Genomic DNA, 56743 nt, shown 5'->3' on the forward strand with positions numbered 1-56743 from the left:
CGCAAGGGCTGCGACCTGCTGGTGCTCAATCAGGTGGGGGAGGCGCTGGTCTTCGGCCGCGACGAGACCGAGATCCACATCCTCACCTCGCCCACGCTCACCGCACCGACTCGAAGCGCACCGGATGGCAGCGCACCCACTCTCAGCGCCGCCGACTCAGCCGTGACGACCCGGCGCGGTACCAAGCACGAAGCCGCCCAGGCGATCATCGCCGCGGCCGCCGCTTACGTCGTGTGAAGCTAGCTCCTCAGGTCGGGATCGGCCTGCCGTAGGATGACCCAGTGACGAATTCCAACACCTCCGCGGCTGGGTCCTCGCTGCGCCTCTTCAGCTCAGAATCCGTGACCATCGGCCACCCGGACAAGATCTGTGACCAGATCTCCGACGCCATCCTCGACGCGCTGCTCGCCGAGGACAAGAACTCGCGAGTGGCCGTGGAGACGCTGACCACCACCGGGCTGGTGCACGTGGCCGGTGAGGTGACCACCTCGGGCTACGTCGAGATCCCGCAGATCGTGCGCAACACGCTGCTGGACATCGGCTATGACTCCTCGGCCAACGGATTCGACGGCGCCCGCTGCGGCGTCTCGATCTCCATCGGTCAGCAGTCCCCAGAGATATTCGCCGGAGTCTTCAACTCCATGGAGGCCCGCGGGGGAGCAGAGGACCGCCGGGACGCCCAGGGCGCGGGTGACCAGGGCATCATGTTCGGCTACGCCACCAATGAGACCCCGTCCTATATGCCCAGCGCCATCTCGCTGGCCCACCAGCTCTCTGCGCAGCTGACCAAGGTCCGCCAGGACGGTCAGCTGGCCTATCTGCGCCCCGACGGCAAGACCCAGGTCACCATCGGCTACGACGGCGACCGTCCGGTCAGCCTCGACACCGTGGTGGTCTCCACCCAGCACACGGCCGAGATCTCCCAGGAGCAGCTCCAGAGCGAGATCAGCGCCCAGGTGATCGCACCGGTGCTGGAACACACCTCTCTGGACCTGGCCACGCTCTCCGAGATCATCAACCCCTCGGGCCCGTTCGTGGTCGGCGGACCCGTGGGCGACGCCGGGCTGACCGGACGCAAGATCATCGTCGACACCTACGGCGGCTTCTCCCGGCACGGCGGCGGCGCCTTCTCCGGCAAGGACCCCTCGAAGGTCGACCGCTCAGCGGCCTACGCGATGCGCTGGGTGGCCAAGAACGTCGTCGCCGCCGGACTCGCCGACCGCGCCGAGATCCAGATCGCCTACGCGATCGGTCGTGCGCACCCGGTGGGCATCTACGTGGAGACCTTCGGCACCGAGAAGGTCGATCCGGCACGGATCTCGGCCGCCATCGACGCGATCTTCGACCTGCGCCCACTGGGCATCATCGAGGACCTGGACCTGCTGCGCCCGATCTACCGCGAGACCTCCAAGAACGGGCACTTCGGCCGCGACGGAGAGAACTTCCCCTGGGAGCGGCTGGACCGGGTGGATGCACTGAAGTCCTTCTTCAACGCCTGAACCGGCTGAGTCGGGGCAGCGTTCGGTCAGCAGGCGCTGCAGGGCTGCTGTGCGGACCTGCGCCTGGCGCGGCGCCGGTGGCCACTGCGGGCGGGCGTCGGATGCCCGGCGGACGGCGTGCCTGCGCTCAGGCGGAGGCCCCGGGGAGGCGGTGACTCGAGGTGCCGCGCCAGCTCCGGTAGGCCCAGATGGTCATGGCCACCACCACCGACCAGGCCACACCGATGACCACGCCGTTGACGATGGTCTGATCCGCGATGAAGGCCCCCAGCGCCACCAGCGCGACCTGTCCGGGCACGGTGGCGACCGCACTCGCCACGACGAAGTCACGCTGGGTCACTCCGAAGGCGCCGCTGCCGTAGTTCACCGGCCAATAGGGGACCCCCGGGGTCAGGCGCAGGGCGCAGACCGCCTCGAAGCCGGCCCCCTCCAGATGCGCCTCGACCTTCTCCGCATGGGACCCCAGCAGCTTCCGCACCGCCTGGGTGCCCAGGAAGCGTGCCAGGTGGTACGCCGCGAAACAGCCGATGAGCACCCCGACCACCGAGAGCAGACTGCCCAGCAGGGTGCCGAAGACCAGCCCGCCGCTGACCGCCATGATGGTGACCGGGATCGGGGTCATGGCCACCGCCGCGTAGACGGCGATGAACACGATCCACGCGGCCCAGCCGAAGTCCTCGATGCGCTGCTGCAGCTCGTCCAGAGGCGGCAGCCGCAGATTGAAGGCCGCATAGATCATGCCGGCGAGCACTGCCACGAGCAGCGCATTGCGGATGAAGGAGCCCCAGGCGGGACCGAGGGCTTTTTCGCTCATTGGCTCAACTCTACGCATCTGCCCGTGTCCCTGGTGGGAGATACGATCGCAGGGCAGCGGAAATCACGGCGAGGGGGTGGATCAGCGTGGCGCAGGAGCCGACATTACAGGCGGGGCAGCAGTCGAACCAGCCAGCCCTGCTGGACTCGCTCGCGCCTGCGCCTGCCGCGCAGCTGCCCGCCGGGGCCACCGAAGAGCTCCCCGTGGCGGAGGTGCTGCTGGAGTCTGCAGTGCCCCACCTGGATCGCCCGTTCGACTACGTGGTGCCCATCGACCTCGCCGAGAAGATCGTTCCCGGCTGCCGGGTGAAGCTGCGGTTCTCCGGTCGGGAGATGACTGGATATGTGCTGCGCCGCAAGCAGGAGCCCTCCACCGCCTCACGGCTCTCCCTGATCACCAAGCTCGTCACCGCCCTGCCGGTGCTCTCCCAGGACATCCTGGAGCTCGCCCAGCAGGTCGCCGAACGCGGCGCCGGGGTCACCGCAGATGTGCTGCGCGCCGCCATCCCACCTCGGGCGGCCCGGGTGGAGAAGGACTACGCCGGCCTGCGCGCCCCCGCTGCCGATCTCGACCCCGAGAACCCCCGTCCACGCAGCGCCGCGCTGGCGCTGAAGTCCTATGGGGAGCAGTCGTGGACGACCCAGGTGCTGGATCGGGTGCACGAGTGTCTGGCGGGGGAGGGTGACGCCGTGGTGGTGGTGCCGGACCAGCGCGACGTCGAAGCCCTGATGGAGGTGCTCACCGGGACGCTGGGCAGCGGGGTCGCGGTGCAGCTGACCGCCGAGATGGGTTCCTCCGCGCGGTACCGTTCGTTCCTGGATCTGCGCTACGGACAGGCCCGAGTCGCTGTGGGCACCCGTTCGGCGGTGTTCGCCCCGGTGGCCCGGCTGCGGCTGCTCATGGTCTTTGAGGACGGCGAGCAGACCCACGCTGCGCCACGCGCGCCGTATCACCATGTGCGTGAGGTGGCGCTGCTGCGAACGGTGCAGACCGGCGCTGAGCTGGTGATGCTCTCCACCTCGCGCAGCCTGGAGGTGCAGCGGCTGGTCGAGCGCGGCTGGCTCGCCGAGGCGGCGCCCGAGCGGGAGGACCGCCGGACCGCGGCGCCGCGGATGATCGCCACCGCCGACTCCTATGAACAGGAGCGCGAACCGGCCTTCCGAGCGGCCAGGCTCCCCGCGGCCGCGTATAAGGCGGCCCGGGACGGGCTGACGCAGGGACCGGTGCTGATCCAGGTCGCACGCAGCGGGTTCATCCCGGCGGTGCTCTGTGAACGCTGCCGCAGCCGCCAGCAGTGCCCGCAGTGCCACGGACCCCTGAGCCTGCCAGCTCATCACGGGCAGTCCCGGACGCTGAAGTGCCGCTGGTGCGGGCTGCACCACCGCAACCACCGCTGTACCGAGTGCGGCTCCACCACCTTCCGGGCTGGCACTCGTGGGGCTGATCGCACCGCCCAGGAGCTCGGCCGCGCCTTCCCGAACACCCCGGTGATCTCCTCGACCTCGGATCATCCGATCGCCGAGGTCGGACAGGAGCCAGCCCTGGTGGTCAGCACGCCCGGAGTGGAGCCCGTGGCGCAGACCGGCTACGCCGCCGCGCTGCTGCTCGACGGGGACACCCAGCTCAGCCGTGAGGGCCTGGACGTGCCCCGCCAGGTGCTCTCCCGCTGGTTCCGCGCGGCCTCGCTGGTGCGCCCGCACAAGACTCACGGCGGCACCGTGGTGATCACCGCCGACGCCGAGGAGCTCACCGCCGCTCTGGTGCGCTGGGATCCGGTGGCCTATGCCCGCAGGGAGCTGTACAGCCGATTGGAGCTGGGACTGCCGCCGGCACAGCGGATGCTTAGCCTCACCGGAGACCCGGCCGAGGCTGAGGCCTTCCTCGCCCAGGTGCAGCTGCCCGAGGGCAGGGCGTGGATCGGGCCTGCGGCGCTGGATGATGGGCGGCACCGCTACCTGCTGTTCTTCGGGTACGCCGAGGCCGCCGCAGTGGTCACCGAGATCCGTCGGATCCGACGCACCCACAGCGCGGCGCCCCCGGGAGCCGCACGCGGCAGCCGCGGTCTGCGGATCGCCATGGACGACATCGCAAGCCTGCAGTTCTGATGACGCAGTTCTGATCCTGCAGTTCTGATCCTGCGGATCAGGGGCGGCGCGAGGGTGCTCAGTCCAAGGTGGAGATGAAGCGGCGCAGCGCCCGGGCCGCCTGCGCCGGCTTCTCGTAGTGCAGCAGATGACCGGTCTCACACAGCACCTCGGTGTGCGCCCGTGGGATCATTGCGCGCAGACGCCGCTGCCCGGCCGGGGTGCTCAACTGATCTTTCGCCCCCGGCGCCAGCAGCACCGGCAGCTCCAGCCGGTCGGCGAACTCGGTCACGGTGTGCCGGCTGGAGGCCCAATAGGCCTGCAGCAGCGTGTGCGGGTCCGCGTAGCCGCTGAAATGCTGCCGGTGCTGATCCCGGATATACGCGACCTGATCCGGCTCGCGGGTGACGATCATGGAGGCGTTGGTGACCGCCTGCGCCAGCGGAGACCGCAGCAGCGCCAGCGCCAACCGCTCGGGCAGCCACTGGCTTGCTCGGTAGTACAGATCCACGGCGGCCGCGCCGGGGAGCAGTCTGCCGGTGAAGATGTCATTGCTGATCGGGGCCAACAGCCCCAGCCCCGCCCAGCGCCGAGGTTCCTGCGGCGGCGCCGCGGGGTTGGTCTGCGCGGCGTGGGCCGCTGGGTTGGTCTGCGCGGCGTGGGCCGCGACGATGATCGAACCGAAGGAGTGACCCACCAGGACATCCCCAGCCCCCAGCTCCAGGGCCTCCGCCAGTGCCTCCACGAAGCCCGCATAGGCGTCCAGGGTGTGCTTAGCGGGGCCCTGCTTGCCTGGACCCTGCTTGCTTGGACCCTGCTCCGCGGGACCGTGCTTTCCGGGGAGAGAGTCGGCTGCGTCGCTGGTGGCGCGCTGCAGCGGCGGGGTCGCCCCGAAGCCGGGAAGGTCCGGGACGAAGACCTCGAACTCCGGCAGCGCGTCCACGATCAGCGCCATCCCGTGATGGTCCCCGCGGAAGCCGTGGATCAGCAGCAGCCGGCGCGCCGGAGCCTGCGACGCGGCAGAGGGACCGGGCTCCGACGCCTCGGCGGGGTAGTGCCAGACCGCAGCCGTCGTGCCCAGCCATGCGCCGCCGTCGTCGACGGTCTCCCGTCCGGGACTGCTCACGACCCTTCGAGCGGTGAAGTCCACCGGGACGTCTCGTCTGATTCCTGCCCGAACTGGGTGCTCGGTCCACGTCTGGCTCACTGGCCCAGCCTACCGGGGAACTCAATTAGACTGGCGGGGTCCAAGATACGACCCGACGACGACGAGGTGCCCCCCAGGTGAGCCACGCGAGCGAAACCGCTGCAGCCGATACCACTGCGACGCAGCCCAGCAGCCCTTCGGCTGACGCCCAGGGTGGCGAGAAGAAGCAGTACTCCTTCCAGGAGATGGAGGCCCGCTGGCTGCCCCTCTGGGAGGAACAGGGCACCTTCGTGGTGGACCCGGCGGACACCCGGGAGAAGAAGTACGTGCTGGACATGTTCCCGTACCCCTCCGGCGATCTGCACATGGGTCACGCCGAGGCCTTCGCCATCGGGGACATCCCCGCCCGGTACGCCCGGCTGCGCGGCTACAACGTGCTGCACCCGATCGGCTGGGACTCCTTCGGGCTGCCGGCCGAGAACGCGGCGATCAAGAACGACGCCCACCCTGCGGACTGGACCTACGCCAACATCGAGACCCAGGCGGCGTCCTTCAAGCGTTACGGGATCAGCACCGACTGGACCCGCCGGCTGCACACCTCCGACGAGTCCTACTACCGGTGGACCCAGTGGCTGTTCCTGCAGTTCTACAACAAGGGCCTGGCGTATAAGAAGGATTCCCCGGTCAACTGGTGCCCGAAGGACCAGACCGTGCTGGCCAATGAGCAGGTCGTCGAGGGTGCCTGTGAACGCTGCGGGACTGCGGTGATCAAGAAGTCGCTGAACCAGTGGTACTTCAAGATCACCGATTACGCCGACCGGCTCCTGGAGGACATGGACGAGCTCAAGGGCCACTGGCCCGACCGGGTGCTCTCGATGCAGCGCAACTGGATCGGCCGCTCCACCGGCGCCTCCGTGCGCTATCAGATCCCCGCCGCGCAGGGCGCGCCCGAGCACCCCCCGGTGGAGGTCTTCACCACCCGCCCCGACACCCTCTACGGGGTCACCTTCATGGTGGTCGCCGCCGACGCCGACCTGGCGATGGAACTGGTCACCGACGGTCAGCGCGACGAGCTTGAGGCCTACCGGGCCGCGCTGGGCAGCGTCTCCGACATCGAGCGCCAGTCCGCCGAGCGGGAACGCACCGGGGTCTTCCTGGGCCGCCATGCGATCCACCCGGTCACCGGTGAAGAGCTGCCCCTGTGGGCCTCGGACTATGTGCTCGCCGACTACGGCACCGGCGCCGTGATGGGCGTGCCCGCCCATGACCAGCGCGATCTGGAGTTCGCCCGCACCATGGGGCTGAAGGTCCGCGTGGTGGTCGACACCGGCGAAGAGGACCCGGCCGAGACCGGCATCGCCACCGCCGGTGAGGGCACCGCGATCAACTCCCCGGCCTGGGACGGGCTGAACAAGGACGCCGCGATCGCGCGCGCCATCGAGGTGCTCGCGGAGAATACGGTGGGCGAAGCAAGGTCAACTACCGACTGCGCGACTGGCTGCTCTCCCGGCAGCGCTTCTGGGGCGCGCCGATCCCGATCATCCACTGTGCCGACTGCGGCGAGGTCCCGGTGCCCGAGGACCAGCTGCCGGTGAAGCTGCCCACCGGCATGCGCGGCGAGCAGCTGGCGCCGAAGGGAAAGTCCCCGCTGGCCGGTGCCACCGACTGGGTCAACGTGGAGTGTCCCTCCTGCAGCGGCGCCGCCACCCGGGACACCGACACCATGGACACCTTCGTGGACTCCTCCTGGTACTACCTGCGCTATATCGACCCGAACAACGACGCCGAGATCTTCCCCAGCGAGGAGATCAACAAGTGGCTGCCGGTGGATCAGTACGTGGGCGGCGTCGAGCACGCCATCCTGCACCTGCTCTACTCCCGGTTCTTCACCAAGGTGCTCTTCGACCTGGGCCTGGTGAACTTCACCGAGCCGTTCAAGGCGCTGCTGAACCAGGGTCAGGTGCTCAACGGGGGCAAGGCCATGTCCAAGTCTCTGGGCAACGGGGTGAACCTCGGCGAGCAGCTCGACATCTACGGCGTCGACGCGATCCGGCTGACCATGGTCTTCGCCTCCCCGCCGGAGGACGACGTGGACTGGGCCGACGTCTCGCCCTCGGGCTCCGCGAAGTTCCTGGCCCGTGCCTGGCGCTTCGCCCAGGATGTCAGCTCCGAGGCCGGCGTCGACCCAGCCCATGGCGCCAAGGCGCTGCGCGTGGTCACCCACCGGACCATCCAGGACGCCGCGCAGCTGGTGGAGGACAAGAAGTTCAACGTGGTGATCGCTCGCACCATGGAGCTGGTCAACGCGGCCCGCAAGGAGATCGACTCCGGCGCCGGCGCGGCCGATCCTGCCGTGCGCGAGGCCGCCGAGGTCACCGCGCAGATCCTCTCCCTGGTCGCGCCCTACACCGCCGAGGACATGTGGGCCCTGCTCGGCCACCAGCCCTCGGTGGCGAACTCCGCCTGGCCCGCAGTGGATGAATCGCTGCTGGTCCAGGACACCGTCACCGCGGTGGTCCAGGTCAAGGGGAAGCTGCGAGACAAGCTGGAGGTCGCCGCAGACATCACCGAAGCCGAACTCGAGGCCCAGGCGTTGGCGCTGCCACGGATCCAGAAGTACATCGCCGAGGGTGGCGGAGTGCGCAAGGTGATCGTGCGTGCACCCAAGCTGGTCAACGTCGTGACGGGCTGATGAGCCCCCGGCCAGCAGAACGCTGCCAGCAGAGCCTGGCCCGATGGCGCAGCGCCCTCGAGGCCGACCTGTTGGCGCGGCGGGCTGCGGTGCCGGGGCGCAAACCCAATCTGCGCCGCAAGAAGGGGCGCATCGCGGTAGTGACCGACTCCTCCTGCTCGCTTCCGGTGGATCGTGGAACCCAGGAGGTGCTGCTGGGCCCGGTCGGGGTCAACGTCATCTCGGTGCCGATCCCGGTGATGATCGGGGATCAGATCTACCCGGAGACCAGTCACGAGCTGGACCGAGATCTGCCCCTGGCGCTGGCCCAGGGGAGCCCGGTGCGCACGTCTCGGCCGTCTCCGGGACGGTTGCTGGAGTCCTACGAGTCGCTGCGGGCCCAGGGCTACGCCGGGGTGGTGTCCATCCACCTCTCGGCGAAGCTCTCCGGCACCGTGGAGGCCGCCCGGCTGGCCGCGGGAGAGCTGGACTTTCCGGTCATCGTGGTCGATTCCCGCCAGGCCGGCCTGGGTCTGGGGCACAGCGTGATCGACGCGGCGATCACCGCGCAGCTCGGCGGATCCCTGGCGGCGGTCGCGGAGGCCGCGACACGCAGCGCCCACGCCGCAGAGACGATGTTCGTGCTGCCCAACCTGGACCAGCTGCGCCGCGGGGGACGGATCAACGCGATGTCCACACTGATCGGGGGACTGCTCTGGGTCAAGCCGCTGTTGCAGCTTACCGAGGGCGAGATCCAGCCCATGGAGCGTCCGCGCACCATGCCGCGCGCCCTGGAACGACTTCAGGCCCGGGTGGCGCAGCACGCCCACGGCATGGACGCGCCGCGCTTGGGAGTGCATGGATTCGGCAACCCGGCCCAGGCGCTGGAGCTGGCAGAGACGCTGGCCCCGCTCTCCGCGGCCCCGGTGCCGGTGGTGGACCTTCCCCCCGCCCTGGGCGCTCACCTCGGCCTGGGAGCGCTGGCCGTGTCGTTGAACCCGGCCCTGCCCACCACCTCCTGAGGCTGCGCACCAGGTTCTCCGGCTCGGACCGGTCTTCCCCAACCCTGGACTGAGGACGACGCCGCGGCCCGCTGCGCACAGCGGATGCTGAACCGCGCATCCGAGTCGATCACGGTCCTAGCGTGATCCCATGGAGGACCGAGCTGAGGAGCAGCTGACACGTCGGGAGCGGCTGCGCGCGGAGCGCGAAATCGAACACGCCGCCCCGGCCAGGATCCGGTTGAAGCTGGCCGGCGTGATCGTGATCGTCATCGCCCTGCTGAGCTGGCTCGCCGTGTCCTGGTTCAGCAGCACCGCTCCGTCGGGAGCGCCCACCCTGCCGGAACCCCCGCAGCTGCAGGGCGCGGAACATTCCGGAGCGGGCCCTGGTGGCGGCCCTGGAGACGGCCCCGGTGGCGCATCGGGTCAGGCCGATGCTTCTTCGATGCCGAACAGCCCCGGCGCCTCCGCCGTGACCGACACCGGGCCCGGCACCGGACCCGAGGGTGCCTCGGATGGGATGCAGAGCGCTGAGCCGGGTGCGCAGGAGACGAGCCTTGTGGTGGTCCACGTGGGCGGTGCGGTGGTGGACCCGGGCGTGGTGGAGCTCGCCGCCGGGGCACGTGTGCATGAGGCGATCGAGGCCGCAGGCGGAATCACCTCGAAGGCAGATCCAGGTGGGCTGAATCTCGCCGCGCCGGTTCAGGACGGCACTCAGATCTGGGTGCCCACACCGGAGGAGCTTGAGACCGGGACCGGACCCCCGGATACCGGGCAGGACTCACCCGGGCCGCCGGGGACGTTGCCCGGCTCTGGTCCGGGGACAGCGCCCGGCTCTGGTCCGGGGACAGCGCCCGGAACAGCACCCGCCCCGGGGGCAGGAGCAGCACCCGGGGCCGGTGCCGGTGACCTGATCAACCTCAACACCGCCGATGCCACAACACTTCAGGAGCTCCCCGGGATCGGACCGGCGCTCTCGGAGCGGATCATCAGTTACCGCGAGGCCAATGGCCCCTTCGGCTCGCTGGAAGAGCTTGCCGGGGTCAGCGGCATCGGGCCTGTGATCCTGGCGGATGCGGAGGGTCTGGTGACCTGGTGACGCCTGGGAAGCCGCTGGACCTGCGGCTGCTGCCCGCCGCGCTGGCCGCCTGGGCGGCGGCGCTCATGGCGGTGCATCTGCCGTGGGAGTCGGCGCTGCGGCTGGGCTGGAGCTTCCTGGGTGGTGCCGCGCTGCTGGGCCTCAGTGCCGGTCTGTTCACGCGGCTCGTTGCCCATCCGGTGACGCTGCATGCGCTGCTGTGCTGCGTCTTGGTAGGAGTCGTCGCGCTCCAGGCGGGGACAGACGCTCGGGCGCATGCGATGAGCGGATGGGTGCAGGCGGTGCAGGGCGACGCCCCGGTCATGGTGACGCTGCGGATCTCTGGCCAACCGCAGCTGCTGGCCACCCCGGGGTTCGGCGGTGAGGCACGGGTCATGGCCCACGGGGTCGTGGAGACGGCGACCATGATGGGGGAGCCGCTTCCCGTCCTTGTAGATGCTCCGGTGGTGATGATTCAAGCTGTCTCAGCGGACTTCGACCCTGAGAACCCAGGAGAACCTGAACCCGCGCCCGGTGAGACACCCGTCGAGGACTCTGTCGAGGACCTCGTCGATGTGTCCGGCGGTAAGACTGCCGCACGGGGCCTGCCGCTCATCACGGGTCAGCGCTATCAGGGGCTGGTGAAGCTCAGCCCCACTGACCCGGGCCAGCGGGAGACCGCTGTGCTCTTTCCGTTCGGGGAGGAGCTGGAACGGCTCCCCGCAGATCCTCGCGCCGAGTTCACCGAGATCTTCAACGAACTGCGCTCTGCCACCGTGGCCGCGTCCTCCCACGCGGTGGGCGACGCTCCGGGACTGCTGCCGGGGCTGATCCTGGGAGACCGGACACACCAGGATCAGGAGGTCCGCGAGGCGATGCGCGCGGCGGGCCTGAGCCACCTGACCGCGGTGAGCGGAGCAAACTGCGCGCTGGTCATGGGCGCTCTGATGGGAATCGTGCGCCTGATGCGGGCACCGCGCTGGATGACTGTCCCGGTGGCGCTGATCGGGCTGGTGCTGTTCGTGCTGCTGGTACACCCTGAGCCCAGCGTGATCCGAGCCGGAGTGATGGGCAGCATCGCCGCGTTCTCGCTCTTCGCCGGGCGCGGTCGCTCCGCGTTCTCGCTGCTCTGCCTCTGCGTGCTGGGCCTGCTGGTGTTTGACCCGTTCTACGCCACCGAACCGGCGTTCCAGCTCAGCGCGGCGGCCACGGCCGGGATCGTAGTGATCGGAACGCGGATCCGGGAGCGCCTGGAGAGGTTTCTGCCAGCGGTGCTGGCGGCGCCGCTGGCACTGGCGTTCTCTGCGCAGCTCTTCGTCACCCCGGTGCTGCTGCCGCTCTCGGCGGCGATGAACACCTACGCGGTGCCTGCCAATGTGCTGGCCGCACCCTTCGTGCCCTTCATCACCGTTCCGGGGACCTTCGCGGCGGTGACCTCCACGACCCTGCCCTGGCTGGCGGTCCCGATCCTGTGGTGCTGCGGGTTGGCGGCGGCCTGTCTCGGAGTGATCGGCAGGTTCGCGGCCGGGCTCCCACAGGCCACTGCCCCATGGCCCGAAGGTCCGGTGGGCTGGGGACTGGTGACGCTCTACATCTGCGCAGTCCTGGTGCTGGCCTGGGCCTTGGTGGATCGGTTCCGCCGCTGGCATGTGGTGCTCCTGGCGGCGGCCGCGGGGGCGATGCTGGCACTGGTGCTGCCGGTGACGGCCCTGGCGCCCACGCGCAGTCCCGATCAGTGGCGGGTGGCGCTGTGCGATGTGGGGCAGGGCGACATGTTGGTGGTGCGCACTCGCGAGTCCGCCGGCGTCGTGGTGGACACGGGGGAGGACCCGGTGCTGGCAGATCAGTGCCTTCAGAAGCTGGGGTTGGACACCGTCGAGGCGCTGCTGCTGACCCATGAACATCGCGACCATTATGGCGGGACCCCCGGGGTGATCCAGGACCGCGCCTCGGGATTTGTTCTGCATGCTGGGAGTGCCGAGTGGGACGTGGCGCAGGAGGTCGAGTCCGTGGGGGAGCTGCGCGTCCCGGTGCGCCGTCCCGAGGTCGGCGAGACCTTCGACTTCACCCAGGGGCTCAACGTGCGGCTGACCGTGTGGGCTGCTGAGGCGCACCATGCGGAGGCCAATGACAACTCTCTGGTGGCACTCTTCGAAATCGCGGACCCCGATCTTCCGGAAGGATCGGTGGGCTCACGAGGTCAGCCGCTGCGGTTGCTGACTCTTGGGGACATGGAGGAGGAGGTGGCCGCGTCGTTGCTGCGTCGGGTGGGCACGCCGCAGGACATCCACGTTCTGAAGGTGTCTCATCACGGGGCCTCGAACGGAGGCACCGAGGTCTTGGAGGCGACCCGGCCTGCGGTGGCGCTCATCGGGGTAGGGGAGGAGAACAGCTATGGGCACCCGTCTGCGGAGATCCTGAGCGCATTGGAGGAGCTCGGGACCGCGGTCTATCGCACCGATCAGCACGGCACCGTGGTGTTCACCTTAGGAGCTGACGGGGTTTCGGCGGCTGTGGTGCACTGACGGCCCCGTTGGTGCAGGGCTCTGGACGAGGCCGAGCGAGCAGCGCTGAGGGGCTATGCCGACAGGTGATTGAGACGACAGACGCCGGCGACGAGTCCGGTGCTGCCGAAACCTCAGAGTGCCGCGGTGTGCAGAGCAGATGGTGCAAACGGGTGCAGCTCGATCTCACCTCCGTGGACGATGACGCACGTGGATTCGGGTACTTCCTGCCAGGCGCCGCGGAGATCACCCAGCGGTTCCGAGACGACGAGCCGGGTGCCTTGGAGAGTCCACGGAGCGGCAGGTGGTCCGAGTGCTGAGCTTGCAGGGTCGCGATGTCGTTGCTGTGGAAGAGCGACCGAGAGTTGCCCTCGCTGGAGTAGCGGAAGGCCCAGGTCGTGTCGCCGTTGGTGGCGGCGACCGTCATCTGGACGGGGTGTTCGACGCCGTGGCGCCGTCCGGCGTCCTCAATGAATTCCACTGCCTCGGCGACTGCGGTGCGCGGGTTTCGTTCCAGCCCGAATGTCAGTGCGAGGTAGAAGAACAGTTCAGAGTCCGTGGATCCTTCGATCTCGGGATAGAGGTCGGGCTCGACCGCCATGGCCATATCTCGCTTCAGCTTCGGGAAGTCCGCGAGCACTCCGTTGTGCATCCAGAGCCACTGGTTGTGCCGGAACGGGTGGCAGTTCGTCTGTTGGACAGCCGTGCCCGTCGTGGCGCGGATGTGCGCGAAGACGCGGCCTGCGGAGGCCTGCCCAGCGAGCTCACGGAGGTTGCGGTCGTGCCAGGCAGGTTCTGTGCTGCGGAATACCCCGGGAATAGGTTCGGTGCCGTACCAGCCGACGCCGAACCCGTCCCCATTGGTGGTCTCGACACCCATGCGCGAGTGTTTGCTCTGCATCACAAGGGAGTTTGCGGGTTTGTAGAGCAGGTCATCGAGCCGGACGGGGGAACCTGAATACGCTAGCCAGCGACACATGTCGTCTCCTTAGGGTCGGGCAGGATGTCCTTGCCGTGACGGAGCCCGTCCATCGGCCCTCGTCCACCCGGTCCAAGCTACGCTGGAGACGTCCACATCCCACTGTCACCGGCGCTTCGACGCCCCGTCAGCCCGTCACATCCTCATCCTACGCGCGAGTGAGATGAGACACATCCCCTGCGAAGCGTGCCCTCGAGTCAGGGGGACTAGATGCGTGAGGACCCGCCGTTGGTCCCGCCACTGAAACCGGGACAGACCAGAGTCTCCATCAAAACCAGGGCGGTTCACAGAGACGTGCACTAAAAGTGAGTGGAGTCTGCAGGCGCAGGTTCCAGACTCCACTCACCGACGCGCTTGTCGCTGGCTAGCGCTTCTTGGCGTTGCGATAGGCCTCCACGACTTCCCGATGCAGCCGGCCTCTCGAAGAGACCTTGAAACCGTTGTTCACCGCCCACTCACGAATCTGACGAGCCTCGTTCTGCGGTGACGGAGGGGCAATGACCCGACTCTTGCTGATGTACTGCTTCAACGACTCACGCAGCTCCTTAGCGTGCTGATCGCTGAGATCAATTTCGTAATACCGAGCATCCAGACCAAAAGTCACCGTCTCCTTTGCTTCACTGCCGTCAAGATCATCGACAAGCACCACTTCGATTCTCTGAGCCATATCCAAACACCTCATTGCCTCACCGACGATGAGGAAGCAACTGCCTCACCTGTCGTACCGACTTCTGCAAGTGAAAGTCATGCAGAAGGTATAGCTGATAGTGATTACGCCGGGGATGCGTCCAGCGTTCAATCGTGTTGCGAATAAAAATACGTTTCTGAAAAACAAGGGGATGGCCGGCCCTGCGTAACCCGGTGCGAGCTGTGGTTCCGTGGGAGCCGAACAAGGACGCTGACGAACCTGTGGAATCAGCTATACGCCCGTTGTATCGGCGAGGCGGACTGCCCGACCTGTGGCTGTAAGGAACTGGTCAGCGACCCGCTGACGGAGCTTCACCCTAGGCAGCGCTGGAGACAGCCCAGCGATTCGGACAGGTCTTATGCATTCCCGCAGGATTGTTATCGCCTTTCTGGAGTGGGTATTCGCTCCCTCCGCGGCGCCTGGGGGCGCGGGCTCAGGGCCAACCCTGGCGGGGCCCTTCACAGGCTCAGATGCGGCCGGTCTCGTGGGCCCACATGGCGACCTCGACACGATTGCGGGCGCCGAGCTTGCGCATCAGGCTGGCGAGGTGGGCTTTGACGGTGCTCGGGGTGATGTAGAGCTCGCGGGCGATCTCATTATTGGTCCGGCCTTGGGCTACCGGCAGCAGGACCTCCTCCTCGCGGGCGGTGAGCGGTTCTATCGGCTGCCTCGGTGGCGTGGTCTGTGCATCGGCGAAAGCTGCGAGCAGTCGGACCGTCACGCTGGGTGCGATCAGCGCGTCTCCATCGGCGGCGGCATGGATGGCCTGGGTCAACAGGGCGGGTCCGGCATCCTTGAGCAGGAACCCGCGGGCGCCGGCCTTGAGAGCCCCGTGCACGTACTCGTCGAGGTCGAAGGTGGTGATGACGACGATCGGCAGGGGGTCCGTGACGTCGGGGCCAGCGAGGCGCCGGGTGGCTTCGATGCCGTCCATCAGCGGCATGCGGATGTCGAACAGGCCGACGTCGGGGCGCAGCTGGCGCGCCAGGCGGACTGCCTCGCGCCCGTCTGCGGCCGCGCCGACCACTTCGATCCCGGGTTGCGCCTCGAGCAGCATGCTCAGCCCGGTGCGCACGATGGGCTGGTCGTCGGCGATCAGGACCCTGATGCTCATCCGGGAGCCCCGTTTCGGGGCAGAACCGCCTCGACCCGCCAGCCCCTCGCCGCGGGGCCTGCCTGGAAGCTGCCGCCGAGCAGTGAGGCGCGTTCCCGCATGCCGATCAGCCCGTAGCCCACCAGACCGTAGCCTGCTGGGGCGCGGCCGCTGACGGGGGCGCCGTCGTCGTCGATGGTCAGCCGCACCTGGTCGGCCTCGCCCGTGACGGCGACGATGACCCGGGTCGCGTGGCGGGCATGCCGTCGGGCGTTGGTGACGGACTCCTGGGCCAGGCGGTAGATCGCGGCCCTGACCGCTGGGCTGAGGTCGTCGAACTCTCCGGAGAGGGTCACCGTGACACTGGGCCGTGTCTGCGCGTCGGTGGCCAGCTGCTGGATCTCAGCCATGCCGGGCTGCGGCGCGAACTCGGTGTCCTGCGAGGCGCGAAGCACGCCGACGATGTCGCGCAGCTCGGTGAGCGTCCGGGTCGCTGCGTCCTCGATGGTGACCAGGGCCTCGATGGCACGTTCGGGGTGGGAGGCTGCGATGGCGCGTCCTGCTTGGGCCTGGATGGCGATGCCCGAGACGTGGTGGGCCACGGTGTCGTGGAGTTCACGAGCGAGCTGTTCGCGTTCCCGGGCCTTGGCCTGGTCGACGTCGCGGATGTGAATCTTCGTGCGATACCGGATCGCGGCGCCCAGCGCGGCGGCGAACAGGAAGAACCCATATCCGGCGACTGCTCCCCAGAGGCTGACGGGGTCGGCGACGTTGGTGATGGGCAGCCAGAGCAGGATGATGCCGAGGCCGCTTGCGGCCTCTCGACCGGAGCCCCACCGGAACAGCGCATATGCCAGGATCAGCGCCGCCGACATGCTGTTCAGCATGCCGCCTTCGGATCCGGTGAGAATTCTGACGGAGTCGACCACGGTCCACGTGCCGAAGCAGGCGGCGACTGCGAGGAGCGGGTGCGCGCGTCTCCACAGCAGCGGGCCGAGGACTGCGAGCACCGCGAGCAGCAGCAGCGCCAGTGGCGCCAGGTCCTCGCGAAGCGCGACTTCCACCACGGACCAGCAGAACAGCGCGGCGACCAAGGCCCAGTCCCGCGACCCCCGGGCCGGGGCGTTCGTGGGTCGAGGTTCGGCCCACAGCGAGCGGAGCGCGTTGGTCGCCATCTGATCAGCCTAGACAGCCCGTGGGCTCGGTGCATCCGCCGAAAGTACCAGAGCCCGACTGTGCCAACGGCCAGGTCGATTCAGGCTCCACGGCTGATGTGCCCGACGCAGGTATCCGAGACGCTGGAAGCCCCCACCCGATCCAGCCAAGGAGCATGGTGATGAGAACACCTCAATCCCCCGCCACGATGAAGAATCCGTCGTCCGAGAGCCCGCTGGAACATCTGCGCATGCCGGTGCAGGCCACACTCGCAGCGGCATGGACCAGCGTCATGTTCCTCTACATCTACGTCGACTACCTCGCCCTGTACAAGCCGGGCGTCGTCGACGACATCCTGGCCGGCGTCGTCCACGAGTTCGACACCGGCCCCGCCTTTCTCGCCCTTGGGCTTACGCTCATGGCCATCCCGAGCCTCATGATCCTGCTCTCCATGACACTGCCCGCGCGGACCAACCGCACCCTGAACCTGGTCGTCGCAACGCTCTTCATCCCCGTCTCGATCTATAACGCGGATGGGGAGTCCTGGGCCTACTCCTACTTCTACGGCCTCTCGATCGGCCTCGAGGTCTTGATCCTGGCCTTCATCCTGCGCATCGCCTGGACCTGGCCCCGCCGCACCGCCTCACCGGCGCCCCTGGCGGTCAGCGTCGAGGGCGAGCCGGTCCGCACGCCCCGGCAGGCATGACGGTGCGCACTGCGCAGCAGCCTTCGCCCACACCGCCTCCAGGCACGGTCAAGGGTTGTCCGGTCCGCGGTCCTAGCGGTCCCGCACCGGAGACAAGTACGTTTGCAGGAGTCCCCTCGGGCAGCGCATCCACTCACGAAGAAGAGCCGGACTGTTGCGCCGATCAGGAATGTTGGCGGTTATCGGGACCCACGGCATGTAAGCGGGCTCGAGCACACCTGCACGCTCAACCAACCCATCCAACGCGCACACCGCGGGGCACATCCGAAGCCGCAGGGCATCGTGGTCACCGCCCATGCACTGCACGCCGGCGCGGCGAGCCCGTCGCTGGAGACCGCGCCCCGAGGTCATCCAGCACCCAGCATTCAGCAACCCCGCCACCCGGCTCTGGCGGGTCAGGGCCAAGTCGGTCAGACCACCCCAGCGATCGTCCCACTACCAGTGATGGGAGAACGGCATGACATCGCAGAGGCACCACGCCACCACGAGCGGCGAGCCGCACGCTTCGCACCGGGAAGGCGTCTTGATGCAAGCCATGGTGCAGAAGGGGTACGGCTCCACGGAAGTCTTCGACCTCGCAGAGATCGAGCGCCCCAGGATCGCCGAGGACGAAGTACTGGTGCGCGTTCGCGCAGCGGGCCTCGACCGCGGAACCTGGCACATGATGGCTGGCCGACCATACTTGCTCCGGGTGATCGGTTTCGGCTTTCGCAGACCAAAGAACCCCGTGCCGGGAATCGACGTCGCCGGAACAGTGGCTGAGGTGGGTTCCGCGGTGACCAGGTTCGCTGTCGGTCAACCGGTCTACGGGATGTCCCGAGGCTCCTTCGCCGAATATGCTGCCGTTCTGGAGACCAAGCTGGCCGAAAAGCCGGCGAACCTGACTTTCGAACAGGCCGCCGTCGTTCCCATCTCCGCCGGCACAGCCCTCCAGGCGCTGAGCGACTCTGGCCGGGTGGAGCAGGGCGAGAGGGTGCTGGTACTGGGTGCCTCCGGCGGTGTCGGCAGTTTCGCCGTGCAACTGGCCAAGGCATTCGGCGCGGAGGTGACGGGCGTCTGCAGCCCCGGCAAGCAGGACTTCGTGCGATCCCTCGGCGCTGATCATGTCATCGACTACACCCGGGAGGACTTCGCGGACGGTTCGAACCACTACGACCTGATCCTCGACATCGCCGGCAATCCCCCTCTCGCTCGGCTGCGGCGCGCCCTGGCGCCCAACGGGACCGCCGTCGTCGTCGGCGGTGAGGAAGGCGGTGACTGGACCGGTGGGTTCGGGAGAAGCCTGCGGGCGCCGCTGCTCGCGCGATTCGTGAGGCAGCGGCTCACAATGCTTGCGTCCAAGGAACGCGGAAGTGACCTGGAACGGCTCGCGGAGCACTTCAAGAACGGCACGGTCACGCCGCGTGTGGACCGTACCTTTCCCCTGGCGCAGGTTCCAGAGGCGATGCGGCATCTCGAAGCCGGAGACGTGCGCGGCAAGATCGTGATCACCGTGGTCACCGACGAAGCACGCTCATAGCCGCTTCTGGCCCAGGACAGGAACGAGCGATATCGCCATCGAGAAGCTTCAGGATTGCTGCCATCGCACGGCTGGGGCAAGTGTCGTGACGCCGCGAGAGCGCCGTCGCGCTCTGGTCTCGAGGGCAGATCTGCGGTTCTTGCGTGATGAATCTGGTGCCAGTGGACACACTACTAGGGGGCGTCAGCTATGCGCTGACGCCCCCTAATGGTGTGCCTGCTGGCACAAAGTTGAATCAGCCTGCTGCGGGCAGCTTCAGCTGATCGCCGACGAAGATCAGGTTGGGATCCTGGACGGTGTCGGTGTTGGCGTTCCAGATGTCTTTCCAGTCCAGGCCGAGAGCGTTGGCGATGCTGGAGAGCGAGTCGCCTGCCTGCACGGAGTAGGTCTCGCCGGAGGTCTGAACCTCAACCTGCTGCGGTGCCTGCTCGACCGGAGCCTGCTCCACGGGTGCTGGCTCAGGGGCGGGTGCCGGTGCTGGCTCAGGGGCCGGTGCAGGCTCGGGTGCCGGTGCGGGCTCAGGAGCGGGTGCTGGCTCGGGGGCCGGTGCCTGCTCCTGGGGAGCGGACTGCGCGGGAGTGGTGGAGCCGCCGCCGCCCGGGTTGCCGGAGAGGCCAAGCTGCGAGGTGCAGGAAGGCCATGCGCCCCAGCCCTGGATCTCCCAGAGCTGGTGTGCGCGGCTGATCTGCTCGGACTTGCTGGCGTCGCTGGGGAGACCGGAGCCGCCCACTGCCTGCCAGGACTGCTGGGAGAACTGCAGGCCGCCGTAGTAGCCGTTTCCGGTGTTGATCGACCAGTTGCCGTTGGACTCGCACTCGGCGAGCTGGTCCCACTGGCCGGAGGCGCTTGCGGCAGGAGCCTGTGCGACGACGGCTGCGCCGGCGAGCGTGGCAGCTGCGAGGCTTCCGCCGAGAACCTTTTTGAAAGTCTGCTTGGTCTGCATGAGAGTTGAGTCCCGAAGTCCCTGCACTCGTGACCCTCCCGGGCCGTCCTCGTGTCACCGTCCGCCTTCATGTATGTGTAGCGGTCAAGTTTCACCTGGGTCAGCGTGGACGGTGGTGGGTGGCTGACTCGGGTGCTTCCTGAATGCCGTGTGTGGGTCTGGGAACGGAGACCCAGTCGTCACAGCGGAATCACGGAAGATGTCCGTTAACCAGTAAAAGGTCTCGATTTGATTGCGTCAACCGGGGTTCGGGTGACTTCGAACACCCAAAAACCCCGGAATCGCGCGGAAATTGCTTCGTTACCTGGCCGTTATCAACGTTCCTGTGAATAACATGTGAGTGATGTAACCGTGATGCGCCAAGGGTGTGGAATTGCGACTGAGCCCTGGCTCGGCCCAGAGGAGCGGCTTCCACCATGTGGGAATTTTGGTGCGCGAACCGCCAAAGTATCGAATCCGGTGCAAGAATCAGATGATGGACGGTGTGGATCGCGCAATCATTTCTGCGCTGCGAGAAGACGGACGGATTCCCAACGCGGCGTTGGCCCAGAAGGTCGGACTCACCGCCGGGCCCTGCCTGCGCCGAGTCCAGCGGCTCGAGGCTGAGGGTGTCATCTTGGGTTATACCGCTGACATCAACCCCGAAGCCCTGGGACAGTCCTTCGAGGTCGGTCTGGACATCGAGCTCAAATGGGGCGACCGGGAGACCGTGGAGCGGTTTGAGGACACCATGGCGAGCTACGAGGAGGTCCTCGAGCTGCTCCGGCTCTTCGGCTCGCCGGACTATTTCGCTCGCGTCGCGGTGGCGGATCTGCATGCCTACGAGCGGTTCCTCACCAAGAAGGTGCTGACCATTCCCGGGGTTCAGGGCACAGACTCCGCCTTCCCGATGAAGATCATCAAGAGCCAGCGCCCGCATCTGAACACCGGGAAGTCCTTCGACGAGTGAGTCGCGCATGAGCGCGGCCGAGGAGTCCTCGCCTCGGGGTCTGCCGCAGCTGCTGATGATCGTCACGGTCCTGATCGTGGCGGCGAATCTGCGTCCGGCGATCACCGCCGTAGGTCCGCTCATCGAACGGATCGGTGAGGACACCGGTCTCGGTCCGGCAGCCCTTGGACTCCTCGGCGCCATCCCGGCCCTGGGATTCGGCGTTGTCGCGCTCTTCATCGCGGCGCTTGGGCGTCGCTGGGGGCTCGAGCGGACCATCTTCATCTCGCTGCTGCTGCTGGGACTCGGCACGCTGCTGCGGTCCATGCCCTTGGGGGCCTTCTCGCTCTTCGCCGGCACGATCATCCTCAGCGCCGCCATCGGGGTGGGCAATGTGCTGGTCCCTGCGGTGGTCAAACGTGACTTTCCCGCCCGGGTCCCGGTCATGACCGGGCTCTACACAGCGGTGCTCGTCGGCTGCGCCGCGGTGGCCTCCGGCACAGCGGTGCCGGTGGCCGCGGCCAAGGGCTGGGAGTTCACACTCGGGGTCTCGGCGATCTTCGCGCTGCTCTCCGCCGCCCTCTGGGGAGTCCGGCTCAAGGGGAGCCGGCGGACCGGCTCCGCCACGGCCTCCCGCGGGCTCGGCACGATGGTCCCCGACCCAGCGCCGCCCGCTTCGGGCTCCCACGGTGGCACGATGTGGCGCTCCGCGGTCGCCTGGCAGGTCACCGCCTACTTCGCACTGCAATCGGGCATCTTCTACCTGATGCTCACCTGGTTCCCCGCCATCCAGACCTCCCATGGCGTGACCGAGGCCGCCGCCGGCTTCTGGCTCGGCGCCTATCAGGCCATCGGGATCCTCGCGAGCCTGGTGGTGGGACCGATCATGCAGCGTGCCCAGGACCAGCGCGCGGTCATCGTCGTGCTGGCGGGCATCATGTTCCTCGGGGTGCTCGGGATCCTGTTCTTCCCCGTCGCCATGCCCGCCTGGGCGCTGATCGTGGGCTTCGCCTCCGGCGGCAACCTCCTGGCCGGACTGACCCTGATCAGCATGCGCGCCAGGACCTCCGGGGAAGCAAGTCGTCTCTCCGGAATGGCCCAGGGCGTGGGGTACCTGCTGGCCGCCGTGGGTCCGCTGCTGGCCGGCACGCTGTTCGAGTTCACCGGCTCCTGGTCCCCGGTGCTGTGCATCATCGCGGTCGCCGTCGTCGTGATGGCGGTGGTGGGACTCTTTGCCGGACGCAGGGTCGACGTGCTCTGATCAATCACGCCTGCGCGTGGACCTCCTGTGAGATCAGGCGCTCCAGATCGGTGAACTCGACGCTGGTCGGGTCGCGATCTGTTCCGAGGGTGACATCGAAGATGCGTCGGATGTGACCAGGAATCCCATGGGACAAGCCGCCGGTCATGATGACCACGCGATCAGCGAGTCGCACCGCCTCTTCGATGCTGTGCGTCACGAACAGGACGGTGGTCCCCACGGAGCGTCTGATCCGGGACAGGTCCGACTGCATCTGTTCCCGAGTGAGCGCGTCCAAGGCCCCGAAAGGCTCGTCCATGAGCATCACCGTGGGCCTGTTCGCCAGGACTCGAGCGATCGCCACCCGCTGCTGCATGCCGCCGGAGAGCTGATGCGGGTACTTGTCCCTGACTCGGCCCAGCCCCACCAGATCCAGGTACTGCTCGACCAGACCGCGCCTCTCGACACGGGGAAGTCCCTTCTCCTTCGGTCCCAGCTCGACGTTCTCCGCGACCGTGAGCCACGGAAACAGGCCATAGTCCTGGAAGACGAATCCACGGTCAGGGCCGGGGGAGGAGACGTGCTTGCCGTCGAGCGTGATCTCGCCCTCAGAATGCGACTCGAACCCGGCGATCATCCGGAGCACGGTGCTCTTTCCACAGCCGCTCGCACCCACGATGGCGACCAGCTCACCGGGACTGACCTCCAGGTCGAATCCCTGCATGGCGAAGGGTCCTTCGCCGTATCTCTTGCCGACATTGGCGAATGACAGTGCGCCGGTGGTGGTCTGGTTCGCGCTCGATGTCGATTCAGCTGTCGTGCTCATGAGATCTCCTGGAGGACGGGGCGGTTGCGGGAGATGACCTTCAGTGCAAGGACCAGGAACCGGTCGGAGAGGAACCCGAGAATTCCGATGATGATCATTCCGGACATGATCAGGTCGATCTGTGACACGACTCGGCCTTCCATGATCATCGCGCCCAGTCCGATGTTGACGCCGGTCATCTCACCGACCACCAGCAGTGCCCACGCCAGACCGAGGCCCACCCTGAGTCCACTGAAGATGCCCGGAACCGAGGCGGGCGCGACGACGTAGATGAGCCGCTTCCAGGGCTTCATGCCCAACATGGCGGCGGCCTCCAGAAGCCGCGGGGGCACCTGGGCAGCGGCGGCCGATGTGCTGATCAGCATGGGGAAGAAGGCCGCGAGGAAGACCAGGAAGATCGCCGAGCGGTCGCCGATCCCGATGACGATCAGCGCCAGCGGCGCCCAGGCGGTCACGGGTATGGGGCGCACGATGTTGATCAACGGTTCAAAGAGCTGAGTGACGGTCCTGGATCGTCCCAGCAGGATCCCAAAGGGCACGGCGAACGCGGCCGCGAGGGCGAATCCGCTCCCTGCACGAACAAGTGAGGCCCAGATGTGTCTCCAGATGTCCCCGCTGTAGGGTCCGGGGACCAGACCGCCGAAGAAGAGGTCCGCGAGTCGAATACCCACCTGAGACGGAGTGGGCAGCTGTGCCATGCGAATGCCGAAGGGCAGATTCCAACCGAACTGGACTCCCAGGCTCCAGAACACGAGCACTGCGAGCGGCACCGGGAGAGCCAGCAGAAGCGCCCTCGGTGACCACCGCCGACGTCTGGGAGTCGCCGGCTCGTGTCTCGGCGGAGCTTCTCGTACATCTGGGGAGGTCGTGGGTGCGATGGCTGTCATGACGGCCTCACTCCATCTCGGTGACGACGTCATCGGCCACGGGTGCCTCAGAGATGATCTCGAGCTCTTGCATCTGCAGAGCCAGCTCGTCGATGTTGCCGCGATACTCCTCGTCGATGTCTGAACGCAGCCAGATGTTCTCCACCGCCTGCTCCAGCACCTCGTTCTCGAAGGAGAACTGCCCCTGGACGGCTTCTATCCACTCGCTGGGGTTGGCCTCGAGGTGAGCCGTCGCCTCCTCATGGATGCCGAGCAGCTCATTGACGAGCTCGGGATTCTCTTCGGCAAGCGTTCCGGTGGTCGCCAGGCCGATGTTCACCGGACCAAGGGGCGTGGTGTAGATGTCCTCGACCGGTTCGGCTCCATCCAGGAGCGAGAGCGAGACGCCGACCTCGGCTCCCGCGAAGGCGTCGATGTCGCCGCTGCTCAGGGCTTCGTGCATATCGGCGTACCCCAGGTTGACCATGTTGATGTCGGTGTCAGGGTCCAGTCCGGCTTCTTCTGCGAGGAGCCGGAACGCCATCTCCTGTGAGGAACCGGGGACATACCCCACAGTTCTGCCTTCGAGGTCGGGGACCCCCTCGATCTCGGCATCACCGATCAGACCGCTGCCGCCGTCGGCGCCGGAGGCGATCAATGTGATGTCGGACCCCTCCGAGACCCCCGTGATCACCGTCGGGACACCCATGAGGGCGAAGTCCACGTCACCGGAGAGCAAAGCGGTCATCTGGTCGGTGGAGGTGTCCATCGGCACTACTTCGATGGTCGTGCCTTCGGGTGCGAAGTCTTCGTAGGCGTAGGGGGCATACAGGTGTGGCTGACGCTGGGTGGCGATGCTGATGACGTCGTCATCTTCTCGGTCGGGTTCGCCGGTGCATCCGGTCAGGGCCAGAGCGGAGGTCATGACGACGGCGGTGAACGTAGTCGTCCGCAGAGCAGTGATGTTCATGGTCCCATTTCCTGAGGCTGAATCTTCTGAACGTGAATGGAGTGGTCTGCGCAGGACGGAGAGCACCCGGAGACGTGTGTATCCGCAGTTGTGGACGCGGTCGTATACACGTTTTGAAGCCTAGGGAGCCGGTGTTTCAGCGGCATTACTCAGCGGTGAAGGGGTCGTGTCCGCGAGCTCACCACGCCGCGTGTGGGCCAGGCGAGGCTTACTCGGGAGTCGGTTCGTGGTCACGCCGCACGTGACTGCGGGCATGCTCCACCGCAGGTGCCAGCTCGGCGAAGAGGTGCTTGTGGTGTCGCAGGGACTCGAGCACTCCGACCCGTGTGACCAGCGCGAGGTGCCGGTCCTGGATGCCTTTGATCAGCACCGTGATGCCACGCCGTTCCAGCGCGGTGACCATCTCAGACACCACGCGGGCACCGGTGGCGTCGAGAACCTGCAGCTGAGACATCCGGATGATCACCACATCGACGTTCTGGATCTCGGTGACCTTCTCCAGAACCCGCTCGGCGGCGCCGAAGAAGAGCGCCCCGTCCAGACGAAACACCGCGATATGGCCATCCCCGGAGTGCGCCGGTCCGGGAATCACCTCCCGGTGCACCCCACTGGTGGCGACCATCGAGCGCAGCGCGAAGAACGCAGCGACGAGGACGCCGATCTGCACCGCCTCGATCAGATCCAGCGATACTGTGATCACGGCGGTGACCAGGAAGACCAGGGCGTCTGCCCGGGTGGAGCCCACGATCGCGCGGACAGTGGCCCGCGAGACCATGCGCACCGCGGTGACCATCAGCACCCCGGCAAGGGCTGCCAGCGGGATCTGGGACACCGGGCCGGTGGCCAGGTAGACGACGCCGAGCAGCACCGCTGCGTGGACGATGGCGGCCAGCCGGGTGCGCGCGCCGGAACGGATGTTCACCGCCGTGCGGGCGATCGCTCCGGTGGCCGGCATGCCGCCGAAGAAGCCCGAGGCCACTGATGCCAGGCCTTGCCCGACGAGCTCGCGGTCCGCGTCATAAGGGCCGGTGTCGGAGATCGAGGTCGCCACTCGCGCCGAGAGCAGCGACTCGATCGCTGCCAATGCGGCGATGGTGGCCGCCGGAGCGGCCAGCGCCAGGAGGGTGGCGCTGTCGAACTCGGGCAGCATCGGGGCCGGAAGCGAGTCCGGCAGTGCGCCGATCCGGGCAGTGGGCAGGTCCAGCAGCGCCGCCAGTACGGTGGCGGCGATGATCGCCAGGATCGAACCGGGCATCTGCGGGTGGATTCGAGGCGCCCCGATCATGATCACCGCGACCAGCACGACCAGTCCCACGGGTGCGGCGATCTCCGGCCACGGGACCGTGGCAAGACTCTGGGCGGCGGATACCGCGGCGTTCGCGCTGGGGCCCGCGAGCACTCCGAAGGCGGCGGGCACCTGTTGCAGGAAGATGATGACCGCGATGCCGAGGGTGAAGCCCTCGATCACCGGCCAGGGCAGGAAGGTCACCACCCGGCCCAGCTTCAGCGCCCCCGCGGTGATCACCAGGAGCCCGGCCAGCACGGTCACCACGGCCAGGGCGGCGATGCCGTGGGCGGCGATCACCGGGCCCAGGACGACCACCATGGCGCCGGTGGGGCCCGAGACCTGCACGTTGGACCCGCCGAACACCGCGGCGATGAACCCGGCCACCACGGCAGTGATCAGACCGCTCGCCGCCCCGGCCCCTGAGCTGACCCCGAAGGCCAGCGCCAGCGGAAGCGCCACGATGCCTACGGTGACCCCGGCGACCAGGTCGCCTTTCCAGGTGCGCGGGATCGCGGCGTAGTCAGACCGCCTGGGCAGCAGCGCCCGGATGGACGCCACGGCCTTCATCGGTTGCCAGTGACAGTGGCGGAATCCGCCGGTGACTCTGCGGCCAGCGCGTTGGCGAGATTCCGCTCGGTGCTGCGCAGGATCTCCTGGAGCAGCGCCTTGGCCACCGCCAGCAGCTCGGCCACCTGAGGGTGGGCCAGTGAGTAGAACATCTGCAGTCCGCGTCGATGGGACACGACCAGATCGTAGCGTCGCAGCACTGCCAGATGCTGGGAGAGATGTGAGGCCTCCAGCGAGGTCTCGGCGAGCAGATCGGTCACCGAGACCTCCGGCTGCTCGGCGAGCAGCTCCAGCACCCGGATCCTCACCGGGTGGGAGAGGCCCTTGAAGAGGTTCGCTTTGACCTGGTTCAGGGGGCCTCGTCCATCGACATGATCGTCCACGATCGTCTCCTCAGAGCTGCCAGATAGTTTATTGATTTATAAACTCATCATATAGCGCTGGGGGAGGAGGGTCCACGGCCGCTCTCCTTCCACCTGTACGGCCGGGTCGATGGATGGGTTCGTCACCGCTGCCTGGCCAGGTCAGCTCCAGGGGATCAGCCCCAGCACCAGAGCCAGCACCAGGGCGACCACGGAGAAGATCCACATCGGCACGAAGGAGTAACGGATGTGTTTGCCGATGTCACAGCCGGCCAGTCCGAGTGCCAGCCACAGGGCCGCGGAGAAGGGGCTGATGAAGGTGCCGATGATGTTGCCCACCAGCACCGCGTAGACCACCGCGAGGGTGCTCACTCCGGCCTGGGTGGAGACGCCCTCCACCACGGGCAGCAGCGCGAAGTAGTGGGCGTCGGTGCTCAGCAGCAGCTCCAGCGGAAGTCCGAAGACCCCGACGATCAGGTGCAGGTAGGGGATCAGTGCGGCAGGCAGGATCGATACGGCGTCGGTGGCGAGGGATTCCAGCATGCCGGATTCCTCCAGAATGCCCAGGAAGCAACCGGCGGCGAGCACGATCGCGCCGGTGGTGACGGCGGCGCCCCCGTTGATCTTCAGCGCCTCCATCTGGTCGCTGACCTTGGGATAGTTGATCACCAGGGCGCCGCTGAGGCCGAGCATGAAGGCCAGTGGGGAAGGCAGGATGTCCGAGATCAGCAGGGCAAGCATGCCGAGGACCAGGATGGTGTTCACGATCATCTTCCACCGCGGGGTTGCCACGGCGTTCTCCGTCCCGCCCCAGAGATCATCGGCCTCGCCGCTGTAGGCGTCCGTCTTGGCCGCGCTCTGGCCGTCCCGGTCAGAGCCGGTGGAGGTGGTGGAGCTTCCGCCGGTGCCGGTGCCGGTGGCGTTGGCGGTGGCGGTGCTGCCCGTGGTGGCGCCTGCGGTGGTGCGGCTGGTGACGCCGCGGTTCGCAGAGGTGGCGGAGACGAGCTCGCGCTCCTGGACCCGATCCCCTGCGGGGCCCTCGACCTGCGCGTCGACCTGTTCGTCGAGCTGCTCACCGGACTGCGCCTCAAGCTCGGCAGCTGCCCTGGTGCGGGCAGCGATCCGGCGCTGCTCGCGCAGACCCAGCAGGACCGCGGTGATCACGAGCATCGCCAGGCACAGGATCTGCACCGGGATCAGGCCGCGCCAGAGGTCGATCGGATCCATTCCGACGACGGCGGCCGAGCGGGCCACGGGTCCGCCCCATGGCAGCATGTTCAACACGCCCATGCTCATGCCTGCCAGCAGCAGCAGCAGGTACGGGCTCATGCCCAGGTGCCGGTACAGCGGGAGCAGGGCTGGAATCACGATCAGGAATGTGGAGGCGCCGGCGCCGTCGAGGTGGCAGACCGCCGCCAGCAGCACCGTTCCCACGCAGATCGCGATCACGTTGCCGCGGGTCAGCCGCACGGTGAGTCTCACCAGCGGGTCGAAGAGTCCTGCGTGGTTCATGATCCCGAAGAACAGGATGGCGAAGATCAGCATCACCGCGACGTCGAGCACCGAGCCGATGCCCTCGCCGAAGAAGTCGCCGATCTCGGTGAAGGTGAAGCCGGCCAGCAGTGCTCCCGCAAAGGGAATCACGGTCAGTCCGACGATGGGGGCGATGCGCCCCATGATCAGCAGCGTCGTCATGGTGACGATCACTGCCAGGCCGATTAGGCTGAGCATGATTTTTCTCCTCGATGCGGGTGTGGGGATCGATCAGCGGCAAAAATGTGAGCCACGTGACAGCATGGAACGCATGTGACCGGGCCCACAGTTTTGTGCATCTGCGCGCAATATTGGTCATATTGGTCTCGATCACGGCATTGCGCGGCGAATGATCCGTGAACCATCAGCCCAGACCCGCAGCATCAGGAGGCAGCAGTGTCCGTGCGGTCATCACAGGCGCCCACCACTGGTGAGGTCTCCCTGGTCCGTCGGCTCTTCCGCTGGAACATCATGCTGCTCATCGGCGCGGTGACCCTGGTCAGCCTGCTCTGGGGGGTGCACCAGTATCTGGAGGTCCGCGCACAGTACGCGGAGCGGGTGCTGACCATGGCGGAATCGGTCTCCGTGATGGACACGGTCCAGGACGCGCTGCGCACCGAGAACCCCGCCGAGATCCTGGCCCCCTGGGCCGAGACGCTGCGGGCCGCCAGCGGGTATGAATACATCATGATCGCCGATGCCGATGGCATCCGGCAGTCCCACCCCGACCCGGCGGCCATCGGCGGGCGCCCCGAGCTGGATCCGGCACCGGTGCTGGCCGGAGAGACCTGGACCGGGGTGGAGCACGGCCACGCCGGGCTCACCATGCGCGCCCGAGTGCCGATCACCGAGGACGGGGGTGAGGTCATCGGCTTCGTCTCAGTGGGTATCCTCGCCTCCGAGGTCCGCCTCGCCTCCTTCCAGGAGCTCCCGCTGATCCTGGGGGCCGCGGCGCTCGCCGTAGGCATCGGCGCGATCGGCGCCCGGATGCTGGCCCGAAGGCTGCGCGCGGACACCCACGGCCTGGAGCCGCGGGAGATCACCGCGCTGCTCGATGGTCGAGAGGCGCTGCTGCACGCCATCGGTGAGGGCGTGATCGGCCTGGACCGGGAGGGCCGCGTGGTGCTGGCCAACACCCCGGCCCGGCACCTGCTGCGCCTGCCGGTGGATCATCTCGGGCGCACGCCCGCACAGCTGGGACTCAGCGCCGAGGCGCAGACGGTGCTGACCGGGCCCGAGCCGGGGGAGGATCTGCTGCTGAGCGTGGACGGGCTGATCCTGGTCTGCAACCGCAGGCCGGTGCGCCTGCGCGAGGACGACGGCGGCGTCGTCGTCACCCTGCGTGATCGCACCGAGCTCACCCGGCTCAGCGACCAGCTCGACGGCGCCCGCACCGTCACCGACGGGCTGCGGGCCCAGCGGCACGAGTTCGCCAATCGGCTGCACACCGTCGCGGGGATGCTGGAGCTCGGCGGCGTGGATCAGGCCCAGGACTACCTCTCCGAGCTCTCCCTGGCCACCTCGGGTGCCGATGCCCAGATCGCCGCCCGGATCCAGGACATGACCGTGGCGGCATTGGTGCTCGCCAAGTCCGTCCAGGCCGCCGAACGTGGGGTGCAGTTCAGCCTCTCCGAACTTTCTCAGCTGCCCGCAGACCAGCCCCACGACCTGCGCGATGACCTGCTGCTGGTGATCGGAAACCTGATCGACAACGCCATGGACGCCGCGATCTCGGGCCCGCTCGCGGAGGCACGGGTGGAGCTGATGGTCCGGCACCACGGTGGGATCACCGACGGGCTGGTCGAGGTGCGGGTGATCGACTCGGGCCCCGGCCTGGACCCTGAGATCGCCGCAGAGATCTTCAGCGTCGGACGCTCCACCAAGGACCAGGAAGGTCGCCGCGGCCTGGGCCTGGCGCTGGTGCACCAGGCCTGCATGCGACGCGGCGGCTCGGTGAGCGTGGAGCATGAGGACGAGACCACCTTCTGCGCCTATCTGCCGGTGCGAGCCGAGGTGATCAGCGCATGAACGCCCCTGCTGGGACGACCTCCGGCGGGCCCGGAACCCCCGCCCCGATTCCGGTGCTGATCGTCGACGACGACGTGCGTGTGGCCCGGAACCATCGTGAGCTCGTCGACTCGATGCCCGGCTTCACCGTGGTGGCCAGCGCGCACACCGCCGCCGAGGCACTGGAGGCGGTGCGCCGACACCGTCCCGGTCTGGTGCTGCTGGACCTCTTCCTGCCCGACCGCACCGGCCTGGCGGTGCTCGAGGAGCTCCGGAGTGCGACCTGGCTGCGGGATGTCGGCGTCATCGACGTCGTGATGATCACCGCGCTGCGCGACGTCGAACATGTGCGCACGGCCATGGCGATGGGTGCGCTGCACTACCTGATCAAACCCTTCCCGCTGCGCCAGCTGCGCGACCAGCTCGAACGCTACGCCGCGGCGCGCAAGCGGATGGCCGCGATGTCCACCGTGACCCAGAACGACGTCGACGCGCTCTTCGGCATGATGCGCCCGATGGCGTCACGGTCCATGGCCAAGGGGCTGACCCCGGCCACGGCTGAACGGGTGGCGGAGGCGCTGCGCTCGAGAGAGGGCGACGTCTCCGCCGTCGAGGTCTCCGAGGCCACCGGGATCGCCCGGGTCACCGCCCGGCGCTACCTGGAGCACCTGTGCGCAGAAGGCCGGGCGGAGCTGACCCTGCGCTACGGACAGGCCGGGCGGCCGGAGCACCGCTATACCTGGGTGCCCTGAGCGCGTCGCCGGGGTTGATCTCGCGGCACAAGTGACGGAGCTGAGACCGGACTGACTAGGCTCGGGCCATGAACAAGCAGAGCTGGACCGCGGCAGATCTCCCGGTGCTTCACGGTCGCACCGCGCTGGTCACCGGAGCCAACAGCGGCGTCGGGCTGGCGACGGCGACCGCACTGGCCCACGCTGGAGCTCATGTGGTGCTTGGTGTGCGGGACACCGCTCGCGGCCGCGTGGCTGCGGCGACCATGTCCGGCAGCACCGAGGTTCGTCGACTGGACCTGGCGGACCTGGCCTCGGTGAGAGCCTTCGCCCAGTCCTGGACCGGCCGGCTCGATCTGTTGATCAACAATGCGGGGGTCGCCGGTGGGCGGGGCGCGGTGACCGAGGACGGATTCGACCTGCAGTTCGGCACCAACCACCTGGGGCACTTCACGTTGACGAACCTGCTGCTTCCGCATCTGAGCGACAGGGTGGTCACGCTGGCCTCCGGAGCGCACCGGGCCGGTGACATCTTCTTCGAGGACCTCGCGCTGCGCACCCGCCGGTACTCGCTCGCCGAGGCCTATGGGCAGTCCAAGCTCGCGAATCTGCTGTTCACCCTGGAACTGGAACGTCGACTGCGGCAGTCCGGCTCTGCGGTGCGCTCGCTGGCCTCGCATCCCGGGTACTCCGCCACCAATCTAGGAATCCGTGGGCGCAGCAGACCGCTGGTCGCCACCGTGAACCTCGCAGGACGGCTTCTGGCGCAGACCAGCCAAGAAGGTGCTGTGCCCACGCTCTTCGCCGCCACCCAGGACCTCCCAGGGGCCAGCTACGTCGGCCCCGACGGCCGGTGGGAGCTGCACGGCAGCCCCAGCCTGGTCGGACGCTCCGCCAGGGCCAGTGACCCTGTGCTGGCGCAGCGGCTCTGGGAGGCCTCCGAGGAGCTCACCGGGGTCCGCTTCGGGCTTGACCTGGGGAGGTCTGCCGCAGACCGCTGATCTCAGTCAGCTGGGCCTTGTGGGTCCTGCGATCTCCTGCAGCGCCTGCACATGCGCGTTGAAGGCCGAACGCCCGGCATTGGTGAGCGAGAGCCAGGTGATCTGCCGGGAGTCTCCACGTCCCGCTGAGGAGGCCTTCCTGGAAGAGACGTAACCCGCGGAGGCGAGCGTCTTCAGGTGTTTGGAGAGTGTGGCGTCGGAGACCTCCAAGCTGTCGCGCAGCACCGCGAAGTCGAGCTCCTCGACCGGGCGCAACAGTCCGCAGATCCGCAGTCGGACCGGGGCGTGGATGGTCTCGTCGAATCTGGCCTCAGCCATGCCGCAGCTGGTCCACGGCCGAGCGGTAGGCGATACCGGCGAGCCACGCGGTCGTCGCGAAGGCGATCAGACTGGTCAGGGCCACCGCCCAGATCATGCCGGAGGCCACGAGGCCGAGAGAGACGCTGAAGAGCACGAGACACGCCGTGATGATCCTGGCGACCGCGAAGCCTGCGCGTGAGCCCACGGTGCGCAGCCGCAGCCCGGTCTCGCGCTGGATCAGGTGGAGGATCACCAGGATCCCGACCAGGGCCAGCCAGCCAGAGGCGGGAGGTTCGTAGTTCTCGCCGGGGGTGGTGCCGGCCGCAGTGGAGACCCACCAGGCGGCGAGGCAGCCGAAGGCCGCCAACAGTGCTCGAGGAACCTGGATGGCTGACGCCAGGCGCTCGCGGTCATCGGTCAAGGTCTCCAAGGTCTGGGCGGCGTCCTGGGGGGAGGTGTCGGCAGAGTGTCTTTCCATAACGGAAAGTCTATGTGTTGATTTCCGCAACGGCAAGTAACCTCAGCTCGTTGAGGTGCTGGCCGGTCTTTCCGCGATGATCGAGACGTGGGCTCGACGCCCAGGGTCCTCTCGGTCCTCGGCATCGAGAACCGTGAATCCAACCCCCTCCAGCCGCTGACGCATCGCCGCGGTCGACCAGGAGTGCGCTGCGCTGACCTCATGGGCGAACACCGCTGCGTCGGGCCCGCCGAAGAAGCCGATCAGCAGCCTCCCACCCGGCCTCAGGGCTCGGTGGAGTTCCTGAAGAAGCACGGGCAGGACCGGGAGGGGAGTATGGATCAGGGAGTACCAGGCCAGGATCCCGGCCAGCGAGCCATCGGGAACCTCAAGCGCAGTCATCGACCCCACTCGGAACGGCACGCCGGGGAACCGGGCCCGCGCATGGCCGATGAACTCTGGCACCAGATCCAGGCCAGAGATGTCGGCGCCGAGCGAGTGCAGGTGGGCGGTCCAATGGCCCGGACCGCATCCCGCGTCGAGGACCGGACCGGTGGGAAGCTCACCGGCCCACGCTGTGATCCTCTCGCGATCACGGGGATCCATCTGTGTGACGGTGCCCAGCAGGGAAGAGTACTCGGCGGCCCGCCGGCCATAGGCGACGCGCAGGTCCTCTTCACCGGTCATCACGAGCGATCCTGAGCGTGACGAATCAGGGCTGCGCGATCTCAGGTGCGTCCCACTCCGGGCGACGCTTCTCCGGCTTGGATCCGCGAGCCATCAGGATCAGGAAGATGATTCCGCCGAGGACTGGCATGAACGAGATGAAGAACATCGGGCCGGGCAGTCCGGTGTCGTGGAAGCGACGCCAGGTCACGGCCAGCAGCGGGGAGATGGTCGCGGCCCAGATCAGCAGCATCAGGAATCCTGCGATGGCGACGATCGCGCCGGCGGTGCCTTCGAACCAGATCTGGTAGGAGAACTCCGGCTGGCCTGCTGGGTTGTAGGCCTCGGTGACGATGTCGTCCGAGAAGGACGTGGAGACGAGGATCGCGGTGGCGATGATGATCACCCACTGGATGAGGAAGAGCATCAGCCAGGGCCACCAGAACTCTCCGCGAGTGGAGTAGCCCTTGAACTGCGTGTAGTTCTTGAAGAACGCCGCGATGCAGGCCTTGGGACCACCAGGAGACGGCGCCCGGTGACAGGTGCATTCGGTGGAGTGTCATACGCGTAGTCAGTCATGGGGTCTCCTGAGCGGCCGGTCGGCGGGGACGGGGAGTGGCGGCGTCGAACAATTCTTCACACGCCTGCAGGAGAAATCCCTGACCGCGCATCAGCGTCGATGCGATTCAATGCCATCGAGGCTGGTCTGACCTGCAGGTATGGGGGATTTTCAAGCTCCACGATTACCGAAACTAGCCTGAACAAAAGGTGCGCGTCAACAGGATCCGTGCGCCACGCCTGGGTCTCGGCGATGGTGGAACGGCCGCGGTGGGCCTGCATCCCTGCCATGACGCGGATTGAGGCAGTTGCCCTGCGCAATTAAAATTTCTTGCGCGAAACGGGGTGTGAACTCTCCGAAGCTCAGAGCACCGGGCGCAGCGGGATCAGCGCCCACTCCGTGGCGCGCGCCATCGGGTGGCGTTCACGCCAGGTATCGGCACTCACGACCTCACAGTGCTCACGGTCGCTCTTGAAGACCTTCTCCATCTCGGAGGCGAACCCTGGATCGATGACCTCGACATTGGACTCGTAGTTGAACGACAGGGACAGTCTGTCGATGTTGGCGGTGCCGATCGTCGACCACTCGCCGTCGATCGTCGCGGTCTTGGAGTGCATCATGCTGCTCGCGTAGAGCAGGATGGAGATGCCCGAGTCGAGCATCTCCCTGAAGAAGCCGCGGGACACCCAGTCGGCGAGGACGTGGTTGGAATCCTTGGGCACCATGACCTGGACATCCACGCCGCGCTCCGCGGCCAGCTTCAAGGCCCGCAGGATCTGTTGGTCCGGGATGAAGTAGGGGGTCGAGATCCAGATCCGCTCGTTGGCCCGTTCGATGGCCTTCAGATACATGTTCCGGATCGGGTAGACCAGGTCCACCGGGAGGTTGGCGACCACGCGGACCGAGGGATCCCAGCTGTCCGGGGCGATCCATCGGATCTGATCCTCTACGGCGCGATCCTCGTTCCACAGCCGAGCGATCGTCTGGCGGAGCCCCCAGACGGCGGGGCCCACCTCGCGCAGGTGGGTGTCGCGCCACTTCTTCGCGTAGAGCGAGCCGATGTTGTACCCACCGACGAAACCGACCTCGTCGTCGACGACCAGGATCTTGGAGTGGTTGAAGCCGGTGGACCGGATGGGCGCCTTCCAGAAGCTTCTTCCTGCCGCTGGCATGCGGAAGACCTGGATGTCAGCATCGAGCTGCGCGTAGAAGGAGTGTGACACCACCAGATTGGCGAATCCGTCATAGATGATGAAGACCTTCACCCCGCGACGAGCCGCCGCGTTGAAGGCATCGATGAACTGCTGACCGACCTCATCGTTCTTCCAGATGTAGGTCTTCATCAGAATCACGTCTTCGGCCGATTCGATGGCTTCGAGCATGTCCCCATAGAGCGATTCACCGTCGGTGTAGATGCGCATCGGGGACTCTTCGACCTCGGTGTCGAACGTTCCTGGGCGCGGCGCGTTCCGCTCCTTGCGCTGGCCATGCTTGAACAGGTCCAGTGCCACCACCGAGAGGGCTGCCAGCGTCGGAACTGCCAAGGCGGAGGCCGCGACCGCAAGTGGCAGGGTCTTGCGCGGAGATCGGGGGCCGCCCAGGTGGCGCTCGTGCATCAGGAAGCTCATGGGACCACTCTAATTGGCCGCAGGCTCTCCAGGCGTGGTGCCCGCGCCACGCCTGGTGACCCATCAGCCGACATCTCTTGACCTGGTGCCCGCCAGGGTCTCTGATGGAGTCATCGACTGGGTCCGTGTCACCTTCTCCACAGCAGGGTTCCGGCCAGTGGGATCCAGACGGCCGCACCCGAAAGAGAGCCTGTCATGGTGCGCATGTTGCTTCAGGCCGCGATCAATGTGGTGATGGCCGCCGTTGCGATGCTGGTCGCCGGAACCTTGATCGACGGCGTCACCCTCGAACCGGTGGGATTCGTCACCGCCGTCGTCGTCTTCGTCCTGGCGCAGGCCGTCCTGGGGCCATTCGTGTTCAACATGGCCCGTCAATACGCCTCCGCAATCCTCGGCGCGGTCGGCCTGGTCTCCACCCTGCTGGCCGTCTGGGTGGCGACCCTTGTGACGGACGGTCTTACACTCTCCACCCCGATGGCCTGGATCTTGACTCCCCTGGTGGTCTGGATCGTCACGGCCCTGGGGACCTGGATCCTCGGGTACCTGGTGCTCAAGCGCTGGTGGGACAAGCGCACCGAGGAGAAGAACATCCGGCAGGCTCTGCGCTGATCCCGATGCTGTCGTTGACCAGCCACACCGGAGATCCTGGATAGAAGGACGTCACGACGATGCCTGGGATGAACGGACAAGAAGCACCGACCGTCGCCGGGCTTCTGCGATTATCGGTCCCGGCGATCCTGGTCGGCGCCGTTTCGGCCCTGAGCCTGTTCCTGGTGGAGGAGACCGCGCATCTGTTGGAACACGTCCTCTGGGTGGACCTCCCCGGACTCTTCGGCCTCGATCCAGACTCGGGCTGGTGGATCTTCGCGGTCTTGAGCGCCACCGGACTTGCGGTCGGAGCAGTCTGCACGTTCGTCCCAGGTCGTGGGGGACGCGACTCCGCGACCGTGGAGCTCCTGGCCCCGCCCCTGCCGCTGTCCGCCGTGCCGGGGCTCCTCCTGGTGAGTCTGCTGGTGCTGGCCGGGGGCGTCAGCCTCGGCCCGGAATCACCCATCATCGCGATCAACACCGCGATCCTGGTGGCATTGACCGTCCGGTTCTGGCCGCGGATCGAGGTGAAGCTCGTGGTCCTGATGACGGGTGCAGGAACCATCGGCGCACTGTTCGGCACGCCGGTGGCCGCCGCGCTGGTGCTGACCGGTGTGGTGGCCGCGGCCACCGGCGGGGGCGCGCTCTGGGACCGGCTCTTCCTGCCGCTCCTCGCTGCGGCGACCGGATCGCTGACGATGCGGATGCTCGACGGCCCGCAGTTCGGACCCACCGGGATAGAACCGCTCGGGGCGCCGCAGCTCTCGGACCTGCTGCTCGGCGCCGTGGTCGCCTGTGCCGCCGCGCTGGTCATTCTCGCCGGAGCCGCCGTGTTCACCCCGCTGCATGCGAGCTTCCGCAGACTGCGCAGCCCGTTGCTCTACACCACCCTGGGCGGAGTCCTGCTCGGTGGTCTCGGCGCGCTCGGCGGCCCGGTGACCCTGTTCAAGGGAGGCCGACAGATGGCCGATCTCATCCGAGACGCGGGGGAGCGCACCACCACAGAGCTGATGCTCATCGTGGCGGTCAAACTGTGCGCGCTGCTCGTCGCGGCCACGGCCGGCTTCCGCGGTGGCCGGATCTTCCCGGCCGTCTTCCTCGGGGCAACGGTGGGACTTGTGGCGCAGTCGCTGCTCCCGGAGCTTCCGCTGAGCCTCGCGCTCGCCTGCGGGGTGCTCGGAGCCGTGCTCGCCGAGAGCCGCGACGGGTGGATCGCACTGTTCATCGCCGTCGTCGTGGTCGGGGACATCTCGGTCCTGGCCGTCCTGTGTGTGGTGGTCCTGCCCGTATGGCTCCTGGTCATGGGTGCCCCGAAGATGTTGGTCCGCGCGGAGGAGCAGCCGGTCTCGGCGTGACTCCGGTCTCGTCTGGTGAGGTCCGTTGGTCGGAACAACGCACGGGGCAATAAGGTAGTGCTCCGTGAGCACTCAGATCCCCGCCTCCAAGACTTCCGCACCCCGGCAGCTCGGGAGCCTCGACCGGTATTTCCACATCACCGCCCGCGGCTCGAGCATCGGCCGGGAGGTGCGCGGCGGACTGGCCACCTTCTTCGCGATGTCTTACATCATCGTGTTGAATCCGCTGATCATCGGCGCCTCAGCCGACTCCACCGGCAACTTCCTGGGCGGCGGCTCGGAGCCGAACCTGCCTGCCGTCGCGGCGGCGACCTCGTTGATCTCAGGTCTGATGACCATCCTGATGGGCGTGATCGGCAAGTTCCCGATGGCGGTCTCCTCCTCGCTGGGGCTCTCGGCCTTCATCACCTACGGCATCGTCGTGCTGCCCGGTATGACCTGGGCCGATGCCATGGGGCTGGTGGTCATCGAGGGCGTGATCCTGTTGGTCCTGGTGCTCACCGGGTTCCGCTCCGCGATCTTCAACGCCGTCCCTGGCGCGCTGAAGATCGCGATCAGCGTCGGCATCGGGCTGTTCATCGCCCTGATCGGCATGGTCAACGCCGGCTTCATCCAGAACAACGGAAGCACCGGACTGGAGCTCGGCGTCGGCGGATCGCTCTACGGCTGGCCGATCTTCATCTTCCTCATCGCGATGTTTGCGCTGTTCGCCATGTGGGCGGCCAAGGTCCGCGGCGCGATCCTCTACTCGATCGTGGGCGCCACGGTGCTCGCGATCACCCTGGAATCGGTGTTCCGGATCGGTCCGCAGACCGCCGCAGACGGCACCGAGAACCCCTACGGCTGGGGTCTGACCGTGCCGACGTTGAACCAGGACTGGCTGACCATGCCGGACCTGAGCCTGATCGGTGACTTCAACCTGCTGGGCTCCTGGCAGAGCATCGGCGTGGTCGCGGCCACCCTCGCGATCTTCACCCTGCTGCTGGCCAACTTCTTCGACCTGCTGGGCACCATGGTGGGCGTCTCCAACGCCGGCGGGATCAAGGACGCCGACGGCGAGATCCCGCACTCGCGCCGGATCATGGTCGCCGACGCGGTCGGCACCATCGGCGGCGGCGTGGGCTCGACCTCGGTGAACTCCGGATTCATCGAGTCCACCGTGGGCGTGGGCGACGGCGCCCGGACCGGTCTGGCCAACGTGGTCACCGGCGTGCTCTTCCTGGCCACCATCGTGCTGGCTCCGCTGGCCGCCGTGATCCCCACCGAGGCTGCCTCGGCCACGCTGGTGCTGGTGGGCTTCCTGATGATGCAGCAGATCGTGCGGATCGACTGGACCGATGTGGAGATGGCGATCCCCGCCTTCATGACCATCGTGGTCATGCCGTTCTCCTACTCGATCACCAACGGCATCGGCGCCGGATTCATCAGCTACGTGGCCATCAAGGTCTTCCGCGGCAAATGGCGCGAAGTGCACCCGCTGATGTACGTCACCGCCGCGCTGTTCGTGCTCTACTTCGTCTCAGGACCCATCCAGGAGGCCCTCGGGGTCGGCTGAGTCGCAGGGTATCCGCAGCTGTCACTGAATAAAGGGACTTAAGGTCCTGGCGCACTCCCCAGCGGCGGCGAGACGATGGCCCCTGAAAGGAGAGTGACGTCATGGATGCTGTGATCGTCTACGAGTCCGCGTGGGGAAACACCAAGATCATCGCCGAGGCGGTGGCGGAGGGACTGGTCTCGGCCATTGATGTCGGAATGATCCTCGACGTCAGCTTCGCTCCACCTGCTGACACCATCACGGCTGACCTGCTCGTCCTCGGCGCCCCGACCCACGCCTTCGGGCTGAGCCGACCGCAGACTCGCGAAGAGGCCGCTCGACGGGGCGGGCACCCCGGGGACACCGGCATTCGGGAGTGGATCGGCGCCGCCGGTGACCTCCACCTGCCGGTCGCGGTGTTCGACACCCATGTCCGCCACCCGAACCTTCCGGGTGCGGCCAGCAAGAAGGCCGCGAAGCTGCTGCGCAGCCACGGTGCCTCTCTTCTCGCGAAGCCGGAGAGCTTCTACGTCGAGGGGTATGAGGGGCCGGTGCTGCCCGGGGAGATCGACCGAGCCAGGAAATGGGGCGCCGAACTCGCCCAGCGGCTGCCGGAGAGCTCCCGTGTGGCCTGAGCGGGCGGCCGCTCGCGGCCCTCGCGCCGCTGGTGCTCCTCGCCACGAGGTGACCGGCCCCGCCTCAGCTGTGGCTCCGCGCTGGCCCAGGCGCGTCTCGACGGTGGCAGGCGCCATGATGCTGAGCGGCGCAGCGATCAACACGGTCCTGGTCACCGTGAGGCCTGAGGTCTACCCGATGCTCGGGACCTGGCTCGCGGACCTCTCCCCGTGGCGGTTCGGCGTGCTCCACGATCTGTGGGACCGCACCTTCGGGACGCGCCCGCGGGTGTGGGGCGCCGTGGTGGGCGTGGGCTGTGAAGCTGCGATCGGGGTGCTGGCGCTCTCCCGCAACCCACGCCGCAGGCTCCTGGGCCTCAGCGGGATCGCGCTCTTCAAGCTGGGGCTGCTTGCTCTGGGACTGTGGTTATGGGCCCTGCCGTGGCTTGCCGTGCTCATCCCGACGATCGTCCTCACCGCCCGCTCGTCGGTCCGCTCGCCGGCCCGCTCGCCGATCCGGGTCAGGGCTCAGGCCAGGTCCATGCCGGGGCGATGACGTCAGTACCAGGAAGTTGAGAACTCTGCGTGGTGCTTCTCCGGGGCGGAGGCCCGCATGAGCAGGATCATCACCACGAACCATCCGATGATCGGAATGAACCCGAGGAAGAACATCGACCCCGGGAGCCCGGAGTCATGGAGCCGGCGCCAGGTGACGGCGAGCAGCGGGGGAATGGTGAGCACCGCGATGAGCAGGTGCAGGCCGAGGATGGCGGCGGCGAAGACCGCGCCGAAGCCCTCGAGCCAGACACTGGGGGAGAAGCCCGTGATCCCGAACAGGTCCTGCGCGTCGGCCACCATATCCTCGGCGAACAGCGTGCTGAGGGTGATGATGGCCGTCATCCCGATGGCGGCATGGACGAGGGTCAGGAACAGGAAGGGCCACCAGAACTCCGAGCGGGTGGAGTAGCCCCTGAACTGGACGTAGTTCTCGAAGAAGGACGAAAGCGCCGCGTCTGGCCCGTAGACATCACCCACTGGCCATGTGGTCTCACCGGCGTATGACTGCATTGCATATCCTCGATCTGATCACACGCACGGATGGGTCAAGAGGCCATATCTATTAAGCACACTCTGATCGCTTTTCGTCGTGAAATAAAGAGTCTTTGGTCCTATCGAACTCCTGACGCCATCTCAGGCGGGCCCACCGACGTGCAGTCATCCGTGTCCGTGCCCCACCCTAGGCTCACCTCTGTTGCTATCGAATGTATGTTCGAATACGATGAGGCCTCCGGGCTTCCCATCGGCTTCGTCATATCTCTTGGAGACATGAAAGAGGGAGCTTACCCATGCCCACTGTTATTCGCCCCGAAGCCGACCGAGCACCTCGCCGCGGAGCGGTGACGCTCACTGAATCCATTGATATTGAATGTGACGAGCAGTTCCTGCCCCATCGGGTGATCTGGAAAGAGCGGAGGCATCTCGTGGTCGAAGCCCCTGTGCGCTGGTATCAGCGGCGCAGCTGGTGGCTGGAGGAGCCCCGCGCCGAGCGGGGGCGCCCCGGGCTGGTGGCTCATGAGATCTGGCGGCTGCAGGTCCAGCTCGAAGCCACCTCTCGCACCGAGACCGCCGAGGTGCACACCATCGATGTCAGTCGACACCTGGCCTCTGGGCGTTGGCGTCTGGTGCGGGTCCATTGACCTTCACCCACCTGAATGTGGCCAGCTCGTTCAGCAGCCATTACGGCACCAACCGCCCTGAGGAGCTGGTGGCCGCGGCTGCGGCGGATGGCATGACGGCGCTGGCCATCACCGATCGGGACGGACTCTACGGGGCGGTCAAGCACCTCGGGGCGTGCATCGACCTGGGCATCGCCCCGATCATCGGGGTCAGTCTCGCCGTGGAGGACCGTGGTCGGGCCGTGGTGCTCGCCAGCAACGCCTCCGGTGGGTATGCGGCGTTGTGTCAGCTCATCTCCCGCGCCCACGAACGCCCACAGGGCGAGGCCGCCCGAGTGAGTCTGCAGGAGCTGGCCGAGTGTGCCGCCCCGGGGCAGGGCGAGGTGCGTCGTCGTCTGTTCGTCCTCGCCGGGCCGGAGAGCGAGATCGGTGTCGCCGCGGCCTCTCGGGACTACCGCGGCACCCGAGCGCTGTTGCGCCAGTGGCGCGAGGCGCTCGGCGAATCGCTGCGAGTGGAGGTGGTGTCCCATCTGGCACCTCCGGGGGAGGCGCTGTCCACCGCCCATGCGGTCCGAATGCTCAGCGCGGCTCAGGTCAGCCGGGTGGCACCGGTGCTGACCAACGCGGTGCGACTGCTGAGCACCGACGAGGCCGCCACCGCGGATGTGCTCGACGCGGTACGGGTCCTCTCGGACCTGCACAGCACCACTGCACTCCAGCCCACCGATCAGGGCTGGCTGAAGCCGGCCGCGGCGATGAAGGCCCTGGCCGCGGAGATCTGCGCGGCCAGCACCACACCGATACCGGCCCAGGAGCTGCTGACCAACACCGAGGCGCTGGGCCGCCAGTGCCAGCTGGATCCGGTCGCCGATCTGGGCTGGGGCCGGCCCAAGGTGCCTGAGACCTCCGTGATCGGGATCGAGGGCGATCCGGATCAGGAGCTGCGAGCCCGCTGCGAAGCAGGCCTGGCGGAGATGCTCGCCCAGGAGAGCGCGGCTGGAGCGAGCGCGACCCAGGAGGATCCGGAACAAGGGGAGCCGGACCAGGGGTATCCGGACCAGGAGGGCGTGGGTGGAGAGGGCGGGGCAGAGCAGGACAGCGAGGCTCCGGCCCGGGCGCGTCTGGAACACGAGCTGAGCATCATCGCCGATCTCGGCTTCGCCCCCTATTTCCTGACCGTGGCCGAGGTGGCCCGGCTGATCCGCGAGATGGGGGTCCGCGCCGCGGCCCGCGGCTCGGCGGTCTCCTCCCTGGTGGTCCACGCACTGGGGATCAGCCCCATCGATCCGCTGCAGCACGGACTGATCTTCGAGCGCTTCCTCTCCCGCCGACGCTCCACCCTGCCCGATATCGACATCGATGTGGAGTCCTCCGAGCGGCATCGGATCTATCGGGCGGTCTTCAAGCGCTTCGGCGCCCAGCGGGTCACCTTGATGAGCATGCAGAACGCCTACCGGATCCGTGGCGCGGTCCGCGACGCCGGGCTCGCGCTGGGGCTCCCCGAGGAGGAGATCGACCAGCTCGCGGAGATCATGTGGCGCTTCCCGGCCCGGGAGTTCCGCCGTGCGTTGAAGGAGAAGCCCGAGCTCCAGAGCCTGGCCGAGCGGATCGAGACCGAACGTGGCTCCGGGCGTCAGCAGCTGGACCTGTTGGTGGACCTCTCTGAACGCCTGGACCGGCTGCCTCGGCACATCTCCACCCACCCCTGCGGCGTGATCCTGGGCAACAACAACCTGCTCACACTCACCCCGGTGGAGCGCTCCGGGGTCAACGGGCTGCCGATGAGCCAGTTCGACAAGGACGATATGGACCCGATGGGGTTCATCAAGCTCGACATCCTGGGCGTGCGGATGCAGTCGGCGATCGCCTACGCGCTCACCGAGCTCGAACGCACCACAGGGGAGGTGATCGACATGGTCAAAGACGTGGACTATGCCGATCCCGCGACCTTCGCGATGATCCAGTCCACCCACACCCTGGGCTGCTTCCAGATCGAGAGCCCCGGGCAGCGCGAGCTGATCGGCAAGCTGGTGCCCAAGACGCTCAATGACCTCGTGGTGGACATCTCGCTGTTCCGCCCCGGGCCCATGGGCTCCGGCATGGTCAAGCCCTACCTGGAGCGCCGCCACGGCTACGAGACCGTGGGTTACCCGCACCCGGATCTGGCGAAGATCCTCGATGAGACCTACGGGGTGGTGGTCTTCCACGAACAGGTGCTGCGGATCTTCGACACCATGACCGGCTGCGGCCTGGACGTGGCCGATGAGCTGCGCCGCGCGATGAGCAAGGACAGGTCGGGGCCGGTGGAGACCTTCTTCCGCGCGGAGACCGAAAGGCGCGGCTACTCCGCTGCGGTGATCGACCGGGTCTGGGAGATCCTGCTCAGCTTCGGCAGCTTCGGCTTCTGCAAGGCCCACGGGGCGGCCTTCGCGGTGCCCACCTACCAGTCGGCCTGGCTGAAGACCCACCACCCCGCGCATTTCCTCTGTGGACTCTTCGAACATGACCCCGGCATGTACCCGCTGCGGCTGCTGGTCTCCGAGGCCCGCCGGCTGAAGATCCCGCTGCTGCCGATGGACGTCAACCGCTCCACCAGCAGCTATCACGTGGAGGCGACCTCGGTGGCGGGGCTGCCGGTGTGGGGGATCCGGATGTCGCTGATCGGGTTGAAGGGGATATCCAAGGCCGAGCTGCGCCGGATCGAGGCGGAGCAGCCCTTCGCCTCCCTGGCGGACCTGCGCGACCGGGCCCGGCTGAAACGTTCCACGCTGCGCGATCTGGCCAAGGTGGGTGCCCTGGACTGCCTGCTGCCCGAGGGCCGGAAGCACCGCAAGGACCTCATCCAGTGGGTGGAGTCCACCAACCTGGAGTACGCCAAGAAGCTGCCGGCCCGGCAGGTCCAGGGGCAGCTGGCCCTGCCCATCGGTGATGTGGAGATCGCAAACATGCCCACCGGGGCGGGGGAGCTGGCGGCCCGGGAGATCGTCACCACCGAGCTGGACCTGACCTCCCTGGACACCAGTGGCCACGTGATGGACTTCCATCACCCGGTGCTGCAGGCTGCCGGAGTCACCTTCGCCGAAGACCTGCTCTCGCTGCGCAACGGCGCCACCGTCCGGGTGGCCGGGATTCGGGTGGCCACCCAGACCCCGCCGATGGCTTCGGGCAAACGGGTCGTGTTCATCACCCTCGACGACGGCACCGGCTGCGTGGACCTGAGCTTCTTCGAGGAGGCTCAGCGCAACACCGGGGAATGTCTCTTCGCGGCGAAGATGCTGATGGCCGAGGGCACCATTCGGCGCACCGGACCCCGAGCGGTCACCGTGCAGGCGACCCGCGCCTGGGATCTGCGTGGGGAGACGGTGCCGGGACGGACTCCCGCCGCAGCAGGCTCTCTTTGATCTGCACCCCGTAGCGGAAGCCGCCGAGCCCACCGTCGGTGCGGACGATCCGATGGCAGGGCACGAACAGTGCCGCCGCGTTCATCGCGCAGGCACCGGCCGCGGCCCGGATCGCGCTCGGGCGGCCTGCGCGGGCCGCGTACCCGGCATAGGTCACAGGCGCGCCCGGCGCGACCTGGCGCAGCGCCTCCCAGGCCTGTTCGCGAAAGGGCCCGGAGCGCTGCCTCACCGGCACACGGTCCACGGCGGTGACGTCACCGGCGTAGTAGGCCGCCACCGCCTCAGCCGCCTGGTCCAGCACCGGATGCGGGTCAACCTTCGAGCCGGCCCGGACCTCTGAAGCGGCTCCGCGGAGGTCAGGGTGGATCAGTTGAACCAGGGCGCCGATGTCCCAGGTCCAACCAGAGGCCAGGACGTGATGCTCATCAGCCACCACACTGAAAGGTCCATCAGCTGTGGTGAAGCTGACATGGTTCAGGTTGTAGTTGCGAGTTGTCATGATCTACCGTCCTTTTGAGTCTGATCGGGCAGGTTGGTGGCCGCCTGCCAGAGGTGCATCGCAGCATAGGACCGCCAAGGCGACCAGCCTCGGGCATGAGATTCCAGAGCTCGATGTGCGGCCGCCTTCTTCAGCTCCGGGTCCAGCAGGCCGAGCCGCTTGGCACCGTTGAGCAGAACGACGTCGCCGGTCATCCAGACATCCGGGTCGCCGAGGACGCGCAGCATCAGGTAGGAGGCGGTCCACTGCCCGATCCCCGGCATGGCGGTGAGCTGGTCATGCAGCACCCGGGTGTCTGCTCCCTGGTCCACGGTGAGCTCTCCGCTGGCCAGGGCTGCCGCGGCGGCGCGCACCGTGGCGATGGAGCGTGCGGGCAGTCGCAGCGGCCGTTCCGGATCCAGGACCGGTCTCGGACCGGGACCGGTGCGCGCCGGCGGCGCGGGGACCCCGGTCACGATCTCTTCCGAGGTGGGGAACAGTCGGGACAGCCCCGGGAAGGAGGACACATGTTCGGTGCCCAGCGCATCGACGAGCCGACTGAGCTGGGTGCGGGCGGCCGACACCGAGATCTGCTGGCCCACGACGGCGCGGACCAGGTACTCCGGACCATCGGCGGTGCCTGGGATCCGCAGCCCGGGAGAGCGGGCGACCAGAGGTGCCAGCACCGGGTCCTCCGCGAGGGCGGCACCGACGGCAGCCGGGTCCGCGTCGAGATCGAAGAGCCGGCGCGCCACCGCCACCATCGCCGGGATGTCCGCCCAGGCGCTGAGCTCACATTCCAGGTGCAGCCGCCAGCGCACGGACTGCGGCTCAGCCAGGCCCTCGGTCGGAGTCGCCGTGACCTGGAGGGCCGCCGGCCCATGGGCCAGCCGCAGGGTGCGCGCGTAGGTGAGCGCCTCGTCGTCGAGCCTGGTGGCCTCGACACCGGGGATCGCACGCTCGGCCAGGAAGGTGAAGAGCTCCACCGCGTTGAAGGGCTCCCGCACCGGCAGAGCCAGGCGCAGCGACAGCTGTTGAGCTCCAGCTGAGTCACAGACTCCGCTTGCCAGGGGAGCGGCGCTGATCCCGGGTCGGTGCTGCGCACGCGTCCTGATCTCTCGGGGCGTCGCGCCGAGGACCGCCCGTGCGGTCTCATTGAACTGACGCACCGAGGAGAACCCGGCGGCGAACGCGATCTCGGTGATCGGCAGCGACGTGCCGACCAGCAGACTGCGGGCCAGGTGGATCCGGTGAGCCCGGGCCAGGGCGAGCGGACCCGCACCCAGCTCGGCGCTCAGGGTCCGGTGCAGGTGCCGGCTGCTGTAGCCGAGCTGGGTGCTCAGGGCTGTTACGCCGCCGTCGTTCATCGTGCCTTCGCGGATGAGCCGCATGGCCCGGCCGGCCAGATCCTGCCGGGTGTTCCACTCCGGGGTGCCCGGGGCGGCCTCGGGCAGGCAGCGTTTGCAGGCCCGGTAGCCGTGTTCGTGGGCGGCGGCAGAGGTGGAGTAGAAGGTGACATTCTCCGGCTTCGGAGTCTGGGCGGGGCAGGAGGGTCGGCAGTAGATCTTCGTGGAGGACACCGCGGTGTAGAACTGCCCGTCGAAGCGGTGGTCCCGAGACTTCACCGCCCGGTAGCGGCGCTCGAAGACTTCGTCCTGATCCATGTGCTCCATTCCACATCTCAGCCGCAGAGAAAGCTAGCGGGAATCGGACCTGGCCGTCGCCCTGCCCAGCCCCGTGGCGAAGGGCAGGGTCAAGCCGAGGGCCGCGTGTGCTGTCAATTTCTCAGGGTCTCATTCGGGCTGCTGGGGTGGGCTGATCCAGGAGCTGGGCTTGGCCGAGGCGAGGGTCGCCGACCTGCCCGAGTGGTGATCGAGACTCCCAGCACGACGACCAGCGCGCCCGTGACCTTGGCTGGTGTCAGTTCGGCATCGAGCCACAGCACCGCTCCGGCCATGGTGGCGACCGGGAGGAAGTTCAAGAAGCTGGACGCCCGGGCGGCACCGAGCTGTTGGACCGCGCGGTTGTAGAAGAGCAGCGCGAGCAGTCCTGGAAAGACCCCCAGGTAGAGCAGACCAGGAAGGTGCTCGGTCGGGCTGAACGCCGGAGGCCCGAGCACCATCCACTCGAGGGCCACCAACGGCGCCAGGATCATCGCAGCGAGCCCGGTCATGACCAACAGCACGCCGAAGGTGGGAAACAGACTGAGGTATCGGGTGACAGCGATGGAGTAGACCGCCCAGGAGGCGACCGCTCCGAGCATGATGCCATCGCCGATGTTCCACTGCAGCTGCGTCACGGCGAAGATCTGCCCATCGGTGATCACCCAGAGCGCCCCGAGGATCGACAGCGCCAGGCCGCTCCACTGAAGGATCCGCAGCCGCTCGCGCAGGACCAGGGCGCTCAGCGCGAGGGTCAGTGCGGGGATCAGGGTCTCCAGCACCGAGACATTCGTGGAGGAGGTGAACTGCAGGGCCGCGTAGATGAAGGTGTTGAAGAACGCGACACCGGTGAGGGTGAGCAGCAGCAGCGGCTTCCACTCGTGGAGGAACAGTGCTCGGGACCGCCAGGCGGTTCGGGCTGCCAGCGGCGCGAGGCACAGGAACGCGACGGCGAGCCGCGCAAACGCGATGGTCAGCGGCGGGAGGTCATTGAGCGCCTCACCGACCAGAATGTTCCCCGCGTAGAAGATCACGACCATGATCATCAGCAGGTAGGGAAGCATCAGTGGAGTTCCTGGTCGATGGTCAGGGGCGTCTCGTCCTGGACGCAGGAGGAGGTCTGCAGGTCAGACGGCGGTGGTCAAAGCAACGAGTTCGCGGCCGCGAGGTGTCGGCGAATCTCCTCCACCGTTCGCTGAGAATCGCGGACGCTCAGCAGATAGGTCTTGCCTGAATCACGAACCTCGACGCTTGGACCACCGACCAGGAGTCCCACCTTCCCACCGGGGAGAATCCGATAGCCGGCCCCTTCCAGGACCCCGGTCTCGGGACCCTCCTGGACCGAGAGGATCTCGTCCCACGCGAAGCTCACGTGGAAGATTCCCATGCACCGGGCACTCAGGCCCGTATCACCGGCGACGATCTTGACCCGGGAGAACGCGACCGCAGCGCCGATCACTCCCACCAGCGCGAGCAGGCTGACACCGACCCCGAGGGGGGCGAAGAGGAGTGCGGGCAGCGCGCCGAAGACCAGGAGCACGAACAGTGGAATCGAGACGCGCCGGCTCAGACCGGCCTCGGAGATCGACTGTTCTGTGGGATGTGTCATTGTTTCAAGCCTATAGATCTCTCCGGTGGGAAGATAGATCTCGACGAGATCGCCATATCCTGTCCGCGGTCAGGCCGGAGCTGCCGTGGACTATTTCCGGAGCCTCCTCTTGACCCTCCGCGTGACCTTGTGCAGGGCCGATGGAATTTGAGGTCGTCGAGCCAATGCCCGGCGACCTGCGGACTTATGTGCCTGAGCGAGGTACTCATTGACCGCGGCGTCTCCACCCTCTTCCAGCAGCTTCTCTTGAGCGCGCGCCAGCCGAAATCCACCGAGACTGCCTCGGGTATAGAGGAAGTCGGCGATGCGCTGATAGCGCGCGGGGCTGATCCGTGGGTGTGAGGCCAGCACCTCAGCGTTGGTGGACTGCAGCAATGTGCTCCAGTTCTGCGGTGGTTCGACGGCCTCTCCCCGGAGGGTCCTCTCCGCGTCGGCGAACAACGCATCGAAGTAATCGAGCACCTCGTCGCTGTAGGTGACGGTCTTCTTGAACTCTGCCCCGGAGGAGAACGTGAACTCACCGAAGTAGGGGCCGTCTTCGGTGTCGTAGAGGTCGACACGCACGAACGGGGCGTCGGTCATCTTGGCAAGTTCGATGGCCCACCGTGAAAGCATGACCGCCGAGCGCGGGACCACCGGCACTCCGGGTTGGATGTCCGAGGGCCGGAACTTGTAGTCCCGCCCGGGGACGAATGGCTTCAGGTCCCCGTCCAGCTTCACCATGCGTGGAGGTGAGAAGTTCCGGTCGATCTGGGCGACCATGCCGATCTGTCCCTGAAACATATAGAACTTGTAGTCGAAGGGCACCGCGCCGGGCTGCATCCCGCGGAGCAGCTCTTCCACGATCCATTCGGCCTTCTTCCCGGGAAATTTGGCCGCTACTGCGTCCTGCTTCCCGCGAATACCTTCGAGGGTCCATTCACGCGACGCCATGTGGTCGTAGTAGCGGTCATCGCCGAGGCGCTCAAGCAGCATGACGCCTTTGGCCGACCAGCCATTGGCGAACTTCAGTGCGATGCGGTCACCGAGCAGCTCCGCGGTGATCTGTGCAGTGGAGGTCAGCACTGCGTACTGCTGAGGCAGTCCGATTCGTTCTCCGCCGAGCGTCTTCTCCGAGAGCAGCTGGTGCACGTAGGTCTTGTTCGAGAGGTCGCGGCGATGCTGGGAGCCGCGTCTACGAAATTCGGCCGCTACGAAATTGAGGAAGGGAGACTTCGTATCGGGTGTGGCGGATGTCATGTCGAGATACCAGTTCTTCGTGCGTCGTGATGAGTCAGCTCGGAGGGCTGCTGGTCGATTTCTACCGATTCAGTGGTGAAAGGGGCCGTGGTCTTGCCTGGGGCTGGTCGGAGCATCGATTTCTAGAAGGTCAGATGCTGCTGCTCCGCTTTTTTCGCAGTCTCAAAGGTATATGCGCGTGGGCTTCTCTGGAGTTCTGTGACGCCCCAAGTGCCCCCAGGGTTGCGCCAGCGCGCCGGAGAGAAGAATCGCATTGGAGTTGAACGGCGTCCGGCGTTTATCGCACGGCTATGCCATGTCCCATCGCTATGGACGGAAATATCGATGGGACATGGCATAGCGATGCGACAAACTGCTTCAACGACGGCGCGCGATCCGATCCGCGAGCTTGCTGCTGCGCCGATGAAGCCTCGCCCAGCGGGGTCCTGACCTGACCAGCATCACCCCTGGACCTGGTCCAGCTCGGACTGAGGATCCTTGAACACTCCCAGACACGAGCCTCGCGGAAGCAGCAGTTCTGGACCACGTGGCAGTCGTTCGTCGCCATCCCGGCAATCCTGCACATCGGATGGATGCTGCTGGCTCCGGAGGACCTCCGGCTGTCAGGCGGACACGTCTTCCTGGTCTGGCTCGCAATCTTCGCCCTCGGGGCCCTTGCCGGTTTCGTCCGACTCAAGCGGAGGCCCGACCGCTGACAAGGTACTGGATCCTCGGGAAGATGACGCGCCGACTCGGTGCAGCGCGGACGGGTGAGACGGCCGCGTCGCGCCGGAACTGCAGGGCCCAAGCCGATTGCCCTGCACCCCCGCGTCTGCCAAGCTCAGACCATGTGTGGACGCTATGTCATGGCCAAGGACACCGGTGACCTGGCCGATGATTTGAACCGGGCGCGCCTGGGACCCGTTCAGCCACCGGCCTTCGAACTCAAGCCCAATTGGAACACCGCCCCGACCTCTACGGTGCCGATCCTGGTGGAGCGCTATGACGACTCTGGGGCGCCGCTGCGTGAACTCCACCCAGCCCGCTGGGGGCTGCTGCCGGTCTGGGCCAAGGACATGAGCTTCAGCTCCCGCACCTTCAACGCCCGCTCCGAGACGGTGGCGTCCAAGCCCAGCTTCCGATCGGCGGCGAAGGCGCGGCGCTGCGCGGTCCCCGCCGAGGCGTACTACGAGTGGAAAGCCGGTGGAGCGAAGAAGCGGCCGCACGTGATCCGTTCCGCCGATGCTTCCCCCCTGATCTTCGCCGGACTCTACGAGTGGTGGAAGGACCAGGAGGCCGAGGCCCGCGGTGAATCCGACCCCTGGATCCTGTCCTGCACCATCCTCACCGGCCCATCCCCAGAGATTACCGAGGACGGCGTGCTCAGCGAGCTCGGGGCGCTGCATGACCGCATCCCGCTGGCCATGACGGCGGAGTTCGCGGCGACCTGGATCCACCCGGGGGAGAAGACCCCGGAGGAGCTGGAGGTCCTGCTGGAACAGCTGCGCGGCGAGATCACCGAGGTCGCCTCCGCCTGGGAGATCTACGAGGTGGATCCTGCGGTCGGCAATGTGCGCAACAACGGAGCGCAGCTTCTCGAACCCGCACCCACCTTGTGGGAATGATGATGACCCGGAAGCACCTCGGCATCAACACCCCCGGCGGCATCGCGGAAGGCTTCGCCGAGGCCTGGAACAGGGCCGACGCCGAGGCTCTGGCCGCGCTGTTCGTCGAGGACGCTGACTTCGTCAACGTGGTGGGGCTCTGGTGGACCAATCGCAGACGGATCCGCACCGCCCACGAATACGGATTCGCGAAGATCTTCGGCGGCTCGCAGATGCAGCTCGACCAGGTCCGGGTGCGTGATCTGGGGGAGAGTGTCGCCGTCGTTCATGCGCTGTGGACGCTCACCGGTCAGACCCCCGCGCCCCGGGAAGCCCCGGATACAAGCCCGGGCCCCCGGCAGGGGGTGATCAGCTTCACCCTCCAGCGTCAAGCCCCAGAGAACGGCGACGGCAATTGGCTCGCTGTGAGCGCGCAGAACACCGATCGTGTGCCGGGGGCCGAGACGTTGAGGGCCTCCGGCGAATCGCTCGAACCCACGGCCTACCAGGACCTCAGCGGAACTCCGCGTCGCTGAGCTCGGTCGAGCCCTGTTCGTCAGCGGCTGGCTCCTCCTGGGTCGAAGGAAGCACCGGCGCCTCACCGCGCAGGAAGTACGCGCCGACGGAACCGGCGAGCGTCGCGAACACGCCCACGGAGTACACCGCGAGCACCAGCTGGACCACCTTCGAGAAAGGGTCCTGGGTGCTGATCCCAGTGCCGGTGACGGTCGCCAGGGCCGCCTCATAGAGCGCACTGGTGTAGTCGCTGTGGGATTCAAAGGCGTAGAGCAGCTGGCTCGCGGCCAGCACGACGACGGCGGTCACAGCCGCCAGCCAGCCGATGCGGCTGGTGAGCAGCCGTCCGGCGGACCGGGAGCCGCGGACCCCGGCAGAGAGAATCCCGCCCACCCGGGCGACCCGCGTCAGGCGGAGCACCCGTACGGCCTGCAGCGCCCGGACGAACCGCAGGAACGGCACCAGGAGGAAGATCACCTGCCACCAGTTGCGTCGCCAGAACGCCTTCTGGAACCCGGCGACGTAGGCGCGCAGCAGGAACTCCGCGACGAAGACGGACCAGAATATCCAGCCGGCGGCGCTCAACGCGCGGCTCCAACCCGGCTCCGTGACGAGCATCTGACCCAGAAAGACGAACAGGAACAGGATGCCGAGCATGCCCATGGGACGATCCAGCCGTGCTGCGAGGCGTTCTGCGGCGTTCTCCCGCTCAGCCTGTTGCGCGGGTGCGCGCTTGGGTCGGCTGCTCACGGTCTGCGGACCTCCATAGGTGCTGCGGTGTATTCCATCCCGCTACTCTACGAGTGCGGCCGCAGCTGCTCGGACTGACGTGAGGATTGACTCAGGCAACCTGGGGCGATGGAATGATCCGATGGAGCTAATCGCGATCATTCTGTGGGTCATAGCCGCGGTGCTGTTCACCGCGTCCTTCGACATGCTCCGGAGTGTGAATCCTGACACTCGACTGCCGTTCTTCTTCGGCAGGCCGCCGAACAACCCTCCTCAGGTCGCGGTGCTGCGGCTCCTGGCCTTCATCCTGTTCTTGGCCAGTGCCTGGGTGTTCAGCGACGCCTATGGTCGCGCCGCGGGTCCGTTCTTCATCGTGCTGGGCGCGCTCCCGGGGTGCCTGCGCAATTATCTGCATAATCGCCGGGTCGCGGCAGCCTCCGAGGGTGGCTCATGATCGAGATTCTCAACCCCGCAGGGGTGGCTCGCGGCCGGGTCACCGGCGCGCTGGTCGCTGACATTCTGCAGACCATGAAGCGCCGCGCCGTGGTGGGGACGAACCTGCTGGAGATCAACGCCTGGACCAAGGAGATGATCTTCGAGGCACGGGCCACCTCCTGCTATGTGGCCTACGAGCCATCCTTCGGACGGGGACCGTTCGGCCACTACATCTGCACCTCGGTGAACGACGCGGTGCTCCACGGCAAGCCTCATGACTACGCCCTGGCCGACGGCGACCTGCTGACCCTTGACCTTGCAGTGTCCTTGGACGGGGTCGTCGCGGACTCGGCGATCAGCTTTGTGGTGGGGGACTCGCCGCAGCCCGACAGCGTGGCGATGATCGAGGCCACCGAACGGGCGCTGGCGGCGGGAATCGCCGCCGCGGGCCCGGGGGCTCGGATCGGGGATCTCTCGCACGCGATCGGCACGGTCCTGCGCGATGCTGGGTACCCGATCAACACCCAGTTCGGCGGGCACGGAGTGGGATCGACCATGCACCAGGACCCGCACATCGTGAACACCGGGCGACCCGGTCGCGGATATGAGCTGCAGCCCGGACTGCTGCTCGCCCTGGAGCCCTGGGTCATGGCTGACACCGATGCGCTGCGCACCGACGCCGACGGCTGGACGCTGCGCAGCGCCACTGGATCCCGCACCGCACACAGCGAGCACACCATCGCGATCACCGAGGACGGAGCCGAGATCCTCACCCTGCCGACACCCGGGTGAGGTGGCTATCGCGGGTGCGCCGTCGCGCCATGGTGCGCGTGGGCAGTTGATGCGAGCCCGGCGAAGAGGGCGACGCCCGGACCGTTCAGGCGGATCCGTCGTTCGCAGCGGCCTGGGAGGCGACGACCGACGCGCCGATGATGAAGCCCAGCAGCCAGAGCGTCCCGGCGATCACGGCGAGTCCGCTTTCGTCGCCTTGAAAGAGGAGAAGCGTCCCAGAGAACACCGGACCTGCTCCGGCGATGGCAATCCAGCGCCAGGCCGCGCGGTGCGCGCGAACCCAGGTCTCGGCATCGGCGGTAGTGGACGGGATACGGATGCCCACGAACGCATTCAGTGGCAGCGTTCCTCGACGACACGCGAACGCCAGCAGCGTGGTCAGCACACCGGCGCTGATCAGTACGATTCCGAACACCAGCGCCGTCACGCCGAGGGCCTGCCGGCCTCTGCCCCGTCCGGGGGAGTGAGGGCTCTGCTCCTCCGTGCCGACCCGCCGATGCTCCACATGATCGCGCCGAACGGGATGATCCACAGGCTCCATGCCATCTCGCCCAAGGACCGGTCGTGCCCGAGCAGATGGCGCACCGCTTCCGAGACCACCAGCACGGCCAGGCCGAAGGTGGCCCCCAGCAAGACGTCCTTCTCCCGGTGCGTCATTCACGCCCCCCTGTTCAGCGGTATGGGCCCGCCTCTGAGCTGGATTGAAGCACCAGACTAGTTCATCTGTGCAACCGCTTGGCCAGGATGACCAGATCTTTGAGGGTGGCGTCTTCACCATGCGGTCCCCTCGCAGACCGTTCCCGCAGCTCACCGACCTGTATCTGCCAGGCGTCCCGGGGCACCAGGGCGGACAGGTCGCCCTTGAGGGTGGGCATCTCGTCAGGTCCGTGCCGGTGTGTTGACCACGGCGGCGCGGTCGCATGGGAGACCAGCGTCAGGTGGCCGCCCACCGCGACCCGATCGGCCGCCGCCTGCAGGATCCGCTGCCGGTCCAGCGCCACCGGGGACTGCAGGAAGGAGGCACTGATCAGATCGAACGGTCCCTCTGGCATGCCTTCCGGGAGGTCTGCGGAGCGGAACGTAGCGCCGCCGGCTCCCAGGTCACGCGTCTCGGCCTGGGCCTGCCCGCGCGCCACAGCGGTGGCTGAGATGTCTATGCCCATCGCCTGCCACCCTCGAGCTGCCAGCCAGAGCACGTCAGCGCCTTCCCCGCAGCCCAGGTCCAGCGCGCGTCCTGCAGGCAGGTCAGCGACCAATGAGCTCATTGTGGAGTTGACCCGACCGGACCAGATCCGCTCCGAGTCCGCGTAGCGGCTCTCCCAGAAGTCCTTCGGGCTGTCATCACTCACGGTGGCACCTCTCCTCGGTTGAATTCTCTATGGTCTCTCATCGGAGAGTTCGCTCTCTGCCGCAGCATCTTCCGGAGGACCTGGCTCGTCGGTCACCAGAACCAGCTCGGTCCCCGTATCGACGACTGTGGCGCCGGTGTCTGTGAATGCCAAAGGGATGGCCGTGGCGCCGTCGTCGAGCGGATCGTAGATCCGGGCCGTGTTGCCGGTGACCACGTTGTAGATGTCGAGGTACTCTCCGTCGGCAAGGACATATGCCATGACCCCGCCCACGCCGAGGATCTCGGGTTCAGCATCGAGGCCCAGGGACCAGAGCTGCCCACCCGCGGCGTCGAATCCGGCGAGTTCATCCTCGCGGATCGCGACCCAGGTCTCGGACATCAGGTCAAACATGGCGTCCTGAATCCCCTCCGCCAGGAGCTCGCCGCCGGTGAGGTCCCAGAGATCGTAGCCAGCCGCGGAAGAGCCGATGAGTGCCGTCCCAGGCGGAAGCCGGTTCGTCGCAGGGCTGACGGGGGCCTCTGGGTCAGGAGTGGTCGAGGTGTTGGAGGAGGGCGCGCGCCACAGCTGACCCTCGCTGCCGCTGGCGATGAACTCTCCATCGCGGGCGGTGACCGTGATTCCGAAGAACTCCCCGACGACATGGCCGCGGTCGGGGATGCGTTCACCGGTCTCGGGATCGAGGGCGACGCGCTGATCGGTTCCGCCCATCGGTTCCTCGTGAGGTTCGGCGAAGACCAGACCGGGTCCCTGATGTGGCCCCGGGACTTCTACGGGACCCCAGACGGGTTCCCCGGTGTGCAGATCATAGGCGGTCGCGGTGGTGGTGATCGAGGTGTCATCTGGGGAGTTCTCGGGGTCCACATCGGTGAGTACCGCCAGAGCCCGGTCACCGGCACTCGTGAGTGCAAATCCGGTGCAGCTCAGCGGACGCTGCGCAGTCCACAGCAGGGTCCCATCGGCGGACACGGCGCTGAACACCAGTCTGCCCTCCTCTTCTCTGGGGCCCAGGAAGACGCCGTCGTGGACCTGAGGAGGAGTGTCCCACCCGGGGTCGACGCTGACGAGGTCGGTCAGGTGCACGGGAAGCCGGATCGCGTCCAAGTCCACCTCCTCGGCCGGTGACTGGACCGGGACCGGGTCGGGGTCGAGGGAGCCCGGTGAATGGGTCGACTCGGCCTCGGCGGAGGGATCCTGATCTGGTGGCGCCGCACAGGCTCCCAAGGTCAGTCCCAGGACGCCCAAGACCACGCCTCCTCGGAGGAGCAGGAGAGCAGGTGGTTCGGCGCTCATCGAGGAGACTCCTTCCCCGGGAGGTCTGCGCGGTCAGCGGTGCGGCCGGTCCGGCGCCGGGTCAGCGTCCAGATGAGCAGC

54 protein-coding genes and 1 pseudogene (2 of these 55 only partly in view) are annotated in these 56743 nt (G+C 67.2%); 25 read left to right on the forward strand and 30 right to left on the reverse strand.

All coding sequences use genetic code 11. The annotated features are described in order from the left end of the window. Nucleotides 1-237 carry the 3' portion of a phosphopantothenate--cysteine ligase family flavoprotein gene (locus BG28_RS09225; RefSeq protein ID WP_051501248.1) on the forward strand. The gene continues 1104 nt to the left of window position 1, outside the view, so the window shows 237 of its 1341 coding nt (coding positions 1105-1341); its start codon lies off the left edge, out of view; the stop codon is at nt 235-237. 44 nt (nt 238-281) lie between these two features. Then, the gene (gene metK / locus BG28_RS09230) at nt 282-1499 is read left to right on the forward strand and encodes a methionine adenosyltransferase (protein WP_036476033.1); all 1218 of its coding nucleotides are present in this window, start codon (nt 282-284) and stop codon (nt 1497-1499) included. 127 nt (nt 1500-1626) lie between these two features. Here metK and BG28_RS09235 read toward each other — a convergent pair whose 3' ends face one another. Next, nucleotides 1627-2313 carry a TVP38/TMEM64 family protein gene (locus tag BG28_RS09235; protein ID WP_051501249.1) on the reverse strand — a complete coding sequence of 229 codons (687 nt, stop codon included), beginning with the start codon at nt 2311-2313 and terminating at the stop codon, nt 1627-1629. Between the two features lie 86 nt (nt 2314-2399). On the opposite strand from BG28_RS09235, the gene BG28_RS09240 reads away from it, so the two are divergent. After that, nucleotides 2400-4418 carry a hypothetical protein gene (locus BG28_RS09240; RefSeq protein WP_051501250.1) on the forward strand — a complete coding sequence of 673 codons (2019 nt, stop codon included), beginning with the start codon at nt 2400-2402 and terminating at the stop codon, nt 4416-4418. A gap of 58 nt (nt 4419-4476) precedes the next feature. On the opposite strand, the gene BG28_RS09245 is transcribed toward BG28_RS09240, so the two are convergent. Next, nucleotides 4477-5523 carry an alpha/beta fold hydrolase gene (locus BG28_RS09245; protein WP_161634822.1) on the reverse strand — a complete coding sequence of 349 codons (1047 nt, stop codon included), beginning with the start codon at nt 5521-5523 and terminating at the stop codon, nt 4477-4479. Nucleotides 5524-5789: 266 nt separating this feature from the next. Here BG28_RS09245 and leuS point away from each other — a divergent pair. The 4 genes and pseudogenes from leuS (at nt 5790) to BG28_RS09265 (ending at nt 12819) form a co-directional block, all read left to right on the forward strand. Continuing rightward, nucleotides 5790-8236: pseudogene (gene leuS, locus BG28_RS09250) on the forward strand (leucine--tRNA ligase). Continuing rightward, on the forward strand, nt 8236-9237 hold the full coding sequence (locus BG28_RS09255) for a DegV family protein (RefSeq protein WP_036476035.1): 1002 nt from the start codon (nt 8236-8238) through the stop codon (nt 9235-9237). Before leuS ends, BG28_RS09255 begins: the two are co-directional and overlap by 1 nt. A gap of 130 nt (nt 9238-9367) precedes the next feature. Next, complete coding sequence (locus BG28_RS14455; protein ID WP_051501251.1) at nt 9368-10315, forward strand: ComEA family DNA-binding protein; 948 nt, start codon at nt 9368-9370, stop codon at nt 10313-10315. Further along, the gene (locus tag BG28_RS09265) at nt 10312-12819 is read left to right on the forward strand and encodes a ComEC/Rec2 family competence protein (protein ID WP_051501252.1); all 2508 of its coding nucleotides are present in this window, start codon (nt 10312-10314) and stop codon (nt 12817-12819) included. Before BG28_RS14455 ends, BG28_RS09265 begins: the two co-directional genes overlap by 4 nt. Here BG28_RS09265 and BG28_RS09270 read toward each other — a convergent pair. The 4 genes from BG28_RS09270 to BG28_RS09285 all read right to left on the reverse strand — a co-directional run bounded on the left by BG28_RS09270 (nt 12776) and on the right by BG28_RS09285 (nt 16733). Beyond that, on the reverse strand, nt 12776-13777 hold the full coding sequence (locus BG28_RS09270; RefSeq protein ID WP_235181059.1) for a class II glutamine amidotransferase: 1002 nt from the start codon (nt 13775-13777) through the stop codon (nt 12776-12778). The genes BG28_RS09265 and BG28_RS09270 overlap by 44 nt on opposite strands. 364 nt (nt 13778-14141) lie before the next feature. Beyond that, nucleotides 14142-14444, reverse strand: a complete 303-nt coding sequence (locus BG28_RS09275) for an Lsr2 family protein (RefSeq protein WP_036476036.1) — start codon at nt 14442-14444, stop codon at nt 14142-14144. Between the two features lie 487 nt (nt 14445-14931). Continuing rightward, on the reverse strand, nt 14932-15579 hold the full coding sequence (locus BG28_RS09280; RefSeq protein WP_036476037.1) for a response regulator transcription factor: 648 nt from the start codon (nt 15577-15579) through the stop codon (nt 14932-14934). Then, nucleotides 15576-16733, reverse strand: coding sequence for a sensor histidine kinase (locus BG28_RS09285; RefSeq protein ID WP_036476038.1), 1158 nt, complete (start codon nt 16731-16733; stop codon nt 15576-15578). The genes BG28_RS09280 and BG28_RS09285 overlap by 4 nt, the downstream gene beginning before the upstream one ends. A gap of 161 nt (nt 16734-16894) precedes the next feature. Between BG28_RS09285 and BG28_RS09290 the strand changes: the two genes are divergently transcribed. Together BG28_RS09290 and BG28_RS09295 are read left to right on the forward strand one after the other, a co-directional pair. Next, the gene (locus BG28_RS09290; protein WP_036476039.1) at nt 16895-17419 is read left to right on the forward strand and encodes a DUF6326 family protein; all 525 of its coding nucleotides are present in this window, start codon (nt 16895-16897) and stop codon (nt 17417-17419) included. Nucleotides 17420-17945: 526 nt separating this feature from the next. Beyond that, nucleotides 17946-18938: an NAD(P)-dependent alcohol dehydrogenase gene (locus BG28_RS09295; RefSeq protein ID WP_036476042.1), complete on the forward strand. Its 993-nt coding sequence runs from the start codon at nt 17946-17948 to the stop codon at nt 18936-18938. Between the two features lie 235 nt (nt 18939-19173). On the opposite strand, the gene BG28_RS09300 is transcribed toward BG28_RS09295, so the two are convergent. After that, complete coding sequence (locus BG28_RS09300) at nt 19174-19881, reverse strand: transglycosylase family protein (protein WP_036476043.1); 708 nt, start codon at nt 19879-19881, stop codon at nt 19174-19176. 475 nt (nt 19882-20356) lie between these two features. On the opposite strand from BG28_RS09300, the gene BG28_RS09305 reads away from it, so the two are divergent. Beyond that, complete coding sequence (locus tag BG28_RS09305; protein ID WP_036476173.1) at nt 20357-20830, forward strand: Lrp/AsnC family transcriptional regulator; 474 nt, start codon at nt 20357-20359, stop codon at nt 20828-20830. A 7-nt stretch (nt 20831-20837) separates the two neighbouring features. Beyond that, on the forward strand, nt 20838-22070 hold the full coding sequence (locus BG28_RS09310) for an MFS transporter (protein WP_036476045.1): 1233 nt from the start codon (nt 20838-20840) through the stop codon (nt 22068-22070). A gap of 4 nt (nt 22071-22074) precedes the next feature. Here the strand turns inward: BG28_RS09310 and BG28_RS09315 are convergent, their stop codons facing one another. From BG28_RS09315 to BG28_RS09340, 6 genes are all read right to left on the reverse strand, one after another. After that, a complete protein-coding gene (locus tag BG28_RS09315; protein ID WP_084479607.1) occupies nt 22075-22875 on the reverse strand; it encodes an ABC transporter ATP-binding protein in 801 nt (266 codons plus the stop codon). After that, on the reverse strand, nt 22872-23645 hold the full coding sequence (locus BG28_RS09320; RefSeq protein ID WP_200869320.1) for an ABC transporter permease: 774 nt from the start codon (nt 23643-23645) through the stop codon (nt 22872-22874). The genes BG28_RS09315 and BG28_RS09320 overlap by 4 nt, the downstream gene beginning before the upstream one ends. 124 nt (nt 23646-23769) lie before the next feature. Further along, nucleotides 23770-24711, reverse strand: a complete 942-nt coding sequence (locus BG28_RS09325) for an ABC transporter substrate-binding protein (protein ID WP_036476050.1) — start codon at nt 24709-24711, stop codon at nt 23770-23772. A gap of 208 nt (nt 24712-24919) precedes the next feature. Beyond that, the gene (locus BG28_RS09330; protein WP_036476052.1) at nt 24920-26566 is read right to left on the reverse strand and encodes a SulP family inorganic anion transporter; all 1647 of its coding nucleotides are present in this window, start codon (nt 26564-26566) and stop codon (nt 24920-24922) included. Further along, nucleotides 26563-26949, reverse strand: coding sequence for a metalloregulator ArsR/SmtB family transcription factor (locus tag BG28_RS09335; RefSeq protein WP_036476058.1), 387 nt, complete (start codon nt 26947-26949; stop codon nt 26563-26565). The genes BG28_RS09330 and BG28_RS09335 overlap by 4 nt, the downstream gene beginning before the upstream one ends. Before the next feature lie 141 nt (nt 26950-27090). Further along, nucleotides 27091-28659 carry a CitMHS family transporter gene (locus BG28_RS09340; protein ID WP_036476060.1) on the reverse strand — a complete coding sequence of 523 codons (1569 nt, stop codon included), beginning with the start codon at nt 28657-28659 and terminating at the stop codon, nt 27091-27093. A gap of 198 nt (nt 28660-28857) precedes the next feature. Between BG28_RS09340 and BG28_RS09345 the strand changes: the two genes are divergently transcribed. From BG28_RS09345 to BG28_RS09355, 3 genes are all read left to right on the forward strand, one after another. Continuing rightward, complete coding sequence (locus BG28_RS09345) at nt 28858-30489, forward strand: sensor histidine kinase (protein ID WP_051501253.1); 1632 nt, start codon at nt 28858-28860, stop codon at nt 30487-30489. After that, nucleotides 30486-31220 (forward strand): response regulator, encoded by a 735-nt coding sequence (locus tag BG28_RS09350; protein WP_051501254.1) that lies wholly within the window; start codon nt 30486-30488, stop codon nt 31218-31220. The genes BG28_RS09345 and BG28_RS09350 overlap by 4 nt, the downstream gene beginning before the upstream one ends. Nucleotides 31221-31288: 68 nt before the next feature. Beyond that, nucleotides 31289-32200 carry an oxidoreductase gene (locus BG28_RS09355; protein ID WP_036476063.1) on the forward strand — a complete coding sequence of 304 codons (912 nt, stop codon included), beginning with the start codon at nt 31289-31291 and terminating at the stop codon, nt 32198-32200. Nucleotides 32201-32206: 6 nt separating this feature from the next. On the opposite strand, the gene BG28_RS09360 is transcribed toward BG28_RS09355, so the two are convergent. The 5 genes from BG28_RS09360 to BG28_RS09380 form a co-directional block, all read right to left on the reverse strand. Beyond that, nucleotides 32207-32518, reverse strand: coding sequence for a transcriptional regulator (locus BG28_RS09360; RefSeq protein WP_036476066.1), 312 nt, complete (start codon nt 32516-32518; stop codon nt 32207-32209). Beyond that, nucleotides 32511-32978: a hypothetical protein gene (locus BG28_RS09365; protein ID WP_036476068.1), complete on the reverse strand. Its 468-nt coding sequence runs from the start codon at nt 32976-32978 to the stop codon at nt 32511-32513. Before BG28_RS09365 ends, BG28_RS09360 begins: the two co-directional genes overlap by 8 nt. 42 nt (nt 32979-33020) lie before the next feature. Further along, a complete protein-coding gene (locus BG28_RS09370) occupies nt 33021-33644 on the reverse strand; it encodes a class I SAM-dependent methyltransferase (RefSeq protein WP_036476079.1) in 624 nt (207 codons plus the stop codon). A 25-nt stretch (nt 33645-33669) separates the two neighbouring features. Next, a complete protein-coding gene (locus tag BG28_RS14460; RefSeq protein WP_084479609.1) occupies nt 33670-34125 on the reverse strand; it encodes a DUF805 domain-containing protein in 456 nt (151 codons plus the stop codon). Between the two features lie 419 nt (nt 34126-34544). Next, on the reverse strand, nt 34545-35810 hold the full coding sequence (locus BG28_RS09380) for a phosphatidylserine/phosphatidylglycerophosphate/cardiolipin synthase family protein (protein WP_152539265.1): 1266 nt from the start codon (nt 35808-35810) through the stop codon (nt 34545-34547). Between the two features lie 195 nt (nt 35811-36005). On the opposite strand from BG28_RS09380, the gene BG28_RS09385 reads away from it, so the two are divergent. The 5 genes from BG28_RS09385 to BG28_RS09405 all read left to right on the forward strand — a co-directional run bounded on the left by BG28_RS09385 (nt 36006) and on the right by BG28_RS09405 (nt 40457). Beyond that, on the forward strand, nt 36006-36419 hold the full coding sequence (locus BG28_RS09385) for a phage holin family protein (protein WP_051501256.1): 414 nt from the start codon (nt 36006-36008) through the stop codon (nt 36417-36419). A 68-nt stretch (nt 36420-36487) separates the two neighbouring features. Beyond that, nucleotides 36488-37753 carry an ion channel protein gene (locus BG28_RS09390; RefSeq protein WP_235181060.1) on the forward strand — a complete coding sequence of 422 codons (1266 nt, stop codon included), beginning with the start codon at nt 36488-36490 and terminating at the stop codon, nt 37751-37753. A 64-nt stretch (nt 37754-37817) separates the two neighbouring features. Then, complete coding sequence (locus BG28_RS09395; RefSeq protein ID WP_036476086.1) at nt 37818-39308, forward strand: NCS2 family permease; 1491 nt, start codon at nt 37818-37820, stop codon at nt 39306-39308. Nucleotides 39309-39409: 101 nt separating this feature from the next. Beyond that, nucleotides 39410-39922 carry a flavodoxin family protein gene (locus BG28_RS09400; protein WP_036476088.1) on the forward strand — a complete coding sequence of 171 codons (513 nt, stop codon included), beginning with the start codon at nt 39410-39412 and terminating at the stop codon, nt 39920-39922. Nucleotides 39923-40037: 115 nt separating this feature from the next. Further along, a complete protein-coding gene (locus BG28_RS09405; RefSeq protein WP_036476090.1) occupies nt 40038-40457 on the forward strand; it encodes a hypothetical protein in 420 nt (139 codons plus the stop codon). Between the two features lie 2 nt (nt 40458-40459). Here the strand turns inward: BG28_RS09405 and BG28_RS09410 are convergent, their stop codons facing one another. After that, nucleotides 40460-40969: a DUF805 domain-containing protein gene (locus BG28_RS09410; RefSeq protein WP_036476092.1), complete on the reverse strand. Its 510-nt coding sequence runs from the start codon at nt 40967-40969 to the stop codon at nt 40460-40462. A gap of 413 nt (nt 40970-41382) precedes the next feature. Here BG28_RS09410 and BG28_RS16270 point away from each other — a divergent pair, with 413 nt between their 5' ends. Beyond that, nucleotides 41383-41598: a hypothetical protein gene (locus BG28_RS16270; protein ID WP_235181061.1), complete on the forward strand. Its 216-nt coding sequence runs from the start codon at nt 41383-41385 to the stop codon at nt 41596-41598. Beyond that, the gene (locus BG28_RS09420; RefSeq protein WP_051501258.1) at nt 41595-44978 is read left to right on the forward strand and encodes a DNA polymerase III subunit alpha; all 3384 of its coding nucleotides are present in this window, start codon (nt 41595-41597) and stop codon (nt 44976-44978) included. The genes BG28_RS16270 and BG28_RS09420 overlap by 4 nt, the downstream gene beginning before the upstream one ends. Here the strand turns inward: BG28_RS09420 and BG28_RS09425 are convergent. From BG28_RS09425 to BG28_RS09445, 5 genes are all read right to left on the reverse strand, one after another. Next, a complete protein-coding gene (locus tag BG28_RS09425) occupies nt 44896-45477 on the reverse strand; it encodes a methylated-DNA--[protein]-cysteine S-methyltransferase (protein ID WP_051501259.1) in 582 nt (193 codons plus the stop codon). The two genes, BG28_RS09420 and BG28_RS09425, sit on opposite strands and share 83 nt — an antisense overlap. Beyond that, a complete protein-coding gene (locus BG28_RS09430; protein ID WP_084479620.1) occupies nt 45474-47120 on the reverse strand; it encodes a DNA-3-methyladenine glycosylase 2 family protein in 1647 nt (548 codons plus the stop codon). Before BG28_RS09430 ends, BG28_RS09425 begins: the two co-directional genes overlap by 4 nt. Nucleotides 47121-47233: 113 nt before the next feature. Next, entirely contained in the window at nt 47234-48181 is a 948-nt protein-coding gene (locus BG28_RS09435) for a DMT family transporter (protein WP_051501260.1), read from the reverse strand. A 77-nt stretch (nt 48182-48258) separates the two neighbouring features. Further along, the gene (locus tag BG28_RS09440; protein ID WP_036476099.1) at nt 48259-48726 is read right to left on the reverse strand and encodes a hypothetical protein; all 468 of its coding nucleotides are present in this window, start codon (nt 48724-48726) and stop codon (nt 48259-48261) included. Nucleotides 48727-48816: 90 nt separating this feature from the next. After that, nucleotides 48817-49965, reverse strand: coding sequence for an ATP-grasp fold amidoligase family protein (locus BG28_RS09445; RefSeq protein ID WP_084479611.1), 1149 nt, complete (start codon nt 49963-49965; stop codon nt 48817-48819). Between the two features lie 827 nt (nt 49966-50792). Here BG28_RS09445 and BG28_RS09450 point away from each other — a divergent pair. Together BG28_RS09450 and BG28_RS09455 are read left to right on the forward strand one after the other, a co-directional pair. Then, a complete protein-coding gene (locus BG28_RS09450; RefSeq protein WP_036476103.1) occupies nt 50793-51569 on the forward strand; it encodes an SOS response-associated peptidase in 777 nt (258 codons plus the stop codon). Between the two features lie 2 nt (nt 51570-51571). After that, nucleotides 51572-52084, forward strand: a complete 513-nt coding sequence (locus BG28_RS09455; RefSeq protein ID WP_235181063.1) for an SgcJ/EcaC family oxidoreductase — start codon at nt 51572-51574, stop codon at nt 52082-52084. Here the strand turns inward: BG28_RS09455 and BG28_RS09460 are convergent. Next, a complete protein-coding gene (locus BG28_RS09460) occupies nt 52062-52814 on the reverse strand; it encodes a hypothetical protein (protein WP_051501261.1) in 753 nt (250 codons plus the stop codon). The two genes, BG28_RS09455 and BG28_RS09460, sit on opposite strands and share 23 nt — an antisense overlap. 121 nt (nt 52815-52935) lie before the next feature. Here BG28_RS09460 and BG28_RS09465 point away from each other — a divergent pair, with 121 nt between their 5' ends. After that, nucleotides 52936-53247, forward strand: a complete 312-nt coding sequence (locus BG28_RS09465; RefSeq protein ID WP_036476109.1) for a hypothetical protein — start codon at nt 52936-52938, stop codon at nt 53245-53247. Continuing rightward, nucleotides 53244-54020, forward strand: a complete 777-nt coding sequence (gene map, locus BG28_RS09470; protein ID WP_036476111.1) for a type I methionyl aminopeptidase — start codon at nt 53244-53246, stop codon at nt 54018-54020. Before BG28_RS09465 ends, map begins: the two co-directional genes overlap by 4 nt. Nucleotides 54021-54105: 85 nt before the next feature. Here map and BG28_RS15665 read toward each other — a convergent pair whose 3' ends face one another. From BG28_RS15665 to BG28_RS09495, 5 genes are all read right to left on the reverse strand, one after another. Further along, nucleotides 54106-54447, reverse strand: coding sequence for an SdpI family protein (locus BG28_RS15665; RefSeq protein ID WP_036476113.1), 342 nt, complete (start codon nt 54445-54447; stop codon nt 54106-54108). Then, complete coding sequence (locus tag BG28_RS15670) at nt 54444-54677, reverse strand: hypothetical protein (protein ID WP_036476114.1); 234 nt, start codon at nt 54675-54677, stop codon at nt 54444-54446. Before BG28_RS15670 ends, BG28_RS15665 begins: the two co-directional genes overlap by 4 nt. Nucleotides 54678-54739: 62 nt before the next feature. After that, nucleotides 54740-55369, reverse strand: a complete 630-nt coding sequence (locus BG28_RS09485) for a bifunctional 2-polyprenyl-6-hydroxyphenol methylase/3-demethylubiquinol 3-O-methyltransferase UbiG (RefSeq protein ID WP_036476115.1) — start codon at nt 55367-55369, stop codon at nt 54740-54742. Between the two features lie 27 nt (nt 55370-55396). After that, nucleotides 55397-56662, reverse strand: a complete 1266-nt coding sequence (locus tag BG28_RS09490) for a hypothetical protein (RefSeq protein WP_036476116.1) — start codon at nt 56660-56662, stop codon at nt 55397-55399. Beyond that, a protein-coding gene (locus BG28_RS09495; RefSeq protein ID WP_036476117.1) for a cytochrome c biogenesis CcdA family protein crosses the window boundary here: on the reverse strand, nt 56659-56743 show its 3' end. It continues 788 nt past the right edge of the window; only the last 85 of its 873 coding nucleotides appear in the window; the start codon falls outside the window, past its right edge; the stop codon is at nt 56659-56661. Before BG28_RS09495 ends, BG28_RS09490 begins: the two co-directional genes overlap by 4 nt.

Origin of the sequence: Nesterenkonia sp. AN1 (assembly GCF_000582475.1) — a bacterium.
Taxonomy (GTDB): domain Bacteria; phylum Actinomycetota; class Actinomycetes; order Actinomycetales; family Micrococcaceae; genus Nesterenkonia; species Nesterenkonia aurantiaca.

Coding starts and splice junctions, on each gene's coding strand:
- BG28_RS09380 (WP_152539265.1), bottom strand. CDS start 35,810: ATGAGCTTCCTGATGCACGAGCGCCACCTGGGCGGCCCCCGATCTCCG.
- BG28_RS09255 (WP_036476035.1), top strand. CDS start 8,236: ATGAGCCCCCGGCCAGCAGAACGCTGCCAGCAGAGCCTGGCCCGATGG.
- BG28_RS09290 (WP_036476039.1), top strand. CDS start 16,895: ATGAGAACACCTCAATCCCCCGCCACGATGAAGAATCCGTCGTCCGAG.
- BG28_RS09435 (WP_051501260.1), bottom strand. CDS start 48,181: ATGCTTCCCTACCTGCTGATGATCATGGTCGTGATCTTCTACGCGGGG.
- BG28_RS09410 (WP_036476092.1), bottom strand. CDS start 40,969: ATGCAGTCATACGCCGGTGAGACCACATGGCCAGTGGGTGATGTCTAC.
- BG28_RS09350 (WP_051501254.1), top strand. CDS start 30,486: ATGAACGCCCCTGCTGGGACGACCTCCGGCGGGCCCGGAACCCCCGCC.
- BG28_RS09300 (WP_036476043.1), bottom strand. CDS start 19,881: ATGCAGACCAAGCAGACTTTCAAAAAGGTTCTCGGCGGAAGCCTCGCA.
- BG28_RS09355 (WP_036476063.1), top strand. CDS start 31,289: ATGAACAAGCAGAGCTGGACCGCGGCAGATCTCCCGGTGCTTCACGGT.
- BG28_RS09405 (WP_036476090.1), top strand. CDS start 40,038: ATGATGCTGAGCGGCGCAGCGATCAACACGGTCCTGGTCACCGTGAGG.
- BG28_RS09385 (WP_051501256.1), top strand. CDS start 36,006: ATGGTGCGCATGTTGCTTCAGGCCGCGATCAATGTGGTGATGGCCGCC.
- BG28_RS15670 (WP_036476114.1), bottom strand. CDS start 54,677: ATGACGCACCGGGAGAAGGACGTCTTGCTGGGGGCCACCTTCGGCCTG.
- BG28_RS09490 (WP_036476116.1), bottom strand. CDS start 56,662: ATGAGCGCCGAACCACCTGCTCTCCTGCTCCTCCGAGGAGGCGTGGTC.
- BG28_RS09330 (WP_036476052.1), bottom strand. CDS start 26,566: ATGAAGGCCGTGGCGTCCATCCGGGCGCTGCTGCCCAGGCGGTCTGAC.
- BG28_RS09340 (WP_036476060.1), bottom strand. CDS start 28,659: ATGCTCAGCCTAATCGGCCTGGCAGTGATCGTCACCATGACGACGCTG.
- BG28_RS09425 (WP_051501259.1), bottom strand. CDS start 45,477: ATGACAACTCGCAACTACAACCTGAACCATGTCAGCTTCACCACAGCT.
- BG28_RS09400 (WP_036476088.1), top strand. CDS start 39,410: ATGGATGCTGTGATCGTCTACGAGTCCGCGTGGGGAAACACCAAGATC.
- BG28_RS09280 (WP_036476037.1), bottom strand. CDS start 15,579: ATGAGCATCAGGGTCCTGATCGCCGACGACCAGCCCATCGTGCGCACC.
- BG28_RS09365 (WP_036476068.1), bottom strand. CDS start 32,978: ATGGAAAGACACTCTGCCGACACCTCCCCCCAGGACGCCGCCCAGACC.
- BG28_RS09390 (WP_235181060.1), top strand. CDS start 36,488: ATGAACGGACAAGAAGCACCGACCGTCGCCGGGCTTCTGCGATTATCG.
- BG28_RS09310 (WP_036476045.1), top strand. CDS start 20,838: ATGAGCGCGGCCGAGGAGTCCTCGCCTCGGGGTCTGCCGCAGCTGCTG.
- BG28_RS09235 (WP_051501249.1), bottom strand. CDS start 2,313: ATGAGCGAAAAAGCCCTCGGTCCCGCCTGGGGCTCCTTCATCCGCAAT.
- BG28_RS09315 (WP_084479607.1), bottom strand. CDS start 22,875: ATGAGCACGACAGCTGAATCGACATCGAGCGCGAACCAGACCACCACC.
- BG28_RS09325 (WP_036476050.1), bottom strand. CDS start 24,711: ATGAACATCACTGCTCTGCGGACGACTACGTTCACCGCCGTCGTCATG.
- BG28_RS09450 (WP_036476103.1), top strand. CDS start 50,793: ATGTGTGGACGCTATGTCATGGCCAAGGACACCGGTGACCTGGCCGAT.
- BG28_RS09455 (WP_235181063.1), top strand. CDS start 51,572: ATGACCCGGAAGCACCTCGGCATCAACACCCCCGGCGGCATCGCGGAA.
- BG28_RS09275 (WP_036476036.1), bottom strand. CDS start 14,444: ATGGCTCAGAGAATCGAAGTGGTGCTTGTCGATGATCTTGACGGCAGT.
- BG28_RS09430 (WP_084479620.1), bottom strand. CDS start 47,120: ATGGATCAGGACGAAGTCTTCGAGCGCCGCTACCGGGCGGTGAAGTCT.
- map (WP_036476111.1), top strand. CDS start 53,244: ATGATCGAGATTCTCAACCCCGCAGGGGTGGCTCGCGGCCGGGTCACC.
- BG28_RS09270 (WP_235181059.1), bottom strand. CDS start 13,777: ATGTGTCGCTGGCTAGCGTATTCAGGTTCCCCCGTCCGGCTCGATGAC.
- BG28_RS09305 (WP_036476173.1), top strand. CDS start 20,357: ATGGACGGTGTGGATCGCGCAATCATTTCTGCGCTGCGAGAAGACGGA.
- BG28_RS09360 (WP_036476066.1), bottom strand. CDS start 32,518: ATGGCTGAGGCCAGATTCGACGAGACCATCCACGCCCCGGTCCGACTG.
- BG28_RS14455 (WP_051501251.1), top strand. CDS start 9,368: ATGGAGGACCGAGCTGAGGAGCAGCTGACACGTCGGGAGCGGCTGCGC.
- BG28_RS09295 (WP_036476042.1), top strand. CDS start 17,946: ATGCAAGCCATGGTGCAGAAGGGGTACGGCTCCACGGAAGTCTTCGAC.
- BG28_RS09285 (WP_036476038.1), bottom strand. CDS start 16,733: ATGGCGACCAACGCGCTCCGCTCGCTGTGGGCCGAACCTCGACCCACG.
- BG28_RS09465 (WP_036476109.1), top strand. CDS start 52,936: ATGGAGCTAATCGCGATCATTCTGTGGGTCATAGCCGCGGTGCTGTTC.
- BG28_RS09370 (WP_036476079.1), bottom strand. CDS start 33,644: ATGACCGGTGAAGAGGACCTGCGCGTCGCCTATGGCCGGCGGGCCGCC.
- BG28_RS09445 (WP_084479611.1), bottom strand. CDS start 49,965: ATGACATCCGCCACACCCGATACGAAGTCTCCCTTCCTCAATTTCGTA.
- BG28_RS09440 (WP_036476099.1), bottom strand. CDS start 48,726: ATGACACATCCCACAGAACAGTCGATCTCCGAGGCCGGTCTGAGCCGG.